This is a genomic window from Thalassotalea litorea (assembly GCF_005843925.1).
Classification (GTDB): Bacteria; Pseudomonadota; Gammaproteobacteria; order Enterobacterales; family Alteromonadaceae; genus Thalassotalea_A; species Thalassotalea_A litorea_A.
Window position 1 is genome coordinate 57,672 of the sequence record NZ_VCBC01000008.1, and the last position, 57,671, is coordinate 115,342.

General features: G+C 42.5%; 54 protein-coding genes (2 of these 54 cut by a window edge). 36 read left to right on the forward strand and 18 right to left on the reverse strand.

Going from position 1 to position 57,671, the window contains the following annotated elements; all coding sequences use genetic code 11:
• From FE810_RS09190 to FE810_RS09320, 27 genes are all read left to right on the forward strand, one after another.
• A protein-coding gene (locus FE810_RS09190) for a polysaccharide export protein (protein ID WP_306416900.1) crosses the window boundary here: on the forward strand, positions 1–681 show its 3' portion. It extends 444 nt beyond the left edge of the window; only the last 681 of its 1,125 coding nucleotides appear in the window; the start codon falls outside the window, past its left edge; the stop codon is at positions 679–681.
• 12 nt (positions 682–693) lie between these two features.
• Positions 694–1,125: a low molecular weight protein-tyrosine-phosphatase gene (locus FE810_RS09195; protein ID WP_138319761.1), complete on the forward strand. Its 432-nt coding sequence runs from the start codon at positions 694–696 to the stop codon at positions 1,123–1,125.
• Positions 1,126–1,149: 24 nt separating this feature from the next.
• Positions 1,150–3,372, forward strand: coding sequence for a polysaccharide biosynthesis tyrosine autokinase (locus FE810_RS09200; RefSeq protein ID WP_138319762.1), 2,223 nt, complete (start codon positions 1,150–1,152; stop codon positions 3,370–3,372).
• Positions 3,373–3,392: 20 nt separating this feature from the next.
• Complete coding sequence (locus tag FE810_RS09205; RefSeq protein WP_138319763.1) at positions 3,393–4,649, forward strand: oligosaccharide flippase family protein; 1,257 nt, start codon at positions 3,393–3,395, stop codon at positions 4,647–4,649.
• The gene (locus FE810_RS09210; protein ID WP_138319764.1) at positions 4,646–5,803 is read left to right on the forward strand and encodes a polysaccharide pyruvyl transferase family protein; all 1,158 of its coding nucleotides are present in this window, start codon (positions 4,646–4,648) and stop codon (positions 5,801–5,803) included. Before FE810_RS09205 ends, FE810_RS09210 begins: the two co-directional genes overlap by 4 nt.
• Positions 5,800–6,924, forward strand: coding sequence for a glycosyltransferase (locus FE810_RS09215; RefSeq protein ID WP_138319765.1), 1,125 nt, complete (start codon positions 5,800–5,802; stop codon positions 6,922–6,924). Before FE810_RS09210 ends, FE810_RS09215 begins: the two co-directional genes overlap by 4 nt.
• Before the next feature lie 29 nt (positions 6,925–6,953).
• On the forward strand, positions 6,954–8,177 hold the full coding sequence (locus tag FE810_RS09220) for a hypothetical protein (protein ID WP_138319766.1): 1,224 nt from the start codon (positions 6,954–6,956) through the stop codon (positions 8,175–8,177).
• 21 nt (positions 8,178–8,198) lie between these two features.
• Positions 8,199–8,765, forward strand: coding sequence for an acyltransferase (locus FE810_RS17225; protein WP_138319767.1), 567 nt, complete (start codon positions 8,199–8,201; stop codon positions 8,763–8,765).
• A gap of 8 nt (positions 8,766–8,773) precedes the next feature.
• Complete coding sequence (locus tag FE810_RS09230; RefSeq protein WP_138319768.1) at positions 8,774–9,967, forward strand: glycosyltransferase; 1,194 nt, start codon at positions 8,774–8,776, stop codon at positions 9,965–9,967.
• 19 nt (positions 9,968–9,986) lie between these two features.
• Positions 9,987–11,114, forward strand: a complete 1,128-nt coding sequence (locus FE810_RS09235; RefSeq protein ID WP_138319769.1) for a glycosyltransferase family 4 protein — start codon at positions 9,987–9,989, stop codon at positions 11,112–11,114.
• Positions 11,115–11,117: 3 nt separating this feature from the next.
• Positions 11,118–12,059, forward strand: coding sequence for a UDP-glucose 4-epimerase family protein (locus FE810_RS09240; protein ID WP_138319770.1), 942 nt, complete (start codon positions 11,118–11,120; stop codon positions 12,057–12,059).
• Positions 12,060–12,068: 9 nt separating this feature from the next.
• A complete protein-coding gene (locus FE810_RS09245; protein WP_138319771.1) occupies positions 12,069–12,629 on the forward strand; it encodes a sugar transferase in 561 nt (186 codons plus the stop codon).
• Positions 12,630–12,669: 40 nt separating this feature from the next.
• Positions 12,670–14,586, forward strand: coding sequence for a polysaccharide biosynthesis protein (locus tag FE810_RS09250; RefSeq protein ID WP_138319772.1), 1,917 nt, complete (start codon positions 12,670–12,672; stop codon positions 14,584–14,586).
• Between the two features lie 9 nt (positions 14,587–14,595).
• Positions 14,596–16,167 carry a capsule assembly Wzi family protein gene (locus FE810_RS09255; RefSeq protein ID WP_138319773.1) on the forward strand — a complete coding sequence of 524 codons (1,572 nt, stop codon included), beginning with the start codon at positions 14,596–14,598 and terminating at the stop codon, positions 16,165–16,167.
• A 26-nt stretch (positions 16,168–16,193) separates the two neighbouring features.
• Entirely contained in the window at positions 16,194–17,360 is a 1,167-nt protein-coding gene (locus FE810_RS09260; RefSeq protein ID WP_138319774.1) for a nucleotide sugar dehydrogenase, read from the forward strand.
• 41 nt (positions 17,361–17,401) lie between these two features.
• Positions 17,402–18,421 carry an NAD-dependent epimerase gene (locus FE810_RS09265; RefSeq protein ID WP_138319775.1) on the forward strand — a complete coding sequence of 340 codons (1,020 nt, stop codon included), beginning with the start codon at positions 17,402–17,404 and terminating at the stop codon, positions 18,419–18,421.
• 254 nt (positions 18,422–18,675) lie between these two features.
• On the forward strand, positions 18,676–19,023 hold the full coding sequence (locus tag FE810_RS09270; RefSeq protein ID WP_138319776.1) for an SH3 domain-containing protein: 348 nt from the start codon (positions 18,676–18,678) through the stop codon (positions 19,021–19,023).
• A 156-nt stretch (positions 19,024–19,179) separates the two neighbouring features.
• Positions 19,180–19,767 (forward strand): outer membrane beta-barrel domain-containing protein, encoded by a 588-nt coding sequence (locus FE810_RS09275; protein WP_138319777.1) that lies wholly within the window; start codon positions 19,180–19,182, stop codon positions 19,765–19,767.
• Positions 19,768–19,959: 192 nt separating this feature from the next.
• Positions 19,960–20,499, forward strand: a complete 540-nt coding sequence (locus tag FE810_RS09280; RefSeq protein WP_138319778.1) for an AraC family transcriptional regulator — start codon at positions 19,960–19,962, stop codon at positions 20,497–20,499.
• Positions 20,500–20,679: 180 nt separating this feature from the next.
• Positions 20,680–22,638: a tetratricopeptide repeat protein gene (locus tag FE810_RS09285; protein WP_138319779.1), complete on the forward strand. Its 1,959-nt coding sequence runs from the start codon at positions 20,680–20,682 to the stop codon at positions 22,636–22,638.
• Positions 22,638–25,520, forward strand: a complete 2,883-nt coding sequence (locus tag FE810_RS09290; protein WP_138319780.1) for a tetratricopeptide repeat protein — start codon at positions 22,638–22,640, stop codon at positions 25,518–25,520. Before FE810_RS09285 ends, FE810_RS09290 begins: the two co-directional genes overlap by 1 nt.
• Positions 25,507–26,244, forward strand: a complete 738-nt coding sequence (locus FE810_RS09295) for a tetratricopeptide repeat protein (protein ID WP_138319781.1) — start codon at positions 25,507–25,509, stop codon at positions 26,242–26,244. The genes FE810_RS09290 and FE810_RS09295 overlap by 14 nt, the downstream gene beginning before the upstream one ends.
• Entirely contained in the window at positions 26,237–26,635 is a 399-nt protein-coding gene (locus FE810_RS09300; RefSeq protein ID WP_138319782.1) for a hypothetical protein, read from the forward strand. The genes FE810_RS09295 and FE810_RS09300 overlap by 8 nt, the downstream gene beginning before the upstream one ends.
• 113 nt (positions 26,636–26,748) lie before the next feature.
• Entirely contained in the window at positions 26,749–27,390 is a 642-nt protein-coding gene (locus FE810_RS09305) for a MotA/TolQ/ExbB proton channel family protein (protein ID WP_138319783.1), read from the forward strand.
• A gap of 13 nt (positions 27,391–27,403) precedes the next feature.
• A complete protein-coding gene (locus tag FE810_RS09310; RefSeq protein WP_138319784.1) occupies positions 27,404–27,964 on the forward strand; it encodes an ExbD/TolR family protein in 561 nt (186 codons plus the stop codon).
• Complete coding sequence (locus FE810_RS09315; RefSeq protein ID WP_138319785.1) at positions 27,964–28,515, forward strand: ExbD/TolR family protein; 552 nt, start codon at positions 27,964–27,966, stop codon at positions 28,513–28,515. Before FE810_RS09310 ends, FE810_RS09315 begins: the two co-directional genes overlap by 1 nt.
• Positions 28,515–29,486: an AgmX/PglI C-terminal domain-containing protein gene (locus FE810_RS09320; protein ID WP_138319786.1), complete on the forward strand. Its 972-nt coding sequence runs from the start codon at positions 28,515–28,517 to the stop codon at positions 29,484–29,486. The genes FE810_RS09315 and FE810_RS09320 overlap by 1 nt, the downstream gene beginning before the upstream one ends.
• An 849-nt stretch (positions 29,487–30,335) precedes the next feature.
• On the opposite strand, the gene FE810_RS09325 is transcribed toward FE810_RS09320, so the two are convergent.
• From FE810_RS09325 to FE810_RS09335, 3 genes are read right to left on the reverse strand one after another with little or no spacing between them, the layout of a single operon-like run.
• Complete coding sequence (locus FE810_RS09325) at positions 30,336–31,310, reverse strand: HupE/UreJ family protein (RefSeq protein WP_138319787.1); 975 nt, start codon at positions 31,308–31,310, stop codon at positions 30,336–30,338.
• Positions 31,310–32,155 carry a peptidylprolyl isomerase gene (locus tag FE810_RS09330; RefSeq protein WP_138319788.1) on the reverse strand — a complete coding sequence of 282 codons (846 nt, stop codon included), beginning with the start codon at positions 32,153–32,155 and terminating at the stop codon, positions 31,310–31,312. The genes FE810_RS09325 and FE810_RS09330 overlap by 1 nt, the downstream gene beginning before the upstream one ends.
• Before the next feature lie 53 nt (positions 32,156–32,208).
• Entirely contained in the window at positions 32,209–33,798 is a 1,590-nt protein-coding gene (locus FE810_RS09335) for a glutamate synthase-related protein (protein WP_138319789.1), read from the reverse strand.
• Positions 33,799–33,943: 145 nt separating this feature from the next.
• On the opposite strand from FE810_RS09335, the gene FE810_RS09340 reads away from it, so the two are divergent.
• The 6 genes from FE810_RS09340 to FE810_RS09365 all read left to right on the forward strand — a co-directional run bounded on the left by FE810_RS09340 (position 33,944) and on the right by FE810_RS09365 (position 38,526).
• A complete protein-coding gene (locus FE810_RS09340) occupies positions 33,944–34,633 on the forward strand; it encodes an SDR family oxidoreductase (protein ID WP_138319790.1) in 690 nt (229 codons plus the stop codon).
• A gap of 37 nt (positions 34,634–34,670) precedes the next feature.
• Positions 34,671–36,275 (forward strand): FG-GAP repeat domain-containing protein, encoded by a 1,605-nt coding sequence (locus FE810_RS09345; RefSeq protein WP_138319791.1) that lies wholly within the window; start codon positions 34,671–34,673, stop codon positions 36,273–36,275.
• Positions 36,276–36,638: 363 nt separating this feature from the next.
• The gene (locus tag FE810_RS09350) at positions 36,639–36,998 is read left to right on the forward strand and encodes an MGMT family protein (protein WP_138319792.1); all 360 of its coding nucleotides are present in this window, start codon (positions 36,639–36,641) and stop codon (positions 36,996–36,998) included.
• Between the two features lie 195 nt (positions 36,999–37,193).
• The gene (locus FE810_RS09355; protein ID WP_138319793.1) at positions 37,194–37,634 is read left to right on the forward strand and encodes a hypothetical protein; all 441 of its coding nucleotides are present in this window, start codon (positions 37,194–37,196) and stop codon (positions 37,632–37,634) included.
• Positions 37,635–38,015: 381 nt separating this feature from the next.
• A complete protein-coding gene (locus tag FE810_RS09360; RefSeq protein WP_171022320.1) occupies positions 38,016–38,246 on the forward strand; it encodes a PA3496 family putative envelope integrity protein in 231 nt (76 codons plus the stop codon).
• Between the two features lie 22 nt (positions 38,247–38,268).
• Positions 38,269–38,526 (forward strand): hypothetical protein, encoded by a 258-nt coding sequence (locus tag FE810_RS09365; protein WP_138319795.1) that lies wholly within the window; start codon positions 38,269–38,271, stop codon positions 38,524–38,526.
• A 138-nt stretch (positions 38,527–38,664) separates the two neighbouring features.
• Here the strand turns inward: FE810_RS09365 and FE810_RS09370 are convergent, their stop codons facing one another.
• Positions 38,665–38,916, reverse strand: a complete 252-nt coding sequence (locus tag FE810_RS09370; RefSeq protein WP_138319796.1) for a hypothetical protein — start codon at positions 38,914–38,916, stop codon at positions 38,665–38,667.
• Positions 38,917–39,174: 258 nt separating this feature from the next.
• On the opposite strand from FE810_RS09370, the gene FE810_RS09375 reads away from it, so the two are divergent.
• On the forward strand, positions 39,175–40,143 hold the full coding sequence (locus FE810_RS09375) for an NAD(P)H-quinone oxidoreductase (RefSeq protein ID WP_138319797.1): 969 nt from the start codon (positions 39,175–39,177) through the stop codon (positions 40,141–40,143).
• A gap of 529 nt (positions 40,144–40,672) precedes the next feature.
• On the opposite strand, the gene FE810_RS09380 is transcribed toward FE810_RS09375, so the two are convergent.
• From FE810_RS09380 to FE810_RS09400, 5 genes are all read right to left on the reverse strand, one after another.
• On the reverse strand, positions 40,673–41,494 hold the full coding sequence (locus FE810_RS09380; RefSeq protein ID WP_138319798.1) for an SDR family NAD(P)-dependent oxidoreductase: 822 nt from the start codon (positions 41,492–41,494) through the stop codon (positions 40,673–40,675).
• Between the two features lie 40 nt (positions 41,495–41,534).
• The gene (locus FE810_RS09385; RefSeq protein ID WP_138319799.1) at positions 41,535–41,936 is read right to left on the reverse strand and encodes a thiol-disulfide oxidoreductase DCC family protein; all 402 of its coding nucleotides are present in this window, start codon (positions 41,934–41,936) and stop codon (positions 41,535–41,537) included.
• 27 nt (positions 41,937–41,963) lie between these two features.
• On the reverse strand, positions 41,964–42,413 hold the full coding sequence (locus FE810_RS09390; RefSeq protein WP_138319800.1) for a DUF3429 domain-containing protein: 450 nt from the start codon (positions 42,411–42,413) through the stop codon (positions 41,964–41,966).
• A gap of 983 nt (positions 42,414–43,396) precedes the next feature.
• Complete coding sequence (locus tag FE810_RS09395; RefSeq protein ID WP_138319801.1) at positions 43,397–44,746, reverse strand: glycosyltransferase family 2 protein; 1,350 nt, start codon at positions 44,744–44,746, stop codon at positions 43,397–43,399.
• A 324-nt stretch (positions 44,747–45,070) separates the two neighbouring features.
• Positions 45,071–45,529 carry an Hsp20 family protein gene (locus FE810_RS09400; protein ID WP_138319802.1) on the reverse strand — a complete coding sequence of 153 codons (459 nt, stop codon included), beginning with the start codon at positions 45,527–45,529 and terminating at the stop codon, positions 45,071–45,073.
• Between the two features lie 243 nt (positions 45,530–45,772).
• Between FE810_RS09400 and FE810_RS09405 the strand changes: the two genes are divergently transcribed.
• Positions 45,773–46,510 (forward strand): DUF924 family protein, encoded by a 738-nt coding sequence (locus FE810_RS09405; RefSeq protein ID WP_171022321.1) that lies wholly within the window; start codon positions 45,773–45,775, stop codon positions 46,508–46,510.
• Positions 46,511–46,699: 189 nt separating this feature from the next.
• Here the strand turns inward: FE810_RS09405 and tpx are convergent, their stop codons facing one another.
• From tpx to FE810_RS09450, 9 genes are all read right to left on the reverse strand, one after another.
• Complete coding sequence (gene tpx / locus FE810_RS09410; protein ID WP_246037011.1) at positions 46,700–47,344, reverse strand: thiol peroxidase; 645 nt, start codon at positions 47,342–47,344, stop codon at positions 46,700–46,702.
• 28 nt (positions 47,345–47,372) lie between these two features.
• Positions 47,373–49,079: an amidohydrolase gene (locus tag FE810_RS09415; RefSeq protein WP_246037012.1), complete on the reverse strand. Its 1,707-nt coding sequence runs from the start codon at positions 49,077–49,079 to the stop codon at positions 47,373–47,375.
• A gap of 77 nt (positions 49,080–49,156) precedes the next feature.
• Positions 49,157–49,666, reverse strand: a complete 510-nt coding sequence (locus FE810_RS09420) for a GNAT family N-acetyltransferase (RefSeq protein ID WP_138319804.1) — start codon at positions 49,664–49,666, stop codon at positions 49,157–49,159.
• 154 nt (positions 49,667–49,820) lie between these two features.
• The gene (gene lnt / locus FE810_RS09425; protein WP_246037013.1) at positions 49,821–51,398 is read right to left on the reverse strand and encodes an apolipoprotein N-acyltransferase; all 1,578 of its coding nucleotides are present in this window, start codon (positions 51,396–51,398) and stop codon (positions 49,821–49,823) included.
• A gap of 168 nt (positions 51,399–51,566) precedes the next feature.
• A complete protein-coding gene (locus FE810_RS09430; RefSeq protein ID WP_138319805.1) occupies positions 51,567–52,448 on the reverse strand; it encodes a CorC family transporter in 882 nt (293 codons plus the stop codon).
• Positions 52,449–52,503: 55 nt separating this feature from the next.
• The gene (ybeY, locus tag FE810_RS09435) at positions 52,504–52,950 is read right to left on the reverse strand and encodes an rRNA maturation RNase YbeY (RefSeq protein WP_171022326.1); all 447 of its coding nucleotides are present in this window, start codon (positions 52,948–52,950) and stop codon (positions 52,504–52,506) included.
• A gap of 170 nt (positions 52,951–53,120) precedes the next feature.
• A complete protein-coding gene (locus FE810_RS09440; RefSeq protein WP_138319806.1) occupies positions 53,121–54,197 on the reverse strand; it encodes a PhoH family protein in 1,077 nt (358 codons plus the stop codon).
• Between the two features lie 112 nt (positions 54,198–54,309).
• On the reverse strand, positions 54,310–55,761 hold the full coding sequence (miaB, locus tag FE810_RS09445; RefSeq protein ID WP_138319807.1) for a tRNA (N6-isopentenyl adenosine(37)-C2)-methylthiotransferase MiaB: 1,452 nt from the start codon (positions 55,759–55,761) through the stop codon (positions 54,310–54,312).
• A gap of 554 nt (positions 55,762–56,315) precedes the next feature.
• Positions 56,316–56,666: a hypothetical protein gene (locus tag FE810_RS09450; RefSeq protein ID WP_138319808.1), complete on the reverse strand. Its 351-nt coding sequence runs from the start codon at positions 56,664–56,666 to the stop codon at positions 56,316–56,318.
• A 409-nt stretch (positions 56,667–57,075) separates the two neighbouring features.
• Here FE810_RS09450 and FE810_RS09455 point away from each other — a divergent pair, with 409 nt between their 5' ends.
• Positions 57,076–57,671 carry the 5' portion of an FAD-dependent oxidoreductase gene (locus FE810_RS09455; protein ID WP_138319809.1) on the forward strand. The gene runs 595 nt beyond the window's last position, so the window shows 596 of its 1,191 coding nt (coding positions 1–596); its start codon is at positions 57,076–57,078; its stop codon lies off the right edge, out of view.

Below are 57,671 nucleotides of genomic sequence, written 5' to 3' on the forward strand. Positions count from 1 at the left end.
AGTCGCTATATTGAAAAACCACAAATTGATGTATCCGTTGCGGCTTTTCGCTCGCAGCGCACCTTTGTTACCGGCGAAGTCAAACAACCTGCCGTATTACCGATTACAAATGTACCTATGACACTGTTGGATGCACTAAACACCACCGGCGGTTTGGGACCAAATGCAGACTGGCGCTCCGTGGTGTTAACCTCTTCCACGGAAACCGGTAGTAAAGAAGAAATTCTCGACTTATATGCCTTGTATCAAAAAGGCGATATGAGTCAAAACCGTCTGTTATCTCACAACGATATCATTCATGTGCCGCGCAATGACGCATTAAAAGTCTTTGTGATGGGCGACGTTGAACAACCGGTTACGCAACGCATTGACCGCGAAGGTCTGACTTTGGCCGAAGCGCTGAATAATACCGGTGGTATGAACGAAAGTACTGCCGATGCTAGTGGCATCTTCGTTCTTCGCGCCTCGACACAAACTGACAAGTTAGTGGATGTGTACCAACTGGATGCGTCTAATGGCGCCGCACTGATTTTAAGTACCCAGTTTGAATTGCAACCGATGGACATCGTTTATGTAACGTCGGCGCCAATTTCTCGCTGGAATCGCGTGATGTTACAGCTTGTGCCAACGTTTACTGCAATACGTAATTTAAGTGACGGTATCGACCGTTTCCAAGATTAAATAAGAGTTTCTATGTTTAACAATATCTTAATCGTTTGTGTGGGCAATATTTGCCGCAGCCCCAGTGCTGAGCGCATATTGCAACACATGCTTCCTGACAAAAACATCACGTCCGCCGGTCTCGGCGCGCTTGTTGACCATGGCATTGAAGAGAACGCTGCGGCGCTGCTCGATGCCGCAGGTTATGATTCTGCCAATCACAAGGCTCGGCAAATCAGCAATGAGATTGTTTCTAATGCTGATTTGATCCTGGTGATGGAGCAAAGGCATTTGAAAACGATCCGTGAGAAGTATCCCGCTGCATCTGGCAAAACCATGTTATTGGGAAAATGGGTAGGTGATAAGGAAATACCCGATCCATACAAGCGAAGTGAAGAGGTATTTTCACTTGTGTATGAATTAATTGGCGATAGCTGTAAACAATGGGGCGCGAAACTAAGTTAATAACTTTGAATCGAATTTTAATTTATGAATCATTCTACTAAAGAGAAAGCCTCACAAAACACAGAAGCTGGACATATAGTCATTCAAAAACTATTTGGGGTTTTGCTCGATAACAAATGGCAATTGTCGATTATTACGGGTGTCTTTGTGTTAATTGCGTCCATAATTGCAACTCTTCAAGCACCAATTTATAAAGCAAACGTGCTTATTCAAGTGGAAGAAAAGTCGAACGGCATTCCTGGGCTGGATAATATGTCGGAAATGTTTTCTCAAGAAAGCTCTTCTGATACAGAAATTCAAATCCTGAAGTCCAGGTATGTGTTAGGAAAAACCATCGAAGACTTAGGTCTAGATGTAATCGTTGAACCCAACTATTTTCCCATAATTGGAAAGACTTTTAGTCGACGTCACAAAGCAACTAGCATTGCTGCTCCGATCTTCGGGGAAAAATATGCTTGGGGTGGGGAAAGCATAGCTATCGAGTTTTTTGATATTTCAGCTGCGTTTCAGGATGTTGAAATTACATTGATTGCGGGTACTAATGATAAGTTCCAATTGTTTTTAGATGGGCAACATATTGCAGAAGGAACCGTAGGCACCGCTTTAGAAGTTAAAGAATTAGACTTGAACTTGAAAGTAGAGTTGTTGAAAGCACGTGCTCATACTGAGTTTTCGTTGATGAAAAAATCGAAGATGCAGGCTATTCTCGATATCCAGTCCGCAATAAACGTTCAGGAAATGGGCAAAAAAACGGGCATAATTCAACTTACTTTACTTGGCGAGAATAGAAGGGACATTTCAAATATTCTTGATTCGATCAGTCAAAACTATACTTCTCAAAACGTCCGCAGGTTGGCAGCAGAAGCAGAAAACAGTCTTTCTTTCCTTAAGGAACAGTTGCCTGAGGTTTTACGAGATCTAAATCGATCAGAACGCGCCCTGAATGATTTTAAAATGCAGAAGGAGTCTGTCGATTTAAGTCTGGAAACTGAGGCCTTATTAGATAATCTTGTAAACATCGAAAGCAAGATTAATGAAATGTCAATTGCTGAAGCCGATATATCACGACGATTTACCAAAGAGCACCCAAACTATATTTCCTTCAAAAAACAACAATCGGACTTAATCAAAGAAAGAAAAAGGATTTTGGATAAGACCAACTCGTTACCGGACATTCAGCAACAATTGATTGCGCTTATGCGTGACTTTGAGGTTAATCAGGCGATTTATCTTACGTTACAAAACAAGACACAAGAGCTGTCTATCGTCAAAGCTAGTACTGTTGGAAATGTTCGAGTATTAGATCATGCCGCAGTGTTCCCTAAACCTGTAAAACCCAGAAAGCTATTGATGGTAGTACTATCTTTTATTTTCGGTTTTATTGCTGCAGTCGGCTTTGTTTTAGCTCGCAACGCATTTAATCGTGGGGTGACGGATCCTGCTGATTTTGAAGATATAGGTCTAAACGTTTATGCGACTATTCCCCTAAGTGAAAGTCAGGCTAAATTCAATCTGAAACAATCCTTTCAAAAGAAACTAAAATCGAATAAAAATAGAGAAAATAACACTGGGCATCTGGTGGCGAAAGACGCTCCTGAAGACTTGTCCGTAGAGGCTATACGGGGCTTAAGGACAAGCCTTCACTTTGCTATGTTAGAAGCGAAAAATAATATCATTATGATTTCTGGTGCCAGTCCAGGTGTTGGTAAATCTTTCGTGTCGGCTAATTTAGCAGCAGTCCTAGCTCAATCTGGAAAGCGAATCCTTATTGTTGATGCGGATATGAGAAAAGGATACTTGCAAAAGTATTTCGGGTTAAAGTGGGATGCAGGTCTTTCAGATATTCTTTCAACTAAGTGCAGTGTTGCTGATGCAATTAAGCCATCCGAGATTAGCAATCTTGACGTAATAACCCGTGGAGCTATACCGCCCAATGCTGCTGAGCTTTTAATGTCAGAAGAGTTTGAAAAATTTTTAGAAGCAGTTAAATCATCGTACGATTTTGTTCTTATAGATACACCGCCAATTCTAGCTGTAACTGATCCAGCGATAATTGGACGTCATGCTGGCACATCGCTAATGTTGGCCAGGTTTGAGTTAAATCCACTCTCAGAAATTGCAGTAGCACATGAAAGATTTGAGCTCAACGGTGTAGACATCAAAGGAATTATTTTTAACGGTGTAGAGCAAAAAGCTAGTACTTCTCATATTTATGGTAATTACACGTACTCTTATTCAAATGACTGAGTAGGTTAGTTTCTAAAGCGATGCAATTTTCTTTTTTTCGTAAGCTTTTATTGAGTTCAATTGGGGCTTCTGTCATTTCCGTAGGTTCTTCTGGCTTAAATTTTCTGGCTAATATTGCATTAGCCAGATATTTTTCCGAAAACGTTTTTGCTGATTATTCTTATGTTTTTTCGCTATTAGCAGTTGTTTCTTTAATAGCGACCTTGGGGACAAATCAGCTACTTTTATTGAAATTACCAAAACTTGATCAAAAGCATGCAAAGGTTTTAATTGCTAGGGTAAACCATTGCGTCTTCATACTGACAGCAATAACTTTATTGTTCTTATGCTATAACCTGAGCTCTATGGGTTACGATTTTAGGGTGATTGTCGCGATAGCGATTTGCTTCGTTATCATGCCATTTAATCTTGTCCGGCAGGGAGTTTATTTTGCCAACCAAATAGTTGTGTTTCATCAGTTTTGGGACAAGCTATTTCGAGTTGGGGTGTTTATTATATGTCTTTGGATTTTAAAACTCTTTGATGCAACTGACTTAGAGTCGGTGTTAATCGCTTTGACATTGAGTTACTGGATTCCTGTAATAGCATTTTCAATTTTCCACAAAGAAGTTAGAGCATTTCAAGTTGTTAAAAATGAGCGGTTAAATAAATCTGAGTTAGGTTTATCCCTGCGCTTATATGGAGTGGTCATTGCAACCACATTGCTAACAAATCTAGATATATTATTTTTGGGAAATTTCGGTTCAAAATCGGATTTGGCGTTATTCTCTGCAGCTCAAAAAATTGCACTGTTTAGCAGTATATTTTTAATTGCTGTTACCAACGTTGTAACGCCCATATTAGTAAAAGCAGAAGACAAAGGGAATGCGAAGCTTTTATCTTATAGTCATATTTCCTCAGCTCTCGGTTTTATTAGCGTTCTCGTGTTTTTTATCCTCATCTATATATTCGGCGAATATATTTTGAGTTTGTTCGGAAGCTCATACATCAATGCTCAGGCGGCACTAGTGACCCTAGTAACGGGTGCATTAATTAATGCTTTTTTTGGGCAAACCATGACTTTAATGAAAGTAAAAGGTCATTCTAAAGAGTTATTTTATATCGTAGCTGTGAGCTTATTGCTGAAGTGTGTTTTGATTCAGGTTTTTTATCTCCATTTTGGAATAATAGGCGTAGCGTTTTCGTCAGTCATTGCAATCTTGTGCTGGAATGTAGGATGTTGGTTCTTTCTATATAGAAAGTTAAATATTAATTCAGCTGTAGTAGGAATTTTATGAAAATTGGCATAGTTGGTGTCGGAAAGTCACCAAATATAGGTGATCAACTTATCGCAAAAACCTTGGGGAAGTCGATAGAATCGCTTAATCATGATCATCAATTAGAATATTTTGATTTGGATGAAGGCCAGTATGACGTGGATTTTTCACATCCCGTTTCAAATCGCTCATATACGCCAAGTAAAGAAGTACAAAATAAGAGCTATTATCTTCGTTTTTTCAAATTACTCGCATTCGATGCAAAAAACGCTAAAACATATGAGCAACAAATAGAAAATTTTATCCGCGATAAAGATCTGCTGATCATTGGCGGTGGGCATTTACTGATAGATAATTTTGGGTCATTTATTCTTAAAATTAGTCGAGTTACAAAGTTAGCTCAACGGTTTGATATTAAGTTCGCTTTTTGGGGGGTCGGCGTTGGTGATGAATTACACTACTCTTGGAAGTCTCTTGCTGGTAGATATATCCCCAAAAGCACTCGTATTTTTACTCGTGACAGCAAATCAAAAATAAAGATACAAAATCAAGGATATTACAATGTAAACACTATCATTGATCCTGGATTTTTCAGTGACTTGCTAGATCTCAAACAGACTGATATTCAGGCGCCTCAAAAATCATTGACGATATTTATGATGGACCCTTACGAAACTCATCGACATTCTAGTGTGAAGTATAGTCGCGAAGAAATCGCATTATGGTGGTCTGAATTTTTTGAATTAGCTACAAGTCATTACAATGATATTAAAATCGCAAATAACGGCGGTCTTGCAGATTGGTATTTTATTGATAAATATTTAAAACCAAACTTACCTGATAATGTAACCATACTTCCCAGAGCGTTAAGTTATAAGGATTTAGTAGTTTCAGTAAATGACGCAGATACCGTGATTGCGCAAAGACTTCATGCGGTCATTCCTTCTATTGCGCTTAAAAAGAAGTTTTATGCTTTCAAGTGGGACACAAAACTTGAAAATATTCTGACAGACTTAGGTTTGGAAGATTCATTGATTGACTTCACCATGAAGCCAAGTTCTTTATTTGAAATTGTAAAGGATAATGATAATCCTACTCCTACGTATCAGATGTTGGACGAGAAAAAACAGCAATATTTGGACGCGTTGAAAAATTTACTTGGGTCTAAATTATGAACCAGCTAAACGTTCTGCACGTCATTACCAATTTTGCCGCAGGTGGTATTGAAAAGTGGTTAATTGACTTCGAGAATGTTTGCAACAAACATTACTTGGGTAAGTTAAACTGTGAGTTTTTATGTATAGGCGGCTCAACAGATGCTTGGGACCATCAAGTTTCTTCTAAGAAAATATACTCTCCAAATCTGAAAAAAGGACGCCTGGCATTCTTTCTTAAGCTATTCAGTTTTGCTAGAGAAAATAGAAACACCTATTCCGTAATTCATATACATCCGTATAGGTTCTCAGCTTTCATCGCGTTCGTGTTTAAAATCGCAGGCTGCAACAACATTGTTGTTCATGCTCATAATGATAAACGAAACCTTTATCGTAAGTATCCATTGGGCAAACGATTAATTTACAATGCATATGGTCTAGTCGCGAAAGCAATGTTTAGACTATCCGCGACAGTTTGTGTGGCGGCAAGTAAAGATGCTGCCAAAGATCTTTTTGGAACATTGAGCTCATCTAAAACTCAAATAATTTATTGCGGTGTTCAGTTATCAGACCATAGAAGTGAGAGTTCTCGTCATGCGTTGATGGCAGAGCTTAACGTCGCCGAAAATGACCATGTGTTTATTACTGTAGGCTCTTTGACTACGCAAAAAAACCACCTTTTCTTGATCGAAGAGTTTGCCAAAGCAGCTCAAAATAATCATGCGCTTAAATTGCTGGTTATAGGCGAAGGTAGCTTAAGAGTGGCTTTAGAGCGCAAAATCCAACAATTACAAATGAACGAAAAAGTAATTTTATTGGGGAATAGGTTAGATATACAAAGCATTATGCAAAATGTTGCTCACACGTTTGTTTTCCCTTCGTTGTATGAAGGTCTTGGCCTAGCTTTTATTGAGGCTCAATTTTCTGGACTTCCTTCAATTATCTCAAACACTATCCCTTACGAGGCTGATACAGAAACAAGCCTTGTGAATCGGATTGCGCTTGAGCCCAATGTATGGCGAGATCAGATTGTTCTCGCAGAGCGATTGCAAGTAAGCCAAAAAAGAGTCTTGGGAAGTAACCGGAAATTTTCAGTGGAAGAAAGCGTCCGTAATTTTAAAAGTCTCTATGTGTCACTTTAACTTAGCTTTGGCGTACGGATATTAGTTTGTTGTCTGATTTACTTGTAAATAATAAACGATTTTTAATACTGTTTATGTTTTACTGCCTATGCAGTTTTCTGGCAGTGATAAATCCAATTTTGGCTATTTATGTGTTTGTTTGCGCAGGCTTTTTTTTAGCTCTTCCAGAAAAACTCCCGGTTCACGTATTTGTTCTTGCTTTTCCGTTTTTCCTTTTGATGTTGTCATTTAATTTTTTAAATTTTGACCCTATAGGTGGACCCGACGAACAAGCTTTTTATCAAAACTTTAAGCTTTTGAATTTTGGCGTTTTGGTAGAAAACGAGTTAGATAGACTAGATGGACAAATTGGATTTATTAGTTCAAGAAACACATTTGCTGGCTTTTTATCTCTAATTACGGTAATCGACAAATTAGATTTCAGTCCGATAATGATTGTAATAGCTAATACTTTTTTTTGGTTTTTAGCTATTTCAATTTGGATAAAAAGTATAGAGAGCTACTTCATACCAAAAGAGTTGACAATTATCACGCTTGTATTACTAGTAGCACCCTCTTCAGCTCATTGGTTAGGCAATTTTGGGAAGGATGTATTTAGCCTGGCATTGTGCATGATCTGTGCTGCAAAAGTCTTGGATAAAAAGTGGGGTTGGGCAATCATTGTTCTCGCTATAGCTAGCTTAGTGAGGCCTTATGCTGTGGTTATAGTATTCGCTTTAGTCTTACCTTTTATTCTTAATTTTAAGCAAGTTTTAGCGATAACTTTTGGGTCTTTTATAACATTTATATTCGCTCAATATCTGCTTTTCAAAAGTGTCCTTATTGGTGTGGCTAACTCTGTTATAACCTTTGTTTATATATTTATCAGTCCGAATCCAGTCAATGCTTCCAACTGGGATTATTTGAGTCTAAATGATGGTTGGCAGTATTCCCCAATATTATTCACAATTGAAGGCATAGTCTTTGGGGCGGTATTAATACTTTCGGCATTTCAATTTTTATTGAATAGAAATAATTTGAGTGAACTATTTTACAAAGTTTATATTTCAATTATGTTCTTATGCCTTATATTAGTTTTCGTTGGAATGTTAAATCTTCAGAGGTACGGAGAGGCGCAAATGATAGGTTCTCTGGGAGATAATTTTATTCGAAAGAAATTCGTTGCTTTCCCATTTATTGCGATGATAACGGCGATAGCATTTTCAAAAATCCATTTTTATCGCGCTCCAGTAACCGTAAATCATAAATATTAATCAAATAGTGTAACTATCGAAATGAAAGGTTCCAAACTTTTTAATTTATTTAATCCGCTTATTAATTTCACTAGCAGAGTATTCAAATTTTTTCCTAGATTTATCAGGACTTGGTTATACGACCTAAGCTCTATATTTTCAGGCTTTTTAGCTATTACATTGAGATATGCATTAATTAAATCTGCAGCTAAGAAAGTGGGGAAAAACGTATATATTGGAAGAGGCGTTGTTATTAAAAATAGTCAAAACCTTTCTGTTGGGCATAATGTCAGTATTCATGATTCATGCTATTTAGATTCGATAGGGGAAATTAAAATTGGCGACAATGTTTCAATAGCCCACCACTCTTCCATACTAAGCTTCAACCATTCATGGACAGACACTGATAAACCTATAAAGTACAATGAATTAGCTCTGAGTCCGGTTGTTATTAAAGATGATGTTTGGGTAGGTTGCGGTGTAAGGATTATGCCCGGTGTAACCGTTCATTCGAGAAGTATTATAGCCGCAGGATCTGTCGTTACTAGGGATGTTCCCGCCGAAGTTGTTGTCGCTGGGGTACCAGCAAAAATTATAAAAAGATTATAAGTTAGATAATGAAACTCTTGTTTGTACATGATCATCCTTTTTTTCATAGCTCCGACAATCAATACTTTTCTGGAGGAGGATTACCAGCGTCAGTTTGGGATCGATACCTAAAAGTTTTTGATACAATAGACGTGGTTGGTCGCCAAGGTGGGCCGTTGCCAGAAGCAAAAATTAACTACGTCCTATCATCAAGAAAGGGTGTCTCTTTCTTCCCTCAGAAAAATATTTCTGGGCTACGAAGTCGGTATAAAAATATTAGCAACGCAACTCACAATCTTACTGACTTGATCGATAATGCTGATGCGATCATTGTGAGACTTCCCAGTGAATTAGGGTTGTTGGCTGTGAAGCTATGTAAAACAAAACAAAAGCCTTATGCTGTCGAAATGGTAGACTGCCCTTGGGATGGATTATGGAATTATGGTTCTTTTGTAGCCAAGCTCTATGCTCCTCTATTGGCTTGGAGAAACAGACAAGCGGTAAAAACTTCACCTTATACACTTTATGTTACCAAAGAGTTTTTACAAACAAGGTACCCCTCTCCAAAATCGGTATCAGTAAACTGCTCTAATGTAGAAATCTCGGAAATATCTGAAGATGTATTAGCTGCACGCCTGCAAAAAATAAGCTCAAGTAAAAATAAAGTCGTGCTAGGACAGATTGGGAGTCTAAAAGGGCGTTTTAAAGGTGTTCACAGCGTTTTATCCGTATTAAGAAAGGTTAAATCTCAACTGCCGAATTTCGAGTATCGAATCTTAAGCTCAGGCTCGACACCATATTACGAGCAAATGGTCAAAGACTACGGATTGGAAGATGTAGTTTACTTTGATGGCCCTCTACCTTCTGGAAAACCCGTAATGGATTGGTTGGACAGTATCGATATATATTTGCACCCTAGTTTCAAGGAAGGTCTTCCACGAGCATTAATTGAAGCTATGAGCAGAGGTTGCCCAGCTATAGCTTCTAATGTCGCTGGAATTCCCGAATTACTAAACGAAGACATGATGATAAACCCTGGAGACGAAAATCACTTGGAGCTTTTAATAAAAAGATTAGTTGCTAGTGAAACTCTACAGCAAAGACTTGCACAGGAAAACCATAGTAAATCCAAAAAATATCATCATGCTTTACTAGACAAAAAGCGCACTGATTATTTAAAAAGCTTCGCAAGTTTTTCCTCAAAATGTAAGTTTAATCCTTAAATACCCCTAACAAGAACACATGAACAAAAAATTATTATTTTTGGTAAACGTTGATTGGTTTTTCTTGTCTCATCGCTTACCCATTGCACTTAAAGCGTTACAAGAAGGATACGATGTACATCTCGCATGCAATTTCATTGAGCAAAGAGATTATATTGAATCCCTCGGTATCAAAACCCACCAAATATCTTTTTCAAGAAGCGGTAAAGGTTTCGTAGAAGAGATAAAAACTCTCAAAGACATAAATGTATTATTTTCCAAGCTACGTCCCGAAATCGTACATGGAGTTACAATCAAGCCCGTTCTTTATGGAGGAGTAATTGGTCGTTTTAAATCGATACAAGGCTTTGTCGGCGCAATATCCGGCTTAGGATTAGTTTTCGTCGCAAAAGGAATGAAGGCGAAAATATTTAGAACGTTTATCAAAGCCTTATATAAGCTGGCATTTGGGCACGATAACAAAGCGATAATATTTCAAAATGAAGCTGATCGACAGGTTTTGTTAAATGCCGGAGTCTTAAGTGAACAAGATTGCAAAATGATCAGAGGGTCAGGAGCTGATTTGCAAACTTATTCGCCAAAAGAGCTACCTCAGGGAACAACAACATTTATAATGGCCGCGCGTTTGCTCAAAGAAAAAGGTGTGAATGAATTTATCGATGCGGCAAGAGAAGTAAAAAACAAAGGCTTTGACGCTCGATTTTTACTTGTTGGGGACCCTGACTCTGGTAATCCCAATAGTTTTACTCATGAAGATCTAAAGCTATGGGAAAAAGAAGGTTATGTAGAGGTGTTAGGGCATCGTACTGATATTCCTGAGCTATTTTCACAGTCTCATGTCGTAGTTTTACCTTCATTTTATGGTGAGGGATTGCCCAAAGTACTCATCGAAGCTGCGGCTTGTGGGCGGGCGATAATTACCACTGACAACCCAGGGTGTAGTGCGGCAGTAGTGTCTGGAGAAACCGGCATAATTGTTCCTGCTCAGGACGTGGGTTCTTTAGTAGCCGCCATGGAGCAGTTTTTACAATTTCCAACGCAGCTGCAGAGTATGGGGAAAGCGGGGAGAAAATTGGCAGAAGAAGAGTTTGATGTAAATTCTGTCGTTCAACAACATTTAAATATTTATTCAGAATTGATGGCTTAAAAAATGGAAGTTTTATTAACTGGAGCGAGCGGATTTTTAGGTAAACATATTTTAGCCTCAACAGAGTTTACTGATAGCAGTATTAGAGCGGTATACCGGTTCGGTTCGAAAAGTGAAGAACACCTTAATCGATATTTTGTAGATAACATTGATGCCCATACCAATTGGTTACCGGCCCTAAAAAATATTGATTGTGTTATTCATTGTGCTGCTAGGGTGCACGTTATGTCGGATACAAAATCCGATCCTTTGAACGCATATCGTCAGGTCAACACTGAAGGAACGGTTAATCTTGCAGAGCAAGCAATGCGCTGTGGTGTGAAGAGGTTTATTTTTATCAGTACTATTAAGGTAAATGGCGAAGAAACTGGAGTTACCCCGTATAAAGCATCAGATATAGCCAATCCCTCTGATCCTTATGGAATATCAAAATATGAGGCAGAGCAAGCCTTGCTTGAGTTAGCACGACGTTCAACAATGGAAGTTGTTATTATTAGGCCTCCTTTGATTTATGGTCCAGGAGTCAAAGCAAACTTCGCAGCTTTGGCAAAAATTGTGAACAAGGGCTTTCCACTACCTTTTGGCTCGGTGATTAAGAATAAACGCTCAATGGTTGGAATTACTAACCTGGTTAGTTTGATAAAAGAGTGCACAACAAATAAAAAGGCCGCCAACCAAGTATTTTTAGTGTCTGACGAAGTCGACCTGTCGACTGCCGATTTTGTAACAAACATCGCTAGAGCACTAGAGAAGAAAACTAGGCTTTTTCCTGTACCTCCATGGCTATTTAAATTGTTGGGGGTAATTACGGGAAAAGGGCAGGTCGTTAGTCGTATTTGCGGTTCATTGCAGGTAGACATAGAACATACGAAACAAACTTTGGATTGGAAGCCAGTTCAATCCGTCGAAGAAGGCTTTAAAGAAGCTTTATCAAAATTTAAATAAGACGTTATCATGACTCAATTTTTACTACGTATACTAGATATTTTATTAGCAGCGATCGGCTTAGTTGTAACCTCTCCAATACTTTTTGTTTTGATGATTATCGGTTTTCTTGATACTGGATCTCCATTGTTTAGGCAGGAACGTGTAGGGAAAAATCAGATCCCATTCATTTTGGTTAAATTTAGGACAATGAATGTTGATACCGCAAGCGTGGCTTCACACCTTGCAAGTAGCTCCTCTATCACTAAATTTGGACACTTTTTGAGACGAACCAAACTGGATGAATTACCACAGCTTTGGAATGTGTTGAAAGGAGAAATGAGCTTAGTAGGACCTCGGCCTAGTTTGTTTAATCAACAAGAACTAGTGAATGAAAGATCCAAACTTGGTGTTTTGACTTTTAGGCCCGGAATTACAGGACTTGCTCAAGTGAATGAAATTGATATGTCCACACCATATTTACTCGCGGAAACTGATAAGAAAATGTTAGATGGGATGTCAGTTATTGCATATTTCAAATATATCTTTATGACTGTAGCGGGCAAAGGGAGTGGCGACAGAGTCGGGTAATGGTAAATTGCGCTGTTCTGGTCGAAGAAAGAAAAGAAGTATGAATAAAATCATAAAGTTATCCCGATCTAGTAAACGATTGATTAGTGTGTTTACAGATTGCATATTTATTTTTGTTGCGTTTTGGAGCAGCTTGTTCCTGACCACTAGTTCAGGCCAGTCTCAGGACTGGAGAGAACTGTCAATATTGTTAGTTTGCACTGCGCCGATAGTTTTATTCATTAATGTCAAGTTGGGCTTGTATCGGGCCATTATTCGATATTTAGGATCTAAGGCAATTATCGCTGTTGCATTGAGTGTGGCTAGCGCTTCTACAGTATTGGCTCTGAACACAATCGTACTTGCAATTGAAATACCCAAATCGATGGTGTTTGTCTTTATGAATTTACTTTTCCTAACCATAGGAGGAAGTAGATTTTTACTTCGCTTTATAATGTTCGAGCGAAAGAAAAAACACAAAATAAATGTTCTTATTTATGGGGCGGGCGCAACAGGTCGGGAGTTACTTACAGCTTTACAGAAAGGCGATCAATATAACCCTGTCGGGCTCATAGATGATAATTTGAGCAGTTATCAGATCAATAACGTTAAAGTCTACTCATCTTCAGCTTTGCCGTTTATTGTGCAAAAACGAAAGGTGGAAATGGTACTGTTAGCCGTTCCGGCTATGAAGAAAAGCCGACGAGCAGAAATAATCTCACAATTAGAAAAACTTTATGTCGAAGTGAAAAGTGTTCCTCGCATGAAAGATATCGTAATTGGCAAAGCCCGAATCGATGAATTAAGAGATGTTACTGTTAATGAGCTATTGGGTAGAGATACGGTTCCGCCAAACCCTGATTTAATGCACGCTGATATCAAAGATAAAGTTGTAATGGTAACGGGCGCCGGAGGTTCTATTGGCTCTGAACTTTGTCGTCAAATTATGAAGCAGCAACCAAAGTCACTGATTTTGTTTGAAGTCAGTGAGTTTAATCTTTATTCAATTTACGAAGAATTATCAAAATCACCCAAAGTCTTGGCACAAGATATAAAAATTCATGCAATCTTGGGACAAGTGCAAAATAAACAAAGAGTTTATTCTGTATTAAAAGCATTCAAAGTCGAAACGATTTACCATGCTGCTGCGTATAAACATGTTCCAATTGTTGAAAATAACGTAATTGAAGGGATCACCAATAATATTTTTGGGACATTGCATTGTGCTCAAGCTGCGATAGAGGCAAAGGTATCGACTTTTGTATTGATATCTACGGACAAAGCTGTTCGCCCCACCAATACCATGGGAACAACAAAAAGAATGGCTGAATTGGTATTGCAAGCTTTGGCCGAAAAGTACCAAACCAATGAAAAGTCAACTAGGTTTTGCATGGTTAGGTTTGGCAACGTTTTAGGCTCTTCTGGTTCTGTTGTGCCTCTGTTCAAAAAGCAAATTAAGAGCGGAGGGCCTATCACACTAACCCATAAACAAATTACCCGATATTTTATGACCATACCTGAGGCTGCTCAATTAGTTATTCAGGCGGGATCGCTGGGAATGGGAGGTGACGTTTTTGTTCTTGATATGGGTAAATCAGTCAAAATATTTGATCTGGCCTATAAGATGATCCATTTGTCAGGGCTTCATTTAAAGCATGAAGGTAATCCTGACGGAGATATCGAAATTGTTGAAACGGGTTTGAGACCTGGAGAGAAGCTTTATGAAGAGCTTTTGATTGGCGATGACGTTATTCCAACTGGCAACGATCGAATTATGTCAGCGAATGAAGCTTTCTTACCTTGGGAAGAGTTAAGTGAAGTATTGATAGAGCTCCAATTAGCTTGTGACAATTTTGATCAGGAAAGGGTTAGGCAAATACTCCTAACAGCTCCCACAGGTTTTAAGCCAGTTGATGATATATGTGACTTGGTTTATCTCAATAACTCTAAGAATAAATACCTTGAAATCGCGGAATAATAAACCTTTATGAAACGTTCCTTCAAAGCTATAAGTGCCGTTTTTGCTGTTTTCAGCCTATCTATTTGTCATTTTGCGTCAGCCTTCGATGGAGAATTTCGGGCTCCATGGGTCGATACGGATGATCTCGGTTTGAGAACTGGTATACAAAGGTTAAATGATTCCGGGATAATTAATATTCCTGTAACTACTTATCCATTGTTATGGCAGGATATCGATCGCGCAATGGAAAGCATAAACGAAAGCGATATCACTGGGGCCGACCGTTTAGCTTTTGAGTATATTAATGCTAAGAAGAAGTTAGCCAAGGAGCAAGTTGGCTATGTGCAAATATTTACACAAAGTGACAACAGAAGATTTTCCTCGTTTGGTGAATCATTCAGAGATACAAGCTTTATTAAGTCTTCTCTTAATTGGTCCAATAGTTACGTTGCAGTAAACGTCTCTCCAAGCGTCCATTTTGAAGACGATGGTGATATCCTTCATCTCGATGATAGTTATATATCAGGGTTTTTAGGTAATTGGGTTTTTACATTAGGTAAACAGAATAAATGGTTTGGACCTGGGTGGGATACTAGTTTAGCGCCAACGAACAATGCGCGCCCTATTCCAACCGTCTCCTTAACCCGTAAAACTTCAATTCCCCTAAAAGTACCTTTTACTGAATCCTACGGTATCCCTTGGAGCTTGACCACGGGCATAGGTCTTCTTGAGGAAGATAGGCACATTCCTGACGCATTAATATGGACGTTTAGGTTTAATTTTAAACTAACGCAAAGCTTTGAATTAGGAGTTACCAGACTAATTCAATGGGGGGGGGAAGGCAGACCTCAAGACATTCATACTTTTTGGGAAGCTCTGAAAGGGAATGATAACTGTGGAGCCATTGGACCAAGTAAAGATGAATGTTTGAACGGTAAAGAGCCTGGCAATCAGATGGCAGGGTATGATTTACGCTATAACCTTCACTCTACGTTTTCCATCCCATTTTCTTTGTACATGCAGATGATTGCCGAGGATGGAGATAGTAAAGGCGGGCTCAGTATCTTTGGAGAAGAACAATATCAGTACGGGGTTGATTTGGCCCTTACCTTTGATGAAAGGCCGTTAAATTTATTTCTAGAATATACGGATACTTTTGCTGATTGTACTGATGGTTCAAATGTGGGTGATGGAAGTGGGATTGGTTTTGGCGATTGTTATTATGAACACTCTACCTATCAAACCGGTATGCGTTACAAGAGAAGAACGATCGGCAGCATCTATGAGAATGATGCAAAAACCTGGGTGCTAGGAGGCGTCTGGACTCCAGATAATAAGTCGAATTTGAGTGTAAAGCTAAAAAAATTGAAATTAAATTCGGATAATAGTGATAGGTACCCTGACAATTTAAACTTGGGTAATACATTGACTAAAAACAAGCAAGATTTATGGATATTCTCTATGAGCTATCACTCTAGGTGGAGACATTTTGAATACCAGTTCGGCGGTAATTTCAATCGCCTTGAAGAGGTTGTCGCTAATGAGAAACAAGATGCTCTTGGGATTCAGTTTTACTTTAGTGGTAAATATTTGTTTTAAAGAAAATAAGAATATTGGATAATTAAATGAAAATAGCTATAGCTGGGACTGGATACGTTGGACTGTCCAATGCAATGTTGTTAGCACAAAATAATGAAGTAGTCGCTGTAGACATTGTAGAAAGTAAAATCGAACTTTTAAATAAGAAAATATCGCCTATCCAAGATGCAGAAATCGAAGACTTTTTAAAAAATAAGGCGTTAGATTTTAAAGCAACTACCGATAAAGTATCTGCATACGAGAGCGCAGACTATGTTGTTATAGCGACTCCCACCGACTATGACCCTGCCACTAACTACTTCAACACATCTACTGTAGAAACGGTTATTAAGGATGTCGTCAATATCAACCCAAATGCGGTAATGGTTATCAAGTCTACCGTCCCGGTTGGCTATACGAGTCGAATTAAAAAACAGCTTGGATGCGAAAACATTATATTCTCCCCTGAATTTTTAAGGGAAGGCAAAGCTCTTTATGATAATTTACATCCATCGAGAATTATTGTCGGTGAACAAAGCGAACGAGCACAAGTTTTTGCAAACTTGCTCAGTGAAGGCGCTGTAAAACAAGATATTCCAACTTTATTTGTTGATTCTACTGAAGCTGAGGCGGTAAAGCTTTTCTCGAACACCTATCTTGCAATGCGTGTTGCATATTTTAATGAATTAGATTCTTATGCTGAAGCGCATGATATGGATACCAGACACATAATTGAAGGTGTAAGCCTTGACCCTAGAATAGGAAGCCATTACAACAATCCTTCGTTTGGCTATGGCGGGTACTGCCTACCCAAAGACACTAAACAGTTACTGGCAAACTATAAAGATGTCCCGAACAACATGATTCAGGCGATTGTAGATGCCAATACAACTCGTAAAGACTTTGTTGCCGACTCTATTATATCGAGAAGCCCAAAGGTTGTCGGTGTTTATCGACTGATTATGAAGTCGGGATCTGATAACTTTAGAGCATCTTCAATTCAGGGGATTATGAAACGTATTAAGGCAAAAGGAATTGAAGTAATTATTTATGAACCAGTCCTTTCAGAACCCGAGTTCTTTAATTCTAGGGTAGAGACTGATTTGAATGCTTTTAAGAAACAATCAGATGTCATCGTTTCAAACCGCATGGCAGAAGAGTTATTTGACGTTGCAGATAAAGTATATACTCGCGACTTGTTTGGTTCTGATTAAAGTTTCCCCCCGATTATTCAACTATTAACCTAAGAAAATATATGAAGTATTTAGTTACCGGCGCCGCTGGGTTTATTGGTCATTTTGTAGCCCAGAGATTATGCGAGAAAGGTCATTTCGTTGTGGGCCTTGATAATTTAAACGATTATTACGATGTTAGTTTAAAACATGCTCGACTGAGTAATTTGAAAAACTTTACTGACAGTGGTCAATTTACATTTTGCGAAATGAGTTTAGAAAATAGAGAAGGTGTTGCTGAACTATTCGCTAATGAAAAATTTGACCGTGTCATTCATTTGGCAGCGCAAGCTGGCGTTAGATACTCAATTGACAACCCCATGGCCTATGCAGACTCAAACTTGATTGGCCATCTAACGATATTGGAAGGATGTCGACATAATAAAGTGGAGCATTTGGTCTATGCATCTTCAAGTTCTGTCTATGGTCTTAACAATAATGTTCCTTTTTCAACGTCCGATAGCGTGGATCATCCTGTATCTTTATATGCAGCCACTAAAAAATCGAATGAGTTAATGTCCCATACTTATTCACACCTTTATGATTTACCGACGACAGGGTTAAGGTTTTTTACAGTATATGGCCCTTGGGGACGTCCAGATATGGCACTATTCAAATTTACTAAGAAAATCTTGAATGGTGAATCGATTGACGTTTATAACCATGGAGATATGCGGCGTGACTTTACTTATATCGATGATATTGTTGAAGGCATCCTTCGTGTGCAGGATATAATTCCAAGTCGTTCCAATGAATGGAAAGTAGAGACTGGTTCCGCAGCTATGAGTTCTGCGCCATATAAAGTATTTAATATTGGCAATGGAAACCCTGTGAAACTTACCGAATTTATCGCTTCTCTAGAGTCATCATTAGGTGTTCAGGCTAAGAAAAACCTGTTACCAATGCAACCAGGTGATGTCTACCAAACCTATGCTGAGGTTGAAGATTTATTCAAGGCAACGGATTTTCGCCCTCAGATTAGTGTTAGTGACGGTGTTGAAAAGTTCGTAGAATGGTACAAGAAATTTTATAAAGTCAGATAAAATTCTGTTTTTTAGATTTTCTTATAATCAGTTACTAAAACCGAGCTTGCGCTCGGTTTTTTCGTTTATCGTCTAACGTTGAATGGTTCAGAGCTAAAATAAAAAATATCTTTAAAGCTAGAAAAACGATAAACATTGCTTTAAGGTTCAACTATACATTTACAAAATTACTTTAATGCTCATGCATAGGGTTCACCGCTATCACAAGCATTAATGGTTCCTTTGTTACAAACTATAACAAGAGCAATCGTGCTATGAAAAAACTGTCAAAATTATTTGCTGTAATTCTTGCAGCTGCCTTTTCCTTTATTCCTTCGTTAAGCGCTTTTGCGGAAGATGGACCGCAGGTTCGCGTGGCTAGTGATTTTATTAATATTCATTTGGGTCCGGCTGTAGAAACACCGGTGTTTTATGTTGCAGAGAAAGATGAGTGGATGGTATTGAAAAATCGCCGTACCGGCTGGTTTAAAGTTCAGACCGAAAACGGGGTTGAAGGCTGGATTTCTGAGAATGAATTGGTATTTACCTTAGATGGAGAGGGTAACCCGGTTACTTACAACCCGTCACTGGTGAAAAACTTTATTACCAATATTTCAAAATAACTACTTATAATTAATAGAGATTTTGCAAGCCCCCGCTTGTTGCAATAGCAAATATTGTTGTATAGTTGTGAATAGAAGACGAATGCATTCGATTGATTCGTCTTTTCTCGTATAAAAACGCTTTACTAAAAACATGAATAACAGGAGCAAAACTCAGTGGATACTTTTAAAAGTAAACTTATCCAGCTAACCTTGGCGACCGCTTTAACAGCTGCGGCTATGTCATCCGCAAATGCAGAAGAGGATGTAGAACAAACCGTCATTGATCCTGTCATTGGCCAACCTACCATTGAAATGCATTCAAAAGATTTTGAAGTCACGGGCTTTCTTGGTCTTGCGGGTGTAGATCAAGTAACGACCAATGGCATGTTTGGTGCTCGTTTTGCTTTTCATATAACGGAAAATGTTTTCGCCGAAGCCTCATACAGTGTGACTGGACATGCAAGTAGCGTTACCTATTACGATGCAGTGATGGGGTATCAATTCCCAGGGCAATTATTTTTAAGCCAGAACTATCGCTATAACACTGCCACTTATGTGGTGTTTGGTGCCGGAAAATCGGATTTTGAAAAACGTGGATCTTTAAACACGATTGTGGGTGGCGGCGGCTACCGCGTGATGATTACTGATGACTTTAATGTAAAATTTGACCTCCGCGGCCATTTACACCATGAGATAAAAGCTAATCCTGATCAGTGGGCCATTGATTTTGAAGCAACTGTCGGCATAGGCTATTATTTCTAAAAAAAGCGTCTGTTTTTTTTAGATTTCTAAACAACTGTAAGCTGTTGTAACAAATGGAAATGCATTAACCGCTCTAGACAATCAGGAGATTTTGGTTAAAAGCACGGTTGTTTTAAATGGGGTTATAGTGGTAGGTTAGGGCTTAGCGCTATAATTAGAAATAAACCGTTTAATTCGTGAACAGGTTAACCAATGAAATACAATAATAAAAAAATGGCGATGCTATTGTTCCTGGTGACATTGCCTTTTTTCGCCTCCTTTAATGCATTTTCACAAACGGAAAATGCACCGCAAAATACCAACAGTCCTCTCGAGACTTTGAAACCGGAAATTGTGGATCTCAGCAAAGAGTTACGCTTACTGGAAGAGAAATTGCTCTATCCGGATGTGGAACAAATTTCTATCTACCTTTCTTTTAATACCCGAGAACAGTTCGTTATCGATAACTTAAAAATTAAGCTTGATGGTGAAGTGATTTCTTCTGGAAAATATGAATCAAGACAAATAAATGCGTTAAATAAGGGCGGTGTTCAACGGGTATTTTTAGGGAATATTACACCGGGTGATCATACCTTAGTGGCTTTCTTTACTGGGGTTGATGGCTATAATAAACCCTATAAGCGTGCCGCAAGCCTGGATTTCAACAAAGGTAGTACTGCGAAAGCGATTGAGTTAAACGTCACGTATTCAACTCAGTCCTTACAGCCGATCTTTGAAGTTGTTGAAAGATAACATTCGTTTATGAGCATACCAATGAGTAATCAGCAGTATTCAAAATCGACAGCGGACACTCCACGCAAAATTAAGCAGTATTTGACAGCTGAGTGTACTGAACATCGTTCCGGTAGTAATTCACTATTTAGGAAGCCATTTTCTCTGGCCAAGTGTGCCAGACAGGTGAGCTGTGCCCTAATGTCAGTGTTATGCGTTAGCACTGTGTCATTATCTGCTGCCGCCGAAACGCCATCTGAAAGTCAAACTTCCGCTTTATCAAAATCTACGGTAGCAAACGGCGCAGAGACAAATAGCACGGTTGCCGAGCAACTGCGCGAACATAAAGTTAGAACCAATAAACTCGACCTGCATACATCTCTTGCTGCCTATGAATATTATCAAGGCAATTATTTTGACGCGCTTACCGAATTAAGTTTGGGGAAAGAAGCGCTGGGCGATTCGGTTACCGCCAATGGCGAATTGTTTGCGGCCGGATTAAACCTGCATTTTGATATTAATAGCGACGCTGGCCAAAAATTTGCCGAATCTTTAAATGCCATTGACGATCCGCAATATCGCGACAGTGCCTGGTTTTTACTGGCGAAAAATTATGCCAGTAAGCAAAACGTAACGGGTGCAACGCAGGCCCTGGCAAACGTTCAGGGCAACCTGCCAGAATATATGCAGGATGATTATTATTACCTGCTGGCTCAAATGCACATTGCCAATGGCCGTATGGAGCAGGTAGGGCAGGCGCGTCTAAATATTCCTAAAGAATCGGTTTACCACTGTTACATTACCTTTAACGAAGCGGTTAAGTGGGTTGAACTTGGTGACTTAGACCAGGCGATTAAGCACTTTAAACAAACGGTGCGTCTGGCGCAGCAGTTACCTGTTAGCGACGAAAGTGAAGCGTTAAGTGACCGTGCGAATGTCGCGATGGGCTATTTGTATATCCGTCAGGGTATGAACGACCAGGCGGTAAATACGTTTAAACAGGTCACTCAAAATAACCTCGATACTCAGTCGGCAATGCTCGGCTATGGTTGGGCAATGTCCAACAAAGAAGAATATTATGCGGCGATTGCCATTTGGCAGCAATTGACCGGACAAACACTACAATCGCCATTTGTTCGTGAAGCCTTTATCGCAATCGCCTATGGCTATGAACAGTTAAGCGATTTGCAATCAGCCCATACCGCCTATAACAATGCCTTGGTGCATTTTAATCAGCAGCAAGCTCAGGCAATTGGCGCACTTGAAACGGTAAATAGTACAGAGTTTTTCGATACCGTGGTTCAATACAGCATTGATATGGCTGAGGTGAATAAACGCAAAGGCTTAAAGGGCGCAGATGTTACCTTAACCTTGCCACCGCAACTGTACAGCTCACAACTTGCCGCCAGTGCTGGGTTTCAGAATAAGCTTAAAGATCTTCAGGATGTTAATGCGATTATCATCCAGTTAATGGAATGGCAGCAACGTGCTGACAAACTCGCTGCGGGTTACTATGGCACTTTGACTGACGACCTGAATATGTCTGTCGAAGCAGAGCAAGAGGTTAACCAACAGCGTATTCAGTTATTTATGACTAACTTTGTACAGCAGAGCGACAGCCTTAACAGCCATTGGAAAACCCATTCTGGACGTATCTATCAAGACAGCAAGGTCGAAGAAAAACAAACCAAATTGCTGGCCGATTTGGCGAGCTATCGCAAACTGACCGAAGCGTTTTACGCGCAGCAAAACCTTGATAAAGACTCTCAGGAATATCAGCAAAATGTACAACGCTTGAATCGGATCGGTGGGGTATTGTTGTGGCAACTTGGTGATTTTTACTTAAGTGATTCTGGCGCAACTGAAAAGTTTGATACCGTGATCGCCGCTGGACGATACCAAGAAGCGGCGGCAACGGAACTCACGCCAATTAATAACCTGCAAAATAAATTACAGGGCAAGCTAAACGATGCGTTAGTGGTGCGTTCGCGTATCACTCAGGAAATGCAAACCCAATTACAACTCAGTTTAACCACCCAACTACAAGATATCGATCATTATGTGCAACAGGCGGAACTTGCCATTGTGCGCCTGCAAAATGCCGGTTTCCAACGCGATAATGAATTTAACGATGCGAATTCGGGTGGAGGTCAGGAATAATGAATAAAAGCCTTTTAGCTCTTACGATTTCAGCGGTATTGCTAAGCGCCTGTTCATCTCTGAATGAAGACGATGTTCGACTAGCGGATGCAAAAGAACGACGTTCGACCCTTGCAGAACTGGATTTGCAACCTTCTCCTTTGGTAAAAGTTGAATTACCAAAAATGGAAGCCAGCGATTTAAAATCGGCTTTCCATGAGGTTCTCAAACTGGACATTCCCGAAGACGTTAAGGCCAATATACGCCAGCGTTTAGCGATACTGGAATTACTGGAAGCGGAAGAAGCTCAGTTAAACGGTACGCCGGGTAATCAGTATTATAACGAAGCCATTGCCGCCTTAACCGATATGATCAACCAAAACCCTGGGGGGGTTGGTAACGACCGGTTATTGTATCAATTAGCAAAAGCCTATGACTTACAAGGGCAGCAGCAAAAAAGCTTTGATACCATCAGTCGCTTGATTGAAGAGCACCCGGGCAACTCGTATATGCTTGAGCTGGAATTCCGCCAGGCGGAAATTTTGTTCTCACAACAGCGTTACAGTGAAGCCTTAAATAGCTACACCGCGGTTGTTCAAAGCCATGAAAATAACCCGTTTTATCATATCGGCCTGTATATGCAGGGTTGGTCTTTGTATAAGATGGAAGCCGACGAACAGGCTCTGGTGTCATTCACCCAATTACTCGATGCGTTAATTATCGCTGAATTCGACAACATTTGGACGATCGATGAAATGGCGTTGTTGATCCCTAAAGGCGATCAACAATTGCTGCGCGAGACATTTGATGTAATGACATTAATCTTCTCCTATAGCCCGGAAGGTGGTGGCGACTCTATTGCCGCGCATTACGACAAGATGGGAGAACGTCCTTATACCTACCTTAACTATCAGGATTTGGGTAACTTCTATCTGAATAAACAACGTTATACCGACTCTGTTGATGTGTATGATGAGTTTGTAAAGCGTAATCCAAATCATCCCGGCTCTGTTTGGTTTTCAAAACTAAAAATGGATGCCCTGGTGATGGGTAACTTCCCGACTCAATTGATGGAAGAGAAGTTAAAATTTGCTGCAACATACGAGTTGAACTCACCGTATTGGCTTGATAAGTCGGAAATTAATAAACAAAAAATCACCCCAGTATTGATGGATTTGCTGCAAGAACTTGCGCAAAATGCCCACGCCGATGCTCAGGCAAAACGCCGCATCGTAACCGCCGCGAAAAACCCGAGTAATGCTCAACTTAATGACATGGCGTCAGCCTATCAGCAAACGGCTCGCTGGTATCAGTTGTTTTTATCTAACTTCCCGGGGCACGAACGTTCTAATGAGATCATGTTCTATCTGGCGGAAAGTTATTATGAAACTGAGCAATTTCGTCTAGCCTCCAAATATTTTGAAATTGTCGCCTATCAACAGGAAGACGATCCGAATGGCCCAGAAGCCGGCTATGCACTGATCTTGAGTCAGGAAAAACTGCTTGCCCAGTTACGCTCTGCACCTGCGATTTCTGAAAACAATGTGTTATTGCAGGAATACAAAGCACAATTTATTCTCCACTATGGCAATGACCCAAGGTCAACCATGGTGCAAAATGACATTATCCAGGAGTTTTTCCGTGAAGGAGAATATGAAAAAGCCTTGTTGTATGCCAACAATGCACTGGAAAATGATCCTCGCCTGACATTAGAAGAACGCATTTCCGCCTTGTTAGTGATTGGTCACAGTCGTTTTGCGATGGAAGATTATAAAGACGCTGAGATGACCTATGAAAGGCTTTTGGTTAAATATGATCATACGCTTAAACGCTATAACAATATTAATGACCGCTTAGCGGCGAGTATTTATCGTCAAGCGGAAGTGGCGGTAGAGCAACAAGATCTGCAACAGGCCGTTGATCACTTTGCCCGCATTATTCGCAAGACTCCGGATTCTCCAATTCGGGTGAATGCACAGTATGATATGGCGAGTTATTTGATGGAAATGGAACAATGGTATAAAGCCATTGACCAATTGCATGAGTTCCGGGTGCTTTACCCGAACCATAAGCTGTCACAAGACTTGTTAACTAAGCTTGCGTTTGCCTATCAGCAGACGGAACAATGGGAACAGGCTGCGAATTATTTGAAAATGATTTGGGCTGAAAAGCCGAACAGCGACGAAACCCGTGAAATGCTGTGGTTAGCGGCTGAGACCTATGAAAAGGCTGGAAACCGTTACCAAGCACTGCGTTCTTATCGTGTATACGCCCATACGTATCCACAACCCTTGTCGGTGAATATCGAAGCGCAGTACAAAATGAGCGAATTTTATCGGGAAAATGGCGATAATCAAAAACGTGAATTTTGGTTGAGAAAGCTTATCGCATCGGACAATAAGGCCGGAGAACAACGCAATGACCGCTCCAAGTACCTCGCGGCCATGGCGTCTATCACTTTCGCAGAACAGGCAATGGATAAGTTCAGTCGAACCAAACTGACCTTGCCGTTAGCGAATAGCCTTAAGAAAAAGCGTGCGCTGCTCGATACGGCGTTAGCGGAATATAATAAAACCTTATCTTATGGGGTCGCCGATTTTACCACTCAGGCTAACTTCCAGATAGGCGCCATATATAATCAGCTTGCCAGCGATTTAATGAGCTCACAGCGTCCACAGGGCCTTGATGAACTGGAATTAGAGCAATACGATATTTTATTAGAAGAACAGGCATTTCCTTTTGAAGATAGAGCCATCGCGATACATGAGCAGAATGTTCAACGTAGCTGGAATGGCATGTATAACGAATGGATTCAGGAAAGTTTTAGTGCATTAAGTGAATTATTACCTGGTCGTTACGATAAGCAAGAAGTAATTGTAGAGGTTGTTGATGAATTCTATTAAATCTAACTCACGTTTACGGTCTATCCGCCACGGGTTACTATTGTGCATTCTGCCAATGGTGCTGGTTGGTTGTGCAATGAGTCCTGAAGAAGAGGCAGCGTTGCTCGTGGAACAACAACGACTTGAGGAAGAAGCTCGTCAGGCAAAACTGAAAGAAGGGAAAAGTGAAGAATACCTTCGTTTAGTGGCGTTGCCGAATAAATACAAGCAAAGCGCAGTGCAAGTTCAGCCGCCTTTATCCCATGAGATTAAATCGGCGATGGCAAAGGTTGATGGTGGCGAAGTGACCGATGGCCGTAAGGCGTTGGAAAAAATTTCCATTAATCATCCGAATTTATCGGGAATTAAGCTAAAGTTAGGAGATATTGCGCTTAAAGATAATAATCTAAAACTTGCCCAGGTGTATTACCAACAAGCCATCAGTGCCAACCAATTCAATTACTTTGCCCATAATCGTTTAGGGACAGTATTGCGTAAATTAGGGCAATTTGAGCAAGCGAAACAGCATTATTTATCTGCGCTAGATAGCTGGCCGGCATTCGCGCCAGCCCACCATAATTTAGGCATCTTGTTAGATATTTACTTGGGCGATAAAGCCGGGGCGATAGATCATTATCAAACCTATCAGGTTTTAACGGACAACAAAAATCGTAAGGTAAATGGCTGGATCTCAGATAGTTCAGCGCAATTATCCGCATTGCAAAAGGATAATAATAATGGCTAATAACTCTTCGACATTATTTGCGACTTTGATAGCTTCAATGCTATTTACGACGAGCGCGGTGGCCGAGCAAGAAGCGGCACAAACCTCGCAATCACAAAGTACGGAATTAACAAGCAGCGAAACAGCCAGTGAAAACGCAGCAACTGACGCTGCAAATACGAAATCTTCAGTTACTACCGCCCCCACCAGTAGTGGCTTTATTACCTTGGAAACCACGATTGTTGGTAACAAGGAACAACCAAAAGTTTTGTCTATTGTGCCTTGGCAAAACCCAGAGCAGGCGGGCAGTTTATCCACCGAAATTACCACTCAGATTGAGCAGGTGTTTCGTCCGCTGGACAGCGAAACCTTGCAACGGGAGATAGTGTACTTTAAGCAAAGCCAACAATAACAAAAAGGGACTTTGGCGGTCATTTATCCGCTTTTTTACTAATCAAAAATTTAACGTATTTGTCGGTACGTTAAGGTGTATTTTCAGATAACAGAACAAAAAGGTGAGGACCTATGTTTGAGACAATTATTCGATTTTTCCAGGAAGGCGGTACCTTCATGTTTCCTATCGCAGTGGTATTGGCGATTGGGCTAGCAATTGCACTGGAACGTGCTTTCTATCTTACTCGCGCATCTCGTTTAAACGGGAAGGCGCTTAAATCTATTCAACCGTTATTAATGCGCAAGGATTTTGACTCCATTGGCCGCATTTCAGACAAGTCAGCGATCACTAGCATCTTCGGTGCTGGAGTAAGCCGCCTAAAAGACAACGCCAATCGTGCTGAAATTGAATATGCGATGGAAGAAGGTGTAATGGAAGTGGTGCCACGTCTTGAAAAGCGTACATCCTACCTTGCAACGCTTGCAAACATTGCAACGCTTCTTGGCTTGTTAGGTACCATCATTGGTTTGATTGCCGCATTCTCCGCGGTAGCTTCAGCAGATCCTGCTGAGAAAGCATCGTTGCTTTCTGAATCAATTTCCGTTGCAATGAACACCACAGCATTCGGTTTGATTTCTGCAATTCCACTCTTGTTGCTTCATTCTGTACTGCAAACCAAAACGACGGAAATTGTTGATAACCTGGAAATGGCTGGCGTCAAATTCCTGAATATCATCAGTAAAGATAAAGCGGCTAAGCAAAACGCACAATAGGCGGGCCTTACTAATGCTAAGAAAGCCCCGAATTAAGCGCGAGGAAGCTGAACTAGACATTACATCATTTATGAATTTGATGATTGTTCTGGTGCCGGTGCTTTTGATGATGATGGTATTTTCTCATATTACCGTTCTGGATCTTAAGCTGCCGGATTTAGCAGATCCCGCCCAGCAGACTGAGCAAAATGACGAAGAGATTAAAAACCTGGAAATTATGGTTCGTAAAGACGCCATTGAGGTTTATTATCCGCAGTCCTATTTGCTTAAATATATTCCTTCTAATGAGGAAGGTTACGATTACGAGACGCTCGTTGCGACCTTGAAACAGGTGAAACAGTTACTGGCGAAACAAGGTGTTGAAAAACGCGATTTGTCTTTGTTACTTGAGCCGGATATTGACTATCAGACGATCGTTACATTAATGGACAAATCACGCTCGTATAAAGCCGTTGTTGTTGCATCGGTGATCGATGCCGAGTTATTTCCGGATATTTCCTTAGGTGACGCGCCAATGTTGAAAAACCCGGAATTGGTTACTCAAGGTGTCGCGGCTGCAGGAGGTAGCGAATAATGAAACAATCATTACGTGCCAAACGCATGCAACGTCATCATCAGCGTAACTCGAAGACATCCAAGCTAAGCTTGGTATCCTTGATGGATATCTTTACCATCCTGGTCTTCTTTTTGATGGTAAATGCGTCGGACGTTCAAGTGCTGCAAACCAATAAGCAGCTTGAATTACCGGAATCGGTTTCTGAGGAAGCTGCGGAAGATAATTTGCTGATTATGGTCAATGCCTCGAATGTGATATTACAGGGACGCCAAATCATCAGTGTTGAAGAGTTGACGGCGCTTGATAGCGTGATTGTCGATTCATTGAATGCTGAACTGGAATATCAGAAAAGTCGTAAGCAATTAACGCCTGAGGAGCTGGAAAATGGTCTGCCGATTAATATCATGGCCGACAAAAGCGTTCCTTATGCGTTGTTAAAGAAAATCATGCAGACATCAGCCTCGGCCGGCTATACCAATATTTCACTGGCAGTGGAACAGGTATATACCAATACCGACGAGTTGTTAGAGCAGGCTGAGTCACAGGATAGCACGGAGGCGGGACAGTAGTGAGTAGTCAACCAAATCCCTTGCTGATCCACTGGCGAATTGGGGAAGATAACAAAACGTTTAATCGTATTACTGGAGTCATGCTTGCCCTGACCTTGGTATTTACTTTGATCGTTTCGTTAATCAACCTGCCAGAGCAGACCCGGGAAGAAAAGGAAAAGATCCCGCCACAACTGGTGCGAATCATGGAGCGTAAAGTGGAAGTTGTGCCACCGAAGCGTGAACCGGTTCCAGAGTTGCAAGCGGAAGACGAACCGATCCCAGAGCCTGAACCTGAGCCGGAGCCTGAGAAAGAAGAGCCAAAGCCTGAGCCAAAACCTGAACCTAAACCCGAAGTGGTTAAAGACGATAAGGTAAAAAAAGCTCAGGAAAAAGCCAAGAACTCAGGATTGCTGGCACTGTCCGACGAGTTGAGCGAAATGCGCGACAGTTTGGATATGGGTAATCTGCAGAGCGAAAACCTGACCAATGAAGGTGGTAGTGCTGAGAAAACCGAACGGGTGATACTTGCGGGTAAAGCCAAAGGTAAATCTGGTGGTGTAAGCAATGCAACCTTGTCTAGTGACGTCGGAGACGGCGCAACGTTAGCAGGACGAAGTAGTACAGAGTTTACCGCCAAGGTAATGCCTACCGGTGGTAATAGCGCGGTTGCCGCACAAAGTGAGTCGGAAATGTTGTCGGGTAGCCGTACAACGGAATCGATTCGCCAGACCTTTGATAAAAATAAAGGGGCGTTGTATTCGATATATCGCCGTGCATTGCGCTCTGAACCTGGCCTTCAAGGTAAGGTTACGGTGAACTTGATTATCCAACCGGATGGTAGCGTATCTCTGGTAGATATTGCCTCGAGTGAAATTGATTTGGAAGAGTTTAAGCGTAAGCTTCTGGCTCGTATCCAATTGATTAACTTTGGACCAGAAGATGTCAATGAAACTAAGCTTTCATATACGTTTAACTTCTTACCGTTCTAGTGGAAGACTTGCTTAAAAAACCGGCCGAATGGCCGGTTTTTTGTTTTTAGAGGTAAGACTTCGTCGGGTGGATAAAACCTTAGTCCCGGCAGGTTTTTAGAGGTAAGACTTCGTCAGGTGGATAAAACCTTAGTCCCGGCAGGTTTTTAGGTGGATGACTACGTCGGGTGGAAGAGCCTAGTCGGTACTACTCCTGCCGTCACCCTTACGAATTTCAGACCCTGACGTCATCCTCACGAAAGTGGGGTTCTGCTTTTGCTTTAGATTCCCAGTAGTGTCTGGGAAAGACGGGAGGGCCAGCTTCGTCGTGTGGAAAAGCCTATTCGGCACGGTTCCTGCCGTCATACTCACGAATTTCAGACCCTGACGTCATCCTTACTCATTCCGTCAACCACACATTCAACGCCGCCATCCTCAAACTCAACACCGTCATCCTCACGGAAGTGGGGATCTGCCTTAGCTTTAGATTCCCAGTAGTGTCTGGGAATGACGGGAGGGTTTCTGCTGCTGGCAGACTATGGCGGGACTTCGTCGGGTGGAAGAGCCTAGTCGGTACAGCTCCCTCCGCAATCCTCACCCTCAACACCGTCATCCTCACGAAAGTGGGATCGGCTTTTGCTTTAGATTCCCAGTAGTGTCTGGGAATGACGGGAAGGCCAGCTTCGTCATCCTCGCGAAAGTGGGGATCGGCTTTTGCTTTAGATTCCCAGTAGTGTCTGGGAAAGACGGGAGGGTCAGCTTCGTCGGCTGTAAGGCTTAGTCGGTTGGTTTCTGCCGTCATCCTCACCCTCAACACCGTCATCCTCACGAAAGTGGGGATCTGCTTTTTCTGGCCATTGTTAATTACGATCAAAATGCTGCTAACCGTTGTATCATCCAGTACATCGCCAAAGAGCCACAAGAATAGCTGACAAAGAACCTTAGCTTGTCTAGCGTCAATGTCTTCATTAGCAATTTACTCAAAAAGAATAGGGCGAATAGCGCCGCAACAAATAACAGCTGGCCAATTTCTACGCCAATATTAAAGCTCAATAGGGCGACCCACATTTCATTGGCAGGCAAACCGATATCACTTAATACGGATGCGAAGCCAAAACCATGAAGCAGTCCAAAGCTGGTAGAGACGGCAACAGGATATTTCATGGTGATACTATTGGCTTTGTTTTTACTGATCTCCATGGCCAGCAATACAATGCTCAAAGCAATCACCGCTTCCACGGGGGCTATTGGAAGCTGAACCAATTGTGTTGTGGCCAAAATTAACGTCAATGAATGGGCGAGGGTAAAGCCGGTGATGGTGAGTAGTAACTTACGACCGGTGCGTGATATGTAGATTAAACAAGCCACAAAGAGCAAATGGTCCAGGCCAATGAGTATATGTTCAATGCCTAAAAACGTATAAAGCATCAACGTATTGGTTTGTTGATAATTATCTGCAAACTTATAGTGTTGTTGATCGGCATTTAAGACACTGGTCTGAATGTTCCCTTGATTGTCGATGATACGTAACAACACATCAGCGGAATTTTCCGTTAAACCGTCAACCGCGACCTCCAATCCAAGCAGATCCGCTCGAGTGATCTGCCATTTACTGACATACGCTTGGTTGGTAAAGTACCCGTGTAAAACGCCTTGTTGGCTTGTGTCTGGGTCAAAATAGACGTCCAGTTTTAATCTCGCCCCGTCTCTAGCCGGAACTTTAAAAATCACATCATAAACAGTGTCGCTGCTATGCTGAATGGTCAGCGACGCAGGGCGCATATCATCACAAAAACCCATGGGGCTAACTAGTATTAGCATCAACAGCATCAGTGAGCGGCGCATTAATAATCTCCGGCGACTAAGGTCGGCATATTGACATTCACCTCATACCTATCGAGTAAATCTTGTTCGTAGGATTTTTGATTGGCCAGATTTTTTTGATAACGCCAGTCGGCCAGAACGTTGTCTTCTATCTGCGATAGTTTTGGTAGGGAGCCATGCTGAATATCACTGATATAGATGAAATGTAATCCGTAGCCAGAGCGGATCGGCCCGCTCCATTGCTCAATGGGTTGAACGCTTAACGCCTTGGCGAATTCGTTACCAAACAGTCGGGCTACAATGCTAAGACTTTGACTCTGCAAAGACTTTGGTAGTAAAGACGAAGCGCCTTCCGGCTCTAACCCTTTGTTAATTCGTTTTTGTTGCTGTCCTACCCACACATTGATGATTTTTTCTGGCGAGTCATCGCTGATAAATACTTGCTGAAAACTATAGGCATTCGGCTCCCGGTATTTGTTTTGGTTTTCTTTAAAAAATCTCGCCAATTCCTGGGCGTCTGGAGGCTGGGCACTGGTAATATCCTGCATCATAAATTCCATTTTCTGGCGCAAGCGTTTGCGGATCACACCATCATTGACATCGAGCCCCAGACCTCTGGCCTCACGGGCATAAATTTCGTCCATGACATAATTGTTAATGAGTTTATCCATTTCCTCTTGAGTTGGAGTTCGCTGCCAAACTTTTACAAAACGCTGATGCAGCTGTTCGACTCTGCCGCTACTGACATTGATGACATGCTGCGCATCGTCCTCATTGTCATTCATCACATCAAACGCGAGAAACAATCCAACGGCGATAACGATAAAGTGAGTTAAGGGTTCTTTGATAAGTTGTGTTATTTTCATAATTTATCAGTCATTAATTTAAAGGAAATTGTTATCAGTTCGGTTAAGGGATATTACAATCGGGTGGCTTTAAAACCGCCATAATCAATGCCGGCTAACTCTGCAATTTGTCGGTGCCAACTGGCCAGATCATATCGATTAAATTGATTTAGATGAGTATGACCGCATGCTCGAGCCATGATTTTCATCAGCTGTGTCGAGGCTGATAAAAAACGCGCGAGTTGTTCACTACCTGTTTCAACATTTAGCCGTTTAGTGAGTTCTGGATCTTGGGTGGCGATGCCCGCAGGACAATTGTTAAGGTTACACATTCTCGCGCCAACGCAACCGATAGCCTGCATGGCAGAATTTGCGAGGGCAATACCGTCTGCTCCTAATGCCAAGGCTTTTACGAAATCACTTGGGGTACGCAACCCGCCGGTGATGATTAATGTCACATTATGTTGAGGGTCGATTTTATCGAGAATATGCCGAGCTCTAGCGAGTGCCGGAATGGTTGGAACGCTGATATGATCCCTGAACAATGCTGGCGCCGCGCCTGTCCCGCCGCCGCGACCATCAAGAATGATATAGTCAGCACCCGCTTCTACCGCAAATTTTATGTCAGCTTCAATGTGGTTTGCGCTCAGCTTAAACCCAATGGGGATACCACCGGTGATCTCTCTAACCCGATCGGAAAAGTTTCGAAAGTCTTCTACCGTGTGTAAATGTTCAAATGTTGCTGGAGAAATCGCATCGGTTCCAGGTTCAATACCTCGAACCTTAGCAATCAAATCGGTATTTTTATCTGCCGGCAGGTGGCCACCGGTACCGGTCTTTGCGGCTTGCCCGGCTTTAAAGTGAAACGCCTGAACGTTTTTGAGTTTTTCTTCATCATAACCAAATCCAGCACTGGCATATTCGTAAAAATAGCGGGAATTACTTTGTTGTTCAGCAGCAAGCATGCCGCCTTCGCCTGAACATATTCCGGTGCCGGCAAGTTCTGCGCCTTTTGCCAGGGCTATTTTGGCATTTTCGGAAAGCGCTCCAAAACTCATATCAGAGACAAGCAGCGGGATGGATAATCTAAGCGGCTTCCGAGCTTGTTTACCGATAACTAAATCCGTGGCGACTTTACTATCATCGAGTAAGGGTTTCTTCGCCAGTTGCGCCACCATGATTTGGATATCATCCCATTGCGGCAATTTAGATTTGGGAACGCCCATGGCGACCATAGGGCCATGGTGTCCAGATTTGCTTAAACCATGTTTGGCTAATTCATGAATGTAAGCCACAGTGGGCTCTTCAGGCGTAGGCGTTGCCGTCGGTTTGCCCAAGGGCGCAGTTTTATCGGTTTGGCTGGCGTTGTTCGTTGATTCGACGTCCGTGTCTTCAGACTTTGGCGGCTCACCGATATCGTCTTTACTATACTGTTTATGAGTGCCATCACAGTAGGGCAGGTTAGCAGATTGCTTGCACTGACACAGGTACGCCGTCTTATCTTCATCACTACTAATTTTCAGTGGTTCATAATCGGTTGATGCGTGTGAACCATCGCAATAGGGTTGATTACCGGACAGGCCACAAGCACAAAAAAACACCGGTTTTTTTGCCGTGAGTTCAACCTTTGCTGGAACAATATTTGCGATAACGGGTTTCTTCATAGCAGATCCTTTCAGTGGTACTTTTTACAGTATAGAAGCTAGCGATTAAAATATTTCTCGATTGTGGTTAACAATGCCCCTGGCACTGGATTACACTCTGTGAAATAAATCGTTACTTATTAATCCTTTAAGGAATATCTAAATCATGTTGGAATCAAAAGCATCGGTAATAGTGATCACTGGCGCGAATCGCGGCATCGGCCTGGCGATGGCGCAAATATTTGCAAAACGAGGGGATCAGGTGTTTGCGGTATGCCGCAACGCATCTGCAACCCTAGAGCAACTTGCGCAGCAATATTCACTAAAGATTATTGAAAACATTGATGTTGCCAAAGAGCAGGACGTTCAGACGTTAAAATCTAAATTGTCTTCGGTGAGCATTGATCTTTTGATCAATAATGCCGGTATCTTAAGGGATGAGTCGTTAGATAATTTTAATGCTGAACAAATTGAGCTGCAGTTTCAGGTTAATGCCCTGGCGCCGCTGCGTATTTGTCAGAGTCTGCAGGGGTGTTTGCGCAAGGGCAGTAAAATTGCCTTGATCACCTCAAGGATGGGATCAATCACCGATAATACATCGGGCGGCCGTTATGGCTATCGAATGTCTAAGGCGGCATTGAACATTGCCGGCATGTCTCTTGCGAAAGACTTGTATACTAAAGATATCGCGGTTGGAATTTATCACCCAGGATATGTGCAAACCGATATGGTGAATGGCAACGGTGATATTTCTGCAGATACAGCTGCGCAGCGACTGGTTGGCTTAATGGATGAATTGACCCTGGATGAAAGTGGTGTATTCAGGCACTCAAATGGTGAGGTTTTGCCCTGGTAGGAAAACGTCAAGGGCCTAGGTAAGGATGAAGAATGCAATGAAAGAGTTAGGTAAGACGCTTTTAATTTTGGCTATGGCATCTGTTGCCAATGTTAGCCAGGCAGAAAATCTGAGTTTGAAGTCTCAGACAATCTCTGCGCCTTTTTCAATTTCTCAGGATCCTATCCGCGGCAATTTCCTGCCAAACCCCGGTAAAGAAATCATTTTATTAGGCGAAAATGACGGCAAAGGTCAACTCGCGATTTTTGCCGTTGATGAACGTTCTGGACAATATGAGCTTTACCGCCATTTACCGATAGGGGCGCAATTTTTTTCTTTTGACTCCGACGCTGAATTGGATTTTTCTATTGATATTGGTTCGGAACCGACACCGGGTTTAGAACTCGCATCTGACTTAGGCTCAGCTACCGATTCAGAACGCTTAAATCGGCTCTATTTTTTAACCAGTGATCAGATAGTTGAATTGCGACCTGAAGACTCAGAATCGCCATTTCAGCCGCGATTAGACATTGATTCGATTGTCATCAAATCTTCGTCCAATTATCTTAAACGCGCGAATTTTGTCCGCGATTTAAATCAGGACACCGATCCGGATTTTGCCCTTGCAGATTTTAATGGTATCAACCTTTACCTTTCTCAACGACAGCAAGGCACTGCACAAGAGGGTGAGTTGCTTTCGTACAAACATCAGAAATTGCCTGTGTTGCCAATCGTTGAAGTATTCGAAAGCAGCGTCAGTTACACCCAACGCAAGTGGTTTCTGGTGGATATGAACCAAGACAAACGCTCGGATATTGCCTGGGTGAATGATGGTGAGTTGCTGGTACATTATGCCCAAGGTGAGAATGAATTTAACCAAGAGCCTTCTCAGGTTGCGATCAATCAACAGATCTCAGGCCAAAACTGGTGGGATACCCGCAATGCTGATGGCTCTAATCTTGATCAGAGTAAACTCGATCATAAGAACCTGGAGCGGATGGATGACATTGACGGTGATGGCATTACCGATTTGGTCGTCCGTCACAGTACCAGCTCAGGAGTGTTGGATCGCAGCAATGACTATCAGGTATATTTAGGGCAAAAAACGGAACAGGCAATTATTTATAGCCAACAACCCACCACTGTACTGGCAAGTGAAGGGACCGTGGGTGATATCGAGTTTGTTGATCTAAATCAGGATGCAAGGCAGGAAGTACTCGTATCCTCCTTTGATATTTCCGTGTCGCAAATTATCGGTGCTTTATTAAGTGGTAGTGTTGATCAGGACGTTCTTATTTATGTCCAGGATAAACAGTCCGGTTCGTTTAAACAGAGCATTAGTAAGGAAGTTGAGTTAACGTTTAGCCTCTCGACCGGGAAAAGCGGTGCGCCGGTGGTAAAACTGGCAGATTTAAATGGCGATGGTTATAAAGAATTAATTCTTAGCGCAGACGAAGATAAACTCAAAATTTATGCCGGTGTTAATGGCGATAAATACATCGCCAGTAAAGCGCAGAAATTTTCATTACCCTTGCCGCAAAATGGCGTGTTGCTCAGCAGCGATGATTTAAACCTTGATGGCAAAGAAGAATTGCTCGTACGTTACGGGGTTGAAGATGCCGAGCAGTATCATGATGATTTGGTGATTATTAGCGCCAAATAGCACCTGTCAGGCCTCAACACATTCGTACCCGTTGGCATTAATCAAATAGATTTGAAGCACTAGGCGGTAAATTAAAAATGGTTGGTTAACTAGGGTGCCTGAATTTGCTTAACCAGGACACCCCCCACGCTCCTGCAGTCATCCTCACGAAAGTGGGGATCTGCTTTTGCTTTAGATTCCCAGTAGTGTCTGGGAATGACGGAAAGGCCAGCTTCGTCACTGTAGTGTTTGGGAATGATGGGACGGAGTAAGGAATAAAAGAAAAGCGCGAGGCGTGTGGCAGCTAGGCATGGAATGTCGCAAACGTATGCTGGTAATCGTTAGGTGTTGCCACCTAACCTCTGGTTCATGTACCTTACCCCTATGACAATATCTTCCAAAAAAACGATTGACGACAAAACCCAGCGGATCTGGACCTTAGTTGCACTGGTACCAGAAGGGAAAGTGGTAAGCTATGGACAACTAGCGGATTTAGCCGGCCTTCCAGGTCGTGCGCGCTTAGCCGGAAGAGCTTTAAAACTTGCTTCACCAACGCAAAACTTACCCTGGCATCGAGTCGTAAATAGCCAGGGAAAAATATCACTCCCCAAGGGCTCTGAACCCTATCAAAGGCAAGTGGCGAAATTACAGGAAGAGGGGGTTGTTGTCATTTCAGGGAAAATTAAACTCGATGATTTTCAATGGCAGCCGGATGTAGGTGAATTATTAACTTTGCCATTTTAAGCAACTCGCGCTAATCCCCGTATTTCTTGGCTAGTTGTTTAAATCTTTACTACCTTTCTATATGTATTTCATGAAGTTGTAATAAATCTTCACAAGTATGAATCGCTTGATGTCTATGCCATTTCGAACCAGAAATTGCGCGGCAAAACCATCCGTTTATCTTGTGAACCCCATTTAAAATTGAGGATTGATTCTATGTTTAAAAAAATAACCGCCGTGTCGGCATCTATTTTATGCGCCGCTTTGCTGATGGTAAACACGGCATCGGCAGAAGATGGTAAGCGATATGAGGACAGCGTTAAATGGAAGAACGTAGTGAAAATAACTTACAAAATTGGTAAGCGCGATGACGCGTTAAAGATTATTAAAGATTACTATCAAGTCGCTTCAAAAAAAGCCAAAACCCCGATGCCGGAAATGGTTATGGAAATGCACACCGGAGATTATGATTTATTGGTTATCTGGCATATGCAAAATGGGATCGAGGATATGACCTGGGAAACCAATCCTGACTCGGTAGCATGGCGTAAAGCGTTAAATGATGTTGCTGGTTCCGAAGAAAAGGCCCAGGAAATTCTCGATGAGTATGTAAGCTATATTGCCCATGCTGAAAATGAGATAGCGCTAGTAAGATAGTTTTTGCGAGATCCCATCCCGGAGGATGGGATCTCTAGTACGACGCTGTAAAAAGCAACGGTGTCTAAAGATGTCTAAAGGTGTCAAGGTGACTACAGGTTGCCTGCATATAAGTAGGTATGCAGAATCCAGGATGGCTTGATTCTGTAGATAAATGCGCTTGTTAAGCGCTGTCACCCGTCCGGTATCTTTGATGTCGGCCTGTCACCGTTCGATATTTCATTTCGAATTGTCACCTGACGCAGTGTAGTATGCTGCGTCTGTCCTCTCTCCCCATTAACAAATACTTTTTGTCGTCAAAATGAAAATTATTTGCTTTTCAAATCCCTGATTTCAAATCAATATCTGTGCAAATTCAATGGTGAATTTTGTTAAGGAAACATGATGAATAGTAACGACTATGATGATGATTTTGAAACCGAAATTGATGATGATGAATATCAGGCTACTGGCCTCGCGGGTTTTGAAATCGCCTATGGCAGTAAAAACAAGCAAGCATTGAAAAAAGCCGCCAAAACCAAGTTGAAAATTAAGCAGAGATTGGATTCTTTGCTCGAGCAAAGACAGCTTGAAAAAGAATTGGGATCCTTTTATTACGACCTAGAACTTTAATACGAATACCAAAGGTATAAAAATGAAAAAAATAAATGTGTTCGTGGGTAGCTTGTTCACTGCTATCGCTTTCAGTGCCGTTGCCGAAGAGACTTATGAGTTGGAATATGCGGAAGAAGCGCCAGCCAGTTACATTGAACAGGTGTTAGATACCTGCAAAATTTACGCTCAAGAGGATGACGTATCAGCGGAGGAAATGATGAGTTATTTGCTCGCCTGCGTTAATGACGATTTAGAGATGAATGATTACCAAACGCTTTCGACTCTTCCGAAGGAATAGGAGAGCAAGGCAGAAACACTAATATCTAGGTCTCAGGTTTCGGTTTCAGGATCCTGCTGCTTGGCAAGTGGCTTTTGCTTTTTCTCAAAACTGAGGCCTGAGACGTGTCACCTTTCGCGCGGTTTTCTACCGCGCTAATTATTTCTGCTTCGCCTTGTTGCCAATGATTTTGAATGCAGGCGTGCCACGTACTAAGGTGTCACGGGCAAATTCCGACTGACAATTCGGGCAGATGCCCGGCTTCTCGGTATTATCTTCGACAATTCTTTCTTTAAAACATTTGATCAGTGCCCCGGTCCCCCCTTTTTTGTATTTAAACAATAATTGATTGCAATGGTTGCAAATCACTTTGACGGTTTTTGTGGGCATTTTTTTATTCGGTTTTGCCATTTACATTCTCACTAGATGAACGACAGGTTTCGCGACTTGGCTCTTGATTAAGCGCTTGATTAAGCTTTTGATTAACGTCACTTATTGAGTATTGGAACGCTGTTCGGCATTATTAGCAAGATAAACTGTAAATTGAATGAAAAGTGGATCAGAGTATATGTCGCGTTACGTATTTGATGCGACTGTCAGGGTTTAAGAAGTTAGGCTTACGGCCTTGGTGATTCTCCCCCTTTCGTTTAATTAAAAATAGAGGCTTCGATGCGTTTTCTAGATATAGATAGCAACCAACAATTACAATTATCAAATACTGAACAACCGGTGTTTGGTAATGATGAATGTTTGATAAACGTGCAGGCGATAGGCGTGAATCGCGCGGATCTTTTGCAAAAAGCTGGCAAATATCCACCACCTTTGGGGGAGTCAGAAATACTCGGAATTGAAGTGTCGGGTGAAATTCTCGAAGTTGGTCATAACGTTAAGAATTGGCGAAAGGGCGATAGAGTCTTCGCACTGGTCCCTGGTGGCGGTTATGCGGAAATTGCCAAAGTAAACGCGAGCCACTTAATGGCATTGCCGCAATCAATGACTTTCGAACAAGGAGCTGCGGTCGCAGAAACGTTTCTCACCGCTTACCAAAGCTTATTTACCATTGCGAATTTAACGGCAGGTGAAAACGTTTTAGTGCACGCAGGAGCTTCAGGGGTAGGTTGTGCGGCTATTCAATTAGCAAAAGCGCTTGGCTGTTACGTATTATCCACGGTTGGTAGCGAGAATAAATTGCAAGCTTGTCTTACGTTAGGTGCAGATACAGCACTTAACTATCGAGAACAGGATTTCGCTGTATGGGCGAAAGAAAACCGTCGTCAGTTTGATGTCATTGTCGACGTTGTGGCTGGCGACTATGTTGGCAAAAATATCAATGTCGCCGCGCTTGATGGGCGCATTGTTAATTTGGCGATCTTAGGTGGACGTTACAGTCAGGATTTTGATATGGCGAAGATGCTTGGCAAACGATTGAGCTTGTATGCATCAACGCTGCGCAACCGCTCTGATGATTATAAAGCCAAGCTTGTCGCTGATTTCCAACGAGACTTTGGTGCACGTTTACTCAATGGTACGATAACCCCGGTAATCGATTCGATATTCCCCTGGCAAGAAGCCAACACGGCCCATCAAAAAATGGCAGACAATGCCAATATTGGTAAACTGGTTTTGCAGGTGCGTTAATGTTTCGATAAAACTGCACTGGTGCCGTAACGACGCGCCTTTGGCGCTTAACCTCAGGGTTATGAGTATTGCGGGTTTGTTGTAACGCCTGGTGAACACGAAGAAAACTACCAAATACTCAGCTATCGCACGGAAAAGGTATTGGAAAAGACATAGGTAACGGCATAGGTAACTGCATGGACAAAGGCATAGATAAGGTCAAGGAAAAAGAAAAAGGAGGCCGAAGCCTCCGTAAGTACAACAAGGGAACGTTAAACAGCGAGCTTAATAAAAGCAGTCGTTGAAGAGTGACGAATACAGGTTTCACGGAGTGGATGATACCTGATTGGGAAAATTTCAACCGCCTTGTCATCTATATACGACCCAATCCTCAATCTAGATCACTGAAATAAAAACGATTTTAATGACTGTGAAACGCTCACCCAAATGCCATGTTATTTCCCATTTTCCCGACGACTTTATAGCGACACTTAACCCAAAGGGCGCTAGCCTTGGCTGGGGCGGCGCCTTGAACAATCGAAATGCGGTATTAAAAATGAATCGTTTTATTATCCCAATCTACGTAGCTCAGCTCACCGTCAAAATCTAACGATTCGACAATGTCGATTAATTGTTGACTCACAAACTCGGGGGAAAACAACCGTTCTTTCGGAACATTGGCCTGAAACGGCTCAGATAAGCGGGAATCGGTGGTGCCCGGGTGAAAGGCGATGAGCTTAACGTTTTTAAAACGTCGTGAAAATTCGATACTCATGGTCTTCAATAACATATTTAGCGCGGCTTTCGACGCTCTGTAACTATACCAACCCCCAAGGTGGTTATCACTAATACTGCCAACGCGTGCACTGAAGCAGATAACTTTGCATGGGTGTTTAAGCGCGAATAGCGCCGTCAGATTTTGCAGCCATAGGGCTGGCATAAAGGCATTGGTTGTCATGACATGTTGCAACGTTTGTAAATCGAGATCTTCTATCTTTTTCTCGGGGTAAAAGCTGCGAGAATTTTGCTCTGTTTGCAAATTTCCATGTAGTACACCATTGCAAATGTAAATAGTATCAATGGCTTGATGATGTTCGAGTATTGTGTCACAGCATTGCTGGATTTGTGCTGGAGAATAATCACAAGGCAAATCGATGACGTTAACAAGTCTGCCGGTATCGCAATACTCTGGTTTTATTGCGGGTAAGGACGAACGGGAGATACGGAGCACAGTGTCTTGAGCGCTATCCACTGACAACTTCTCGTTAGGCACCGCCACGATTGAACTTGTGTCGGTATTGCAATTGGCAACGGAGTCGGCGATGGCTTTAGCGATGGCGCTTGAAGCGCCGATGATCAATGTGGTGGCCATGTCAGTAGGTCCTCATTTCGGTTATCAAAATGGCGGTTGGCTATTCTGACTTGTTCAAATCGGCACATGCGCTGCAATCTAACCGTTCTTGTCCGGTTAGCCAGCGAGAGATTTTAAAGCGATGTTTCGCAAACATCAGGTATGCCTTATCGGCACCACTACGAATGATGGGCCACCGCAACGGTGCGACTCGCCATTTTTCACCGACTAGTGACCAGGCTCTGTAAGTCACATCTAATCCATACATCAAGTTCCCTGCATCGTCCTCGCCGTGCAAAATGGCTTTTGCTTTGTCTACATCGATGTGAGGATACAGCTCTGAAAAATCGAGGCGATTGATATCAACAAAATAGATGGCGTTGGCAGTATTTTTGCCTTGTAAGGAACGCATTTCCTGAACACACAATGGACAATGACCGTCGTAATAAATTTTCAGTTTCATAGCGCTAAACTCCAACGAAACGTTATATTAGCTAGCCGCCAAACCATGGAAAAGGATCAGTGCAGCGAGAAGAAGATGTAAGCCACTGACAACCAGAGTCAGCCTTTTACGCATTGAGAAGTAATCGGGATAAATTTCCGCATAGTTTTCAAGTGTAGCTTCATGTTTGAAAATAAGCAGGTAAGCAACGAGCAGCAAGGTTACCGCAGTGAGGCTCGAATTCATCATCAGACTGACAAAAGCCGTAAGAGAAATGAGGTTAGAAGTGATGAGTTCACGGTCGTATATCGCTTCTCCGTTGTTTTTTAAACTATTGGCCCATAGCGTGCCGGCGAGGAAACTTAAAATTACAGCGCTGTACAGGATAAACAGTGTATCTCCCGTCAGAGTGAAAACTTTTACATCAAACGCGAAAAGAGAAACTCCAGCAACAAAGGGGAGCAAGCCAGCGTATCCGAGACGTTTGTATGTTGGCATGATGCCCTCCGATGTTTCACTGAAGCGTTTATTTCAATAAATGACTTACTGAGATATACGGGGGAGGGGGCCAAATTGATCACTCCCTTAGGGGGATAGATGCGAACATACGCGTCTGGATGACAACTGCGAACTGAAGTGCTCCTAAGGTGACAAAGTTGGCCTTCCCGTCATTCCCAGACACTACTGGGGATCTAAAGTAAAAGCAGATCCCCACTTTCGTGAGGATGACGGTGGGAGTGGACGGGACGAAACGGCTCTTCCCGTCATTCCCAGACACTACTGGGAATCTAAATTAAAAGCAGATCCCCACTTTCGTGAGGATGACGGCAGGGGCGGTGCCTGCTAGGCTTTTCCGTCCACGAATTAGTCACCCAAAAACCTGCCGGGACTAAGGTTTTATCCACCCCCACAGCCTTCCCGTCATTCCCAGACACTACTGGGAATCTAAAGTAAAGCAGATCCCCACTTTCGTGAGGATGACGGTGGGAGTTAGGGTGACGGAAAGAGTTAGAGTTATGGAATGAGGGTGAGCAGCAGTGAGGATGATAAATATGCTCTTCTCGTCATTCCCAGACACTACTGGGAATCTAAAGTAAAGCAGATCCCCACTTTCGTGAGGATGACGGTGGGAGTTAGGGTGACGGAAAGAGTTAGAGTTATGGAATGAGGGTGAGCAGCAGTGAGGATGATAAATATGCTCTTCCCGTCATTCCCAGACACTACTGGGAATCTAAAGTAAAGCAGATCCCCACTTTCGTGAGGATGACGGCAGGAGTTAGGATGACGGTGGCAGTTAGGATGACGGAAATAGTTAGAGTTATGGAATGAGGGTGAGCAGAAGTGAGGATGACGGCAGGGGCAGTGCCTGCTAGGCTTTTCCATCCACGCAGTAGTCACCCAAAAACCTGCCGGGACTAAGGTTTTATCCACCCGACGAAGTCATCCCTCGACAACAGCGGGGATGGAGCATCCATCACCGCTTAGTTATTGATCCCTTCTCTAACCCAACGTTGCCATTGCAAAGTGCGTCCTAAAATCAGTCGCTTTAAACTACGGAACAGTGCCTGAAATTCGATGATATCGACCAAATAAAACAGGATCCAGGCGATCGGGGCAAAGAGCCATAAGTTCAAATGATGCTTTGGCTTGTGATCACACAAGAGTTGGATGTACGTCATGGTCGTCATCAGCGCGATGAGCAAGACTAACGGAGCATAATTGCCACTGTAAAAGCTGTACCCTAAAAATAACGTCACCAGTAATAACTCACACAGCAAAATAAACTCACCGTAAATGGCGATTGGTAAGGTAATAAAGGTGAGATATTTGTTGTGCTTTTTATGGCTGCTAAAGAATAGATCCCGATACCGTAATAAGGTTTGGAAACGACCAAACTTCCAACGCAGACGTTGATTACACCAACCTTTGTAATCGGAGGGCGCTTCGGTGTATGTGATGGCGTCGGCGGCATAACGGGTTTTGTAGCCTAACGATAGAATGCGCAACGAGATCTCAATATCTTCGGTAATGATGTCAGTATCAAAGCCGCCAAGCTTGGTCAGGACATCACGACGATAACTGGCGGCTGCTCCACCAATAATAAACACAGAATTAAATACTGAGTCTGCACGGCGCAGGAAAAAACCACACAGATATTCAAGTTGTTGCACTAAACCGATAATTTTTTGTTTATTGGCAATGACAACATTGCCGGCAACGGCACCTACCTTAGAACTTTGGAACTGTTTAACGGTATTTTTAATGGCATCATTGGCCATCAAACAATCACCGTCAATCGTCATCACAATATCTTTGGTTGCCAGCTTTAAACCTTTGTTTAACGCCGTAGCCTTACCGCCGTTTTTCAAATACAAATACTTGATATCAGGTTTGAATCGGTTTTTTGGGAAATACCGGCTGGAGAATTTTTTCAGGTAGTCCTGCACCAAGTCATGGGTTTCATCGCTAGAGCCATCATTGATTACGATGATTTCAAGATCCGGGTATTGGTTATTAACAACCGACTCTATGGTGCCAATGATCCCGGTGGCCTCGTTATAGGCAGGGATCAATACGGATACGCTCTTCGGTTTTATATTTCGCGCTTTGCGGTTAATTCTGCGTTGCCGGAAAGAGTAAATGGGTAATGCGAATAATTGAATCAGGTACTTGCTTAAAATTGGTGCCAATAGCAGAAAAATACCAATACGAATGGCTTCTAAATCCGCATAAAACTGAGGCGTTGAATGGAAATAAAGCCAGATGATGCTGCCTGTGATCAGGTAGCCAATACATAAAAGTGCGAGTTTTCCCCATACGGATGAAGACATAATGTAGTCGCTTTATTGTTATTAATTAATAGTGTGATATGGGTTGCGAATTTGCACAACCTCATTACGTCAGGGGGCTAACTAGGGGCTAGTATGACAGGAATTTGTCACCGGACACAAATTAAACTTTGTAATTTAACGTAATGAAAGATCATAAAAACGCTGGATAACTCGGTGTTTTTGCATATGAAATAATGGGAGGAGGGTAAGCAAACGTAAAAACCGAGTGGCATTTAATAAGGTGGCGCGCAAAGAAAAGGCCCCTAATGTTACATTAGGGGCCTTCAAAGACAGATGTATTAAGGGAGGTTTTACTATCTTTGCTTAGCTGGTTTTGCCTTCTAACAAGCTTTTACCATTGATGGCAATCTTGCGAGGCTTTAATGCTTCTGGAATTTCACGTTCCAGGTCAACATGTAACAGGCCATTTTCCATATGGGCGGAAACAACTTTTACGTGGTCCGCGAGTTGGAATTTGCGCTCAAAGTTGCGCTCGGCAATGCCCTGATATAAAAATTTTCGATTGGCATCGGATTCATTGGCTTGTTTTGTGCCAGTGATCGTCAACGAGTTTTCTTTGGATTCAATATCTAATTCTGCTTCGACGAATCCTGCAACGGCCATCGAGATGCGATATTTATCATCGGCAATTGATTCAATATTATACGGTGGATAAGCCGGCTGTTTTTCAGCGCGAGAGGCTTTATCCATTAATGAAGCTAAGTGCTCGGCACCAATGAATGAACGGTATAGTGGAGAAAAATCTGTAGAAATAGTACGCATAGTCATATCCTATTTATAGCAATATGTGAATTTAAAGTGCCTTTCATTAAGAACAGGCGGTTATTTGTAGACCCTTTATGGCGACTACAATTAACTATATGGGGCGGGCAAAAATAGATTCAAGGTTTTTTCTTAAAAAATTTTAAACGTTGCGGTTACTCGGTAAAAAATTGGTGCAGCTGAAGGTGTAACAAAGGCGATATTTTGCAAGGCAAAACGGCGCAATCTGAATAAAATCTCTGATTGAAGTCTCTGTTTTATTTTATCAAAAAACTGGCCAGGATTATTCGAAATTTTGGCAGGATGTATGAGCGTTCAGCGCGATTTTCTCACGGGCCGCATCAACAAATATCCACACAAACGAGGATTAAAACAATCAACGACTCAATTGAATCGGTTTTACACTTTTGGTTTTCTGAACTTTCAAACGAGCTCTCGCCGAAATCTCAAGCTGAACTTTGGTATGCGGCAACGGTACAGCAGGACAAAGAAATTGAAGATAAATTTGCGTATCTGATAGAGCGGGCCGGTAGCGAGCAACTAAGTGATTGGCAAAATACACCGAAAGGCTCACTGGCGCTAATTATCTTATTGGATCAAATGCCTCGAAACATCCATCGCGGCAGCGCTCAGGCGTTTGCCTATGATGCACTGGCACTTCAGTATTGTCTCGATGGTATCGACAAAGGCCATGACCAGTCTTTATGTTTGATTGAAAGGTGCTTTTATTATCACCCGCTTGAACACAGTGAATCGTTAACGATGCAAAACCTATGTTTACTCAAATTTAATGAACTCGAAGATGAGTATTTCTTAGATGAGCATATCAAGGTGATTCAAAATTCATTACAGTTTGCCAAAGAGCATGCCGATATTATTGCAAAATTTGGACATTTCCCACATCGAAATAAGGTCTTGAAGCGCAAGTCTTCAGCGGAAGAAATGGAGTATTTGAAAACCGCGAAACGGTTTGGGCAATAACAATATTAAGGTGTTTATATTTTGGGAGGAGACTTATGCGGTATCTTCATGTTTTGCAATAAGCGATATGGCGTTTGATAGATTATTCTTTGATTTATCTATCAAGAATACAATCGTAGGTTTTCTGTTGCCATACGATTCTAAACCCTAAAATTAAAAAGGAGCCATTCGGCTCCTTTGTTTAACGTCTTACTTCACCATCATCAGCGCGGTATCGTAATCCGGCTCGTTGGAAATGTCTTTTACCAACTCTTTGTAGGCAATTTTACCATTTTTATCAATGATAATAATGGCACGGGTGAGTAACCCCATATCTTTGATCAGTAAACCATACTTGTTACCAAAATCGCGCCAGACAGAGTCTGACAGCACCATGATTTTATTTACCTTTTCTTTGGTGCAAAAACGTTTTTGCGCAAATGGTAAATCATTGGAGATGGTAAGCAATACAACGTCATCAGGCAGTCCGCCGACTTCATTATTGAATCGTTTGGTTTGAGTCGAGCAAACGCCAGTATCCAGACTTGGCACAACCGAAATCATCACTGTCTTTTCGGTAAAGTCGCTCAACGAGATTTTTTCAAAGCGCTCATTCACAACGGTAAACTGTGGTGCATCGTCGCCAACCTGCACAGGTTCGCCCAAAAGAGTAATGGGTTTCCCCCCCGCGGTTACTACATTGGCGGTGGTTGTTGTTCCTGGCACGGTTGCAACGGCATTACTGCTTGCTATTGACGTATTCGCATTAACCGAAAAACTCGCAGCGAGTGCTAACGTGATTAATAAGTGTTTCATATATTGGGGCAATTCCTTATCTACCTTTGTTATTGTCATGTTAACGTTTTTGAGTAACCGCTAGAAGTTAAAATTCGACTTTTTTACCGCCGACCCATGTCTGATGAACCTGAGTTTTCCAAATGTCCTTGCCCGGTATCGCAAATATGTCCTGATCGACCAGGATAAAATCCGCCTGCTTTTCGGGCTCTAACGAGCCTAAATAAGATTCTTGATGGCCGGCATAAGCGGCATCAAGCGTAAAGCTCTTAAATGCCTGCGCCATGCTCATAGCTTGTTCCGGATACCAACCGCCTTTCGGCAGGTTTTGTTTATCCTGACGGGTTAATGACGCATGTAAACCAAAGAAAGGGTTCGGGGACTCTACGGGAAAGTCGGAACCGGCCGCGATAATGACCTGTTTATTTAACAAGGTTTTCCAGGCATAAGCACCTTTGATCCGCTCTGAACCTAAACGATCTTCTGCCATGTTCTTATCCGACGTTGCGTGAGTGGCCTGCATCGATGCGATAATATCCATTTCGGCAAATCGCTCGATATCACTCATCTGCAATACTTGCGCGTGTTCAACCCGATGACGTAAGTCCCTGGATTGAGTTTTTGCGATAGCGTTTTGATAATGATCGAGCACGATTTTATTGGCGTTATCACCGATCGCATGCGTATTTACCTGAAAACCCGCTTGCATGGCGTGGTGGATAATGTTGCCAAGGGTTTTGTCATCATGCAGTAATAGCCCCCGATGGTGGGGCATATCGGAGTAATCTTCAATTAACGCGGCACCGCGACTGCCTAAGGCACCGTCCGCGGAAATTTTAACGCTGTTAATTTGCAGTTTTTTGTCATCACTCAGACTTGTTCCTTTGGCTAAGGTGGCTTTCCAGTTTGAGTCCATCACATCAACCATGGCATTGATCCGAATTGGCATCGATTGCTTCTTTATCAGGCTTTGATACGCCGCAATATTCTGTTTAGAAATTCCTGCATCATGCACAGACGTTAAGCCCATCGAAGCCAGTGAGCGCATGCTTTTTTCTAATGCTACTTCCATATCCTGCTGTGACAATGCAGGCATAGATTTGAAAATTAAGTCCATGGCATTATCCACAAACACGCCGGTCGGCTGATTATTCTTATCACGGATGATTTGACCGCCGTCCACTTCTTTGGTTGTTGAATCAATGCCGGCAACTGCCATTGCTTTGGAATTTACCCAAAGTGCATGCCCATCAACGCGAGACAATACCACTGGAGTATCAGGAAACACCTTGTCCAGAGATGCGGCGGTAGGAAATGCATTACTTGGCCATTGCACCTGGTTCCAGCCTCGGCCTTGGATCCATTTGCTATCGGAATTTTTTTGAGCAAAGTCTTTTACTCTAGCGACGGAGTCCTGCTCCGAGGGGGAGCCCATCAAGTCGACGCGCATCAGACTCAAACCGTAACTGAGCACATGGCCATGGGCATCAATTAAACCTGGCAACATAACGCGTCCCTTGCCATCAATCACGGTGGCATCACTTGCAGAGTCTATTTGATCGGTAAGTTTATATATCCGGTCAACTTTATCGTCGGTAAACTTCAAGGCCTTAAATGTCATTAATTCACCATCGGTGAAGGTATAGCCTTTTACATTTTTAATAATGGTGGTTTCGGCCAGTGCTGGCAATGGGCTCAGCGTGGATAGAGTCAAAACCAGTGGTAAAGATAGCGCCAAAGCGGTGTTCACGGAGCGGAATGAATAGGTCATAGTCGTAATTGTCTTTGTTAACATGCTGTTATCTTAGCAATGAATATCGCCATGGGCTAGAGGCAGATTTAGAGCCATCCTAAACATTTCTTTTAAAGGTGTTAACTGAGCAATTTTCGTTGATATACATCGACAGCAAAACCTAGAAGTGTTGTTGACAATTGCTTATGAAAATTCAGGCGCTTTACTACGTTCAAAGACGCGATGTTTTTCGGATCGATTAACGCGGATATGGTTTTCAGTCTGAGTTGTTTTTCGCAATATTTTAGCAATCCATCGGTTGCCTCTGTTGCCATGCCTTTGCCATGAAATTTTCCCGCGAGACGATAATTGATGTGCAACATATCCTGACCTTCAATTTGATGGCAATTCAGGCCACATATACCAACAAACTCATCATTGACCTTTGAAAATATCCCCCATTGACTAATCCCCGAACTTTGGTAACTCGCCTGACACTTTTCGATATATTGACCTATTTGTTGTTCGGAGTGCACACCAACAATCGAATACTGCATGATTTTCAGATCCGCTAATACGCTTTTAAGCGCCTCGGAATCTTCAGGGGTAAACTCACGAATAAATAAGCGTTCAGTTTTGAAAAGAGTCATGTTGATTGAGTTCTTTGGGCTAGTCGTAACGATCTGAAAATGATTGATTATCTTCTAAATAAAAATATCTCACAGATTTTGGACGAAACCAACCATCATGTTAAATCAGGGGTCAGAGTCGTTAAAATGTTCAACGACTCTGACCCCTTGATATTTATTTTCGGCGAAGTTTTGTATAGATAAATGTGATGATTAAAAAGACAAAGATCAGGCTGACGAGGATACGTTCAATCAGATAGCCCCACTGAGAAAATGGTGTTTCACCGGTTGTCAGGTGTACCTTAGTGCTTAAGGTTGCCTGTTCAAACTGAGGAATGGACTCGACAATATCACCATGGTGATCGATAACTGCGGTGATGCCATTATTGGTTGAGCGTAACATCGGTCGGCCAAATTCAATGGCGCGCATACGAGCGATGTCCAGATGCTGATGCGGGCCATGGGAGTCACCAAACCAGGCATCATTACTGACCGTCAATAACAAATCAGTGGTGTTGGACACATTGGCCGCCGTTTGTTGCGAAAATGCCACTTCAAAGCAAATTAACGGTGCGATGCGGATGCCATTGGCGACGAGATTCGTTTGCACATAATCGCCACGACTAAAGGATGACATGGGCAGGTCAAACAAAGGCGCAATTTTTCGCATAATCGATTCAAATGGCACGAATTCGCCAATCGGCAATAAGTGGTGTTTGTTATAGCGATTGCGATTAGAAGCATAATAATTGCTTTGGTTGGCATCAGTGCTGATGGGATCATCGTGAACCAAACTGCTCTGCGCCTGGCCTAAAACAATCAGGGTGTTAAAAAAGCTGCGGCTGTTCACTTCATAATTAATGATGCCGGTGATCAATGCGGTGTTGGTGTCGCTGGCCTTGGAATCGACTCGCTGCAAATAAGGTTGAGCCAGTGGTTCAAGGCGAGGAATGGCAGCTTCTGGCCAGATTATCAAATCATGATCTTGGTATAAGCTTTGCGTATCCTCAATGTACTGCTTGATAATGATATCTTCACGATCTTTGTCCCAGCGCAGGGATTGTTCGATATTACCTTGCACCATGGCAACCGATATCGGTTGTTGGGTTTGTTCAACCCAGACTGGGAATTGGCTGATGATCGTTAGCAATGCCAAAGCACCGAGGATAGTCGCATTTATCAAGCGTCGTTGATTGATGAGAACATAATAGATAGCGACACACGCAAGCACGACGAATAAAGACAATAAGGTTTCGCCGACAATGGGGACCAAGGCCACGAATGGGGAGTCGATTTGACTATAGCCTAGGGATAACCAAGGGAACCCGGTGAGCAATCGGGCCCGTAAAAACTCACTGGCAAACCAAAATAACGGCAACAGCAATAAGTGATAGTTCGCAAATATTCTCAGCGGCTTAATGCGTTGCGTGAGCCAAGCGGCAAGGGCTGGAAACAGTGACAGGTATGCACACAACAGCAGCATTAAGGTTAAAGAGGCAATCAGTGGCATGCCACCAAATTGTTCAATGCTGACATGTACCCAGGAGATCCCGGCGCTAAACCAGCCAAGACCAAAACTAAACCCTCGCCACCAGGCTTGTTTTGTGGTGGCGTTGTTAAGTTGTTGAATAAATACAAGTAGGCATAGCCAGGCAACCGGCCAGATTGAGTAGGGCGCATAGGCCAGAACCGTCAATAAGCCGGCAATAAAGCTGATAAAAAGACTCAATTTAGGAGATTTGATTGCACTCAAAAGACGATTCCATTAAATGGCAGTGACTGCCTTAGTTATTATTCTGTGTTTAATTTTATCTGTGTTTGGGATAAGTCGAAAAGGGTCTTACGCATATCCGGGACTGATTCAAAACAGATCGCCGCATATTTCGCAAAACCCTTAGTCAATATTTATCGCAGTTCAGGTTTAGCGTTCATCGACTAAACGACCATTAATTTCATGTTCCTTCGGAACGGTCACTTGCAGTTGCTGGATACGGCGCTTATCTGCCGATACGACTTTGAATTCAAAGCCATCGATAGCAATACTTTCGCCGCGAAGTGGCATATGACCAAAACGATGCATGATTGAGCCACCGATGGTATCGGCAACTTCTTCGTCAAAATCACAGTTAAAATATTCATTAAAATCGTCAAGATCGGTAAGTGCTTTGACATGAAAGACATTCCCGGCCAATCGACGAATTTCTCGCTCGAGCAAGTCGTCGTGCTCATCTTCAATCTCGCCAACGATTAATTCAAGAATGTCTTCAATGGTTACCAGGCCAGAAACCCCACCATATTCATCAACAACAACGGCCATATGATAGCGCTGCTGGCGAAACTCTTTTAACAAAGGCTCTACGCGTTTACTCTCCGGGATGATAATCGCCGGACGAATAATGTCTTTCAGCGTGCAACTACTCGCTTCTTTGGTAAACCCATAAGACAATAAATCTTTGGCCAACAAGACGCCTTCAATATGGTCAATATCATCGTTGATAACCGGAAAACGGGAGTGGGCAGATTCAAGCACAATCGGCAGAAATTCTTCAACCGGTTGTTGGATATCTACAGTAACCATATGTGAGCGCGGGATCATAATGTCTCGAACACGCATATCGGCAACTTCCAATACACCTTCGAGCATTTGTTTGGTAGCGGGTTTTATCAATTCACGGTCTTGAGCATCTTGTAATACTTCGACCAATTCTTCTTTGTTTTGCGGCTCTCCGGTAAATGCTTGTACAATTTTTTCCATAAAGGACTTGGAAGAGCCGTTGCTAGAGTGCGGGTTGTCGTCGCTCATAGAGCAGTATTTTCACCTTTGTAAATAAATCAAAAAGACCAGTTGTCAGAAACAATTAGTCGGTTATATAGGGGTTATCGATTGTTAATGATGCCAATAGCTTAACCTCTAAAGCTTCCATTTCATCAGCATCTTCTTCTCTTATATGATCATAGCCCAATAAATGCAAGCACCCATGGATGATCATATGAGCCCAATGGGCATGTAGCGTTTTACTTTGTTCGCGGGCTTCTTGTTCCACCACTGCAGCACAAACGACGAGATCTCCCAACAAATTCATTTCGATACCCTCTGGCACTTCAAATGGAAATGACAATACATTGGTGGGTTTATCTTTGTCGCGATATTCACGATTTAGCTGTTGTGATTCTTCAAGCTCGACGATACGCACCGTAAGTTCGCTATCTTTTTGATAGTGCGCCAATGCGGTATCGACCCATAATTGCACATCATCCAGAGCCGGAAGGTCGTGTTGGTCATCACAGGCAATTTGTAAATCCAGTGTATTGGTTTGTGTCGTCAATGTGGTTGCTTCTAGGTTGGCGGGAACGGGATACGTCAATCGAATTCGTGCCTAGGGTGGCGAGGCCTTCAGATACAGCCAGGCTTCGCACCCAGGACAATCAAGTAGAGTCTGATTATCCGCAAAAGTTCCGCAATATTGTTTAAAAATTAATCTTTTTGTTCTTCCTGATCTGGTTGCTCCGTCGGAGTCGCCTGATTCGTCGTGTTGCTTTGATTTTGGCGTTTTGCCTGATACGTCGCTTGAGATTGTTTGGTATCATGGCGCTCATACGCTTCCACAATTCGTGCCACAACGGCATGCCGAACGACATCTTTTGACTGGAAAAAATTAAAACTAACGCCTTTGATATTATCCAATACCTCAATTGCATGGCGCAAACCGGAGCGCTGGCCGCGGGGTAAATCGACCTGGGTAATATCCCCGGTGATGACGGCTTTGGAGTTAAAACCGATACGGGTCAGGAACATTTTCATTTGTTCCACCGTCGTATTTTGGCTTTCATCCAGAATAATAAACGCATCATTTAAAGTGCGGCCACGCATATAGGCAAGAGGCGCAACTTCAATGACGTTACGCTCAATCAGTTTTTCAACTTTTTCAAAACCAAGCATTTCAAAAAGAGCATCATATAAAGGGCGCAGATATGGGTCGACTTTTTGCGATAAATCGCCGGGTAAGAAGCCGAGTTTTTCGCCCGCTTCTACCGCCGGACGGGTAAGCAGGATACGGCGAACTTCCTGACGCTCTAACGCATCAACGGCGCAGGCGACAGCAAGGTAGGTTTTACCGGTACCGGCAACACCAACACCAAAACTAATATCATTGGTCAGGACATTCTGGACATAGGTCTTCTGATTTTCGTTACGGGGCTTGATCAAACCGCGTTTGGTTTTGATCGTCACCATTTTTTCGTAATCGACTTCGTGATCTGAGCCTTGTTCAAGAATATTGACTTCATGGATGGCCAGATGCAGCATTTCTGGGGTGATATTACCCGCTTTGCCTTTCACTTCCGCGGTTTCAATATATAACTCTTTGATTAATCGAGCCACAGCTTCACTGTGGGTGTGATTACCGTGAATTTTAAACGCATTGCCGCGATAGGCGATTTCAACCCCTAACAGGCGCTCGATTTTGCGCAGGTTCTCATCCAAAGGGCCGCACAAATTGGCAAGCCTGTGATTATCCATGGGTTCCAGAGTTAAATCTAAGCTGGTTTTCATTATGTTAAACCATATGTCCTTTATTATCGCGTCGGTAAAATTTTTGTCAGCCCCGAAGCCTGGCTTTATGTTTTGCAAGCAAAGGACCCACCTAGTGGATCCTATTCACTCGTTATGGCGTGTAAGTTTCAACACCTAGGTTATCCGAAGCATTGCCAGAGGCAGCTTGCTTTTGGTGATGCTGGTTAGCAAGAATGTCCGCCGGGGAATGGGCAATACGCAGCCCCATTTCACTCTCGGTACGAATCAACTTACCGCGCAATGAGTTGCTATACACATCGGTAATTTCGACATCAACAAACTGGCCGATTACGGTATGCGGTGCTTCAAAGTTGACGATTCGGTTGTTCTCTGTGCGGCCGCGCAGTTCCATCGGGTTCTTTTTCGATGGGCCTTCTACCAGGATCCGTTGCTCGGTCCCTAACATTTTCCGGGCAATGGACAACGCCTGAGTATTGATACGATCCTGCAGAATCTTTAATCGCTGCTTTTTGGTCGCTTCTGTAACATCATCTACGGCATCTGCGGCAGGCGTACCTGGACGGGCACTGTAGATAAAGCTAAAGCTCAGATCAAAATCAATGGCTTTGATCAGGTTCATGGTCGCTTCAAAATCGTCATCGGTTTCACCCGGGTAGCCGATAATGAAATCCGAAGACATACAGATGTCAGGGCGAACCTTACGCAGGCGGCGGATTTTACTCTTGTATTCGATTGCTGTGTGACCACGTTTCATCATATTCAAAATGCGATCGCTACCGCTTTGCACTGGCAAGTGCAAGTGACTGACCAGTTCAGGCACATCGGCATAAACATCGGTAATGTCGTCGGTAAATTCGACTGGATGCGATGTGGTGTAACGAATGCGATCAATACCATCGATGGTGGCTACCAGACGGAGTAAATCGGAAAAGCGACATACACTGCCATCATGCGTGTCACCACGATACGCGTTGACGTTTTGCCCGAGAAGGTTCACTTCCCGAACGCCTTGTTCGGCTAATTGGGCAATTTCGTAAAGTACATCATCCAATGGACGCGACACTTCTTCGCCGCGAGTGTATGGTACAACACAGAACGTACAGTATTTGCTACAACCTTCCATAATTGAAACAAACGCCGTCGGACCTTCCGCTTTCGGTTCCGGTAAACGGTCAAATTTTTCAATCTCAGGAAAGCTGACATCGACGACGGAGCTGTGCTCTCCCGTTACCTGTTGGATCATTTCTGGCAAACGATGCAAGGTTTGCGGACCAAATACGATGTCTACAAACGGCGCGCGTTGACGGATCGCATCGCCTTCTTGAGAGGCGACACAGCCACCAACGCCGATGATTAAATCTGGATTATTGGCCTTAAGATTCTTCCAACGTCCCAATTGGTGAAATACTTTCTCTTGCGCTTTTTCACGAATAGAGCAGGTGTTCAGTAACAAAACATCCGCGTCTTCCGGTTCTTTTGCTTCAACCAAACCATGGGTGGAATCTAACAGGTCAGCCATTTTTTGCGAGTCGTACTCGTTCATCTGGCAGCCCCAGGTCTTAATAAACAGCTTTTTAGTCATGCACGTTTGCCTAAGTAAGTCTTTGTACTGCTCAAAGTATATCCTGTGTTTCAGGGAATGGTTCACCTGTCAGGGATGGAATAATCATTCCCGCGACAATCCGTTTCGGCGACACCTTTAACAATCAAAAATGCGATGAATTGGCGCGTGAGCAGTGTCTAAATAAAAAAGGAGCATATTTTACTCTTTCTTGGCACGCCACGCCACTATCAGGCTGTTATTAATTTGTAAAGTTCGGAAGGAGTTTACGTAGTTATTGTGCGCGGGTGCACGGCGGGTGCATTCTCAGTGCTGCCAAAAGATACATTTGTCTTTGTAAATCGGCTGATATTTTGGAATAAGCGCGAATAGCAATGCCCAGTTTTACAATTCATTGCTGCTTTGCATTTACTGACTTTAGTTTACTGCTATCAATCGCAGTAATTAATCACAGATATCCAGCACTGACCTCTAGTACTGCCATCGAGTACCGTTATTCGTTGTCTTTCGTTGGACGCCAAATAACGGCACTAGGTGCTACAGGACGGTGCTGCAGGGCGCTTACCCGATACAGACTATTTCGCGGCATTGTCGCTATCCGTCCAATTTTCACCGGCACCAGTTTGGGCGATTTGGTTATTGATTTGGCGGGTTTGCTTGCCAATATCGGCAATGGTCTGGCGAGCCTGATTGTAGATTTCTAGTTGTCCTTGATAGTCAAGATACTGCAATGCATGCTGCGTTGTTTGGCTAATGGTATCCACCTTATCAACATAGTTGACGGTATATGTCGCAATGGCACCTGAGGTTGCGATTGTGTCCGAAGGGGCATTGGTTTTTGCTTGCGTCGCATGGGACATAAACAGACCGGTTGCTAGAGCTGCGATAATGAAGGTGGTCACCGAGGGGACTAATGGAGTTTTCATAATGATTTCCTGATTGAAATTTAAATGATTGCGTAGTTAATAGAACTGCATCTTAAGATAGGAGATGTTAAAAAATCGTTGCAAAGGGGTTGTAACTATTTATGTCTAAAAGCGCGTTTTCAGAGATTTTGTTACACTCTCCTTAAGATCAACGTTTTAACCTGAAAAACCAGCAACTTATCGACTCATGATTTAACTTGCTGTTAAATAAGTGGAAATTCGGTTTTTGTCCGTGAAGTGGTGAAATAGTGGCAGGGAAATTTTTCATTCCCATTACTTTTTTTCTTTTGCTCTGGCATCAATACTACCTTGTCCTTTACAATTTCAGTTAAATGGATTGGCTTATGATGGTTGGAATCGTCAATAAGTTAGTGATCACACAAAGCTTTATAGGCAAATGGGCAGGTTAATGGAAAGATTTGATTGTCTGATTATCGGTGGCGGTATGGTTGGGGCGACTACAGCGGTCGCCTTAGCGGAATTAGGGCTGAAAATTGCGTTGGTTGATACCCATAAACCCCAACCTGAATTGCTGGCTGAAGCCTCGTCATTTATTGACACGCAAGATTTTAATCTCAGGGTATCTGCCATATCCCTAGGCTCAGAGCAGTTTTTACAACAATTGCAAATATGGCAACAAGTGCTGGAATGGCGAGCATGTCCTTATCGACGTCTTGGCGTTTGGGAGCATGGCATGAGTTATGCTGAATTTCATTGCGATCAAATCAAACAGTCTCATCTTGGCCATATCGTTGAAAATCATTTGTTGCAGGCGTCTGCCTGGAGACAAATGCAAAATAAACCCAACATTACTGTCTTTGCACCGGCAAATCTGCAAGCGATTGACTGTCATCCAGACAAGGTAATTGCCCGCATCGACGACAAAGAAATTTACTGTGAGTTGCTGCTTGGTGCCGATGGTGGCAATTCTAATGTGCGTCGGATGGCAGAGATTGGCACCAGCGGTTGGGATTACCAGCACTCGGCGATGTTAATTAATGTCAT

What these genes read in the sequence shown, in the direction of transcription:
- FE810_RS09195 (WP_138319761.1), top strand. Translation starts at nt 694, where the DNA reads ATGTTTAACAATATCTTAATCGTTTGTGTGGGCAATATTTGCCGCAGC.
- FE810_RS09200 (WP_138319762.1), top strand. Translation starts at nt 1,150, where the DNA reads ATGAATCATTCTACTAAAGAGAAAGCCTCACAAAACACAGAAGCTGGA.
- FE810_RS09205 (WP_138319763.1), top strand. Translation starts at nt 3,393, where the DNA reads ATGCAATTTTCTTTTTTTCGTAAGCTTTTATTGAGTTCAATTGGGGCT.
- FE810_RS09210 (WP_138319764.1), top strand. Translation starts at nt 4,646, where the DNA reads ATGAAAATTGGCATAGTTGGTGTCGGAAAGTCACCAAATATAGGTGAT.
- FE810_RS09215 (WP_138319765.1), top strand. Translation starts at nt 5,800, where the DNA reads ATGAACCAGCTAAACGTTCTGCACGTCATTACCAATTTTGCCGCAGGT.
- FE810_RS17225 (WP_138319767.1), top strand. Translation starts at nt 8,199, where the DNA reads ATGAAAGGTTCCAAACTTTTTAATTTATTTAATCCGCTTATTAATTTC.
- FE810_RS09230 (WP_138319768.1), top strand. Translation starts at nt 8,774, where the DNA reads ATGAAACTCTTGTTTGTACATGATCATCCTTTTTTTCATAGCTCCGAC.
- FE810_RS09235 (WP_138319769.1), top strand. Translation starts at nt 9,987, where the DNA reads ATGAACAAAAAATTATTATTTTTGGTAAACGTTGATTGGTTTTTCTTG.
- FE810_RS09240 (WP_138319770.1), top strand. Translation starts at nt 11,118, where the DNA reads ATGGAAGTTTTATTAACTGGAGCGAGCGGATTTTTAGGTAAACATATT.
- FE810_RS09245 (WP_138319771.1), top strand. Translation starts at nt 12,069, where the DNA reads ATGACTCAATTTTTACTACGTATACTAGATATTTTATTAGCAGCGATC.
- FE810_RS09250 (WP_138319772.1), top strand. Translation starts at nt 12,670, where the DNA reads ATGAATAAAATCATAAAGTTATCCCGATCTAGTAAACGATTGATTAGT.
- FE810_RS09255 (WP_138319773.1), top strand. Translation starts at nt 14,596, where the DNA reads ATGAAACGTTCCTTCAAAGCTATAAGTGCCGTTTTTGCTGTTTTCAGC.
- FE810_RS09260 (WP_138319774.1), top strand. Translation starts at nt 16,194, where the DNA reads ATGAAAATAGCTATAGCTGGGACTGGATACGTTGGACTGTCCAATGCA.
- FE810_RS09265 (WP_138319775.1), top strand. Translation starts at nt 17,402, where the DNA reads ATGAAGTATTTAGTTACCGGCGCCGCTGGGTTTATTGGTCATTTTGTA.
- FE810_RS09270 (WP_138319776.1), top strand. Translation starts at nt 18,676, where the DNA reads ATGAAAAAACTGTCAAAATTATTTGCTGTAATTCTTGCAGCTGCCTTT.
- FE810_RS09280 (WP_138319778.1), top strand. Translation starts at nt 19,960, where the DNA reads ATGAAATACAATAATAAAAAAATGGCGATGCTATTGTTCCTGGTGACA.
- FE810_RS09285 (WP_138319779.1), top strand. Translation starts at nt 20,680, where the DNA reads ATGTCAGTGTTATGCGTTAGCACTGTGTCATTATCTGCTGCCGCCGAA.
- FE810_RS09290 (WP_138319780.1), top strand. Translation starts at nt 22,638, where the DNA reads ATGAATAAAAGCCTTTTAGCTCTTACGATTTCAGCGGTATTGCTAAGC.
- FE810_RS09295 (WP_138319781.1), top strand. Translation starts at nt 25,507, where the DNA reads ATGAATTCTATTAAATCTAACTCACGTTTACGGTCTATCCGCCACGGG.
- FE810_RS09300 (WP_138319782.1), top strand. Translation starts at nt 26,237, where the DNA reads ATGGCTAATAACTCTTCGACATTATTTGCGACTTTGATAGCTTCAATG.
- FE810_RS09305 (WP_138319783.1), top strand. Translation starts at nt 26,749, where the DNA reads ATGTTTGAGACAATTATTCGATTTTTCCAGGAAGGCGGTACCTTCATG.
- FE810_RS09310 (WP_138319784.1), top strand. Translation starts at nt 27,404, where the DNA reads ATGCTAAGAAAGCCCCGAATTAAGCGCGAGGAAGCTGAACTAGACATT.
- FE810_RS09315 (WP_138319785.1), top strand. Translation starts at nt 27,964, where the DNA reads ATGAAACAATCATTACGTGCCAAACGCATGCAACGTCATCATCAGCGT.
- FE810_RS09325 (WP_138319787.1), bottom strand. Translation starts at nt 31,310, where the DNA reads ATGCGCCGCTCACTGATGCTGTTGATGCTAATACTAGTTAGCCCCATG.
- FE810_RS09330 (WP_138319788.1), bottom strand. Translation starts at nt 32,155, where the DNA reads ATGAAAATAACACAACTTATCAAAGAACCCTTAACTCACTTTATCGTT.
- FE810_RS09335 (WP_138319789.1), bottom strand. Translation starts at nt 33,798, where the DNA reads ATGAAGAAACCCGTTATCGCAAATATTGTTCCAGCAAAGGTTGAACTC.
- FE810_RS09340 (WP_138319790.1), top strand. Translation starts at nt 33,944, where the DNA reads ATGTTGGAATCAAAAGCATCGGTAATAGTGATCACTGGCGCGAATCGC.
- FE810_RS09345 (WP_138319791.1), top strand. Translation starts at nt 34,671, where the DNA reads ATGAAAGAGTTAGGTAAGACGCTTTTAATTTTGGCTATGGCATCTGTT.
- FE810_RS09350 (WP_138319792.1), top strand. Translation starts at nt 36,639, where the DNA reads ATGACAATATCTTCCAAAAAAACGATTGACGACAAAACCCAGCGGATC.
- FE810_RS09355 (WP_138319793.1), top strand. Translation starts at nt 37,194, where the DNA reads ATGTTTAAAAAAATAACCGCCGTGTCGGCATCTATTTTATGCGCCGCT.
- FE810_RS09360 (WP_171022320.1), top strand. Translation starts at nt 38,016, where the DNA reads ATGATGAATAGTAACGACTATGATGATGATTTTGAAACCGAAATTGAT.
- FE810_RS09365 (WP_138319795.1), top strand. Translation starts at nt 38,269, where the DNA reads ATGAAAAAAATAAATGTGTTCGTGGGTAGCTTGTTCACTGCTATCGCT.
- FE810_RS09370 (WP_138319796.1), bottom strand. Translation starts at nt 38,916, where the DNA reads ATGGCAAAACCGAATAAAAAAATGCCCACAAAAACCGTCAAAGTGATT.
- FE810_RS09375 (WP_138319797.1), top strand. Translation starts at nt 39,175, where the DNA reads ATGCGTTTTCTAGATATAGATAGCAACCAACAATTACAATTATCAAAT.
- FE810_RS09380 (WP_138319798.1), bottom strand. Translation starts at nt 41,494, where the DNA reads ATGGCCACCACATTGATCATCGGCGCTTCAAGCGCCATCGCTAAAGCC.
- FE810_RS09385 (WP_138319799.1), bottom strand. Translation starts at nt 41,936, where the DNA reads ATGAAACTGAAAATTTATTACGACGGTCATTGTCCATTGTGTGTTCAG.
- FE810_RS09390 (WP_138319800.1), bottom strand. Translation starts at nt 42,413, where the DNA reads ATGCCAACATACAAACGTCTCGGATACGCTGGCTTGCTCCCCTTTGTT.
- FE810_RS09395 (WP_138319801.1), bottom strand. Translation starts at nt 44,746, where the DNA reads ATGTCTTCATCCGTATGGGGAAAACTCGCACTTTTATGTATTGGCTAC.
- FE810_RS09400 (WP_138319802.1), bottom strand. Translation starts at nt 45,529, where the DNA reads ATGCGTACTATTTCTACAGATTTTTCTCCACTATACCGTTCATTCATT.
- tpx (WP_246037011.1), bottom strand. Translation starts at nt 47,344, where the DNA reads ATGACAATAACAAAGGTAGATAAGGAATTGCCCCAATATATGAAACAC.
- FE810_RS09415 (WP_246037012.1), bottom strand. Translation starts at nt 49,079, where the DNA reads ATGTTAACAAAGACAATTACGACTATGACCTATTCATTCCGCTCCGTG.
- FE810_RS09420 (WP_138319804.1), bottom strand. Translation starts at nt 49,666, where the DNA reads ATGACTCTTTTCAAAACTGAACGCTTATTTATTCGTGAGTTTACCCCT.
- FE810_RS09430 (WP_138319805.1), bottom strand. Translation starts at nt 52,448, where the DNA reads ATGAGCGACGACAACCCGCACTCTAGCAACGGCTCTTCCAAGTCCTTT.
- FE810_RS09440 (WP_138319806.1), bottom strand. Translation starts at nt 54,197, where the DNA reads ATGAAAACCAGCTTAGATTTAACTCTGGAACCCATGGATAATCACAGG.
- miaB (WP_138319807.1), bottom strand. Translation starts at nt 55,761, where the DNA reads ATGACTAAAAAGCTGTTTATTAAGACCTGGGGCTGCCAGATGAACGAG.
- FE810_RS09450 (WP_138319808.1), bottom strand. Translation starts at nt 56,666, where the DNA reads ATGAAAACTCCATTAGTCCCCTCGGTGACCACCTTCATTATCGCAGCT.